Below are 57,069 nucleotides of genomic sequence, written 5' to 3' on the forward strand. Positions count from 1 at the left end.
GTCGGGGGAGGGGCGCTCGTGTCGCGCCTCCTCGGCGGGGCCGAACGAGACCCCTCGAAGGCGGCGAGCATCAAGCGGGTCGCGTCCTACTCACTCTGGGGCTCGGTGATCGTGGGGGCCGTGGTCGCCGCCATCGGGCTCGTGTTCCTGTCGCCGCTCGTCTCGCTGCTCGGCGCCGACGCATCGGTGGCCGCGCCCACGGCTGCCTTCGTCGGGGTGCTGCTCGGCTTCGTGCCCGTCCTCGCCGCGGCGGTCTGCCTCGAGCAGCTCGTCCGGGCGGAAGGCGCGGCGAAGCAGGTCATGGTCGCGCTGATACTGTCCGCCGTCGTGAACCTCGCCCTCGACGCGCTGTTCATCCTGGTGCTCAACTGGGGAGTGGCGGGGGCGGCAGTGGCGACGGGCCTCGCGAACCTCGTCGTCGTCGTGTACTTCGTTCTCTGGCTCACGCGCAACAGCGAGCACGTGAGCCTCTCTCCGCGCTGGTTCACCCTCGCAGGCTCAGTGCAGAAGCCGGTCCTCGGCGTCGGCATCGGCACGCTGCTGCAGTCCGCTTTCCTCATCGTCACGGCGCTGGTGCTCAACAACCTCGCCGCGGCCTACGGCGAGGGGCCGCTCGCCGCGATGGGCGTCGCCGTGCGTATCGCTCAGGTGCCCGAGTTCCTCATCATGGGTGTCACGCTCGGCGTGCTGCCGCTGCTGGCCTACTCGTACGGCAAGGGTGACGGCGCACGCTTCGGATCCGCGCTGCGAGCATCCGCCATCACGGTCGGCGCGGTCGCTGCACTCGCGGCCACCCTCGTGCTGTGCTTCCGCGAGCAGGTGTTCGCGCTCTTCGTGGCCGACGCATCCGTGCTCGCGATCGGCGTCGTGGTGCTCGCGGCGCAGCTCATCGCGATGATCGCGAACGGCTTCACCGGCCTCATCACTTCTCTCTTCCAGGCAACCGGCCGCGCCCTGCCCGCGACCATCATGTCGGCCGCTCAAGGGGTGCTGTTCATCCCGGTTGTGATCGCAGGGAGCATCTGGTTCGGCCTGCCCGGCATCATCTGGGCGCTCACCGTCACCGAGGTCGCGGTGCTCGCTGTCGGGATGGGCCTGTGCGTCGTGTTGGCTCCGGCGCTCAAGCGCGGCCTCGCGGAGGGCAGCGCCGAGCGTGCGGAGGAGGCGCTCGAGATGGCTGCGGGCTGATCGGGCCTCGCATCTCGAGCCGTATGCCAGCGAGTTCGAGGCGTCTGGCCCAACCGGGCAGATCTGCGGAGTGCCCTGGCTTGACTCTCCTCCTACGGGAGGCGGCAGGCTTGAGGCATGCTCACCATCGGGGAATTCGCGAACACGACCGGCATCAGCGTGAAGGCGCTGCGCCACTACGACGAGACGAAGGCGCTCGTCCCGTTCGAGGTGGATGCGGTGACCGGGTACCGCAGGTACGCCGAATCCCAGGTGCGCGACGGTGCCCTCCTGCGGGCGCTGCGGGCGGCCGGCGTGCCGCTGCCCGCCGCCGCGAGGGCACTCCGAGACGGCGACGCGGCCGACGTGCTGCTCCGCCACCGCGCGGAGGTGCTGCGGAAGCGTGATGCCGAGGATGCGGCTCTGACCGCTGCGGACACCGTGCTCACCGCCTTCGCGCGCCCGGTTGTCGTCGAGGAGCGCCGACTCGGGTCCACGCCGTTCGTCGCGCGTGTCATCCCGTTGCCCGCTGACCTCGACGCGGCCGGGGGTGATCTCGGGGACGGGGACGGCGGGGACGGTAACGGGGACGGTGCGGTGCCGAGCGATGAGGACGCGAACCGGGAATTCACCGAACTGCATCGGCGCAGTGTCGAGGCTGGGCTCGAGCCGGGGCCCGGGTTCTGGACCTCCTTTCGTGAGGCCCCGGGCAGCACGGCGAGAGCATCCGAGGTGCAGATGCTCCTCTGCTGGCCGGTCGCGCGCCTCCCGGAAGTCGACGACGCGTCGTGGGACGACGGCCGCATCCTCGCGGATGAGCTGCCGCCGCGAACCGATCTCGTGGCCATCTGGCGGTCGCACGGCGCCGATCTGCCGGAGGGCTCCGTGCATCCGGCCGTTGTGGCCCTCTTCGACGCGCTCGCGGAGCGTGGGGTGGCGCTCACGTCGCCGGAGGTGCGCCAGCGTGTCATCGGAGAGGATGCGAATGACGTCGTCGTGGAGGTCGCCGTGACGCTGCCGTGACGCTCGCGTGAGCTGCTGTCCGGACGCGCCCACTAGCATTGCCAGTTCGGAGGTCACCATGGCGAGAGCGTCGCTTGTTCAGTCGGTCAGCGACCGGCTCCTCGATGACATCATCTCGGGCGAGCTGCCCCAGGGGGCGCCGTTGCCGCGTGAGATCGACCTCGCCGAGCGGCTCGGTGTGAACCGCCTCACGCTGCGCGAGGCCCTCAAGACGCTGCAGGCGCAAGGGGTCGTGCAGCCCGTTCCCGGCACTCGCGGTCGTGTGCTTCCCATGGAGGACTGGACCGGCATCGAGCCGCTCCTGCGCGCCGCGACATCGACCGGCGGCAAGGCGCAGGCCTCGGTGCAGCTCGTCCAGCTTCGGCGGATGATCGAGACGGGTGCCTGCGAGCTCGCGGCCCCGCTGCGCACCACCGAAGACCTCGAGAAGCTCGAGGGGTACCTCGAGGAGATGCGCGCGGCGAGCGCCGCGAACGACGTGCACACCTTCGTCACCGCCGACATCGCGTTCCACGATGTCGTGCTGCGGGCGAGCGGCAACCCGTTCCTGCGTGTGCTGCTCGAGCCGCTCGGGAAATTCATGTACGAGCGCCGCTACGAGACCTCGGCGGTGCCGCAGGTGCAGGTGAATGCCATCCGCGAGCATGCGGGGATCCTCGAGGCGCTGCACTCCGGCGACGGCCCAGCCGCGCGCGCGGCGATGGAGTCGCACATGCAGCAGACGGCGGATGACTTGCAGGAGTACGTGCTCACGCCTCGAGCCTGATCGCCGGGCTGTGGGACTGCCGGCAGGAGGACTGGCGACCGCGTGATCGTCGACTGTTTCCTGACGAACCAGCGCCTCGCGACTGCCGCTGAGCACGTGGGCGGGCGGGTGTGATCTCCCGTCGGCAGAGTGTCGCAGGCGTCTTCATCAGGGTCCCCACGGCGGGATATCAGATATCTCCTTGACAAGCCTCCTCGGCGAGCGCAAGATATCTGATATCCGATTACAAGGGAGTTCTCTGATGGATGAAACCCGACTGCTCGAGCAGTACCCCGCCCCAGTGCGCGTCGACGCTGCGGAGGTCGCCGACCGGGTCCGCGAATCCGGAGTGACCCTCATCGTGCTCGACGACGACCCCACCGGGACGCAGTCCGTCGCTGATCTTCCCGTCCTCACCCGCTGGGAGCAGGACGACCTCGTCTGGGCGCTCGAACAGGGCCGCGACGCCGTATACGTCCTCACGAACACGCGCAGCCTCGATGCCGAATCCGCCGCCGCACGCAACCGCGAGATCGTGACGGCAGCGCTCGCGGCGGCGGAGCGCCTCGAGCGCCGAATCGCCTTCGTGAGCCGCGGCGACAGCACACTGCGCGGGCACTTCCCCCTCGAGACCGACGTCATCGCGGCAACGCTCGCCGAGCTCGGCGGCCCGGTGCCGGACGGCGTCCTCATCGTTCCGGCCTTCCCCGACGCGGGCAGGGTCACGATCGGGGGCGTCCACTACTACCGGCAGAGCGGAGAGCTCGTGCCGGTCGCCGAGACGGAGTTCGCGAAGGATGCGACGTTCGGCTTCCGCAGCTCCGCGCTCCCCGAATGGGTCGAGGAGAAGACGAAGGGCCGCTGGGCCGCCGCAGACGTGACCGTGCTCTCGCTCGACATCATCCGTCGCGGCCCCGAAGCGGTCGCAACCGTGCTGCAGGATGCGCGTGACGGTCAGCCGATCGTGGTCGACGTGGTCATCGAGGACGACATCCGCGTCGTCGCCCTCGGGCTCGAGCTCGCGGAGGCCGACGGCAAGCAGTTCCTCTACCGAGTCGGGCCGCCGTTCGTGCGAGCCCGCATCGGGCAGGAGATCGCATCTCCACTCGCTCCGGCGCAGCTGGCGAGCGATCGGGTGACCGGCTCCGCTGCCGGCGGTCTGATCGTCGTCGGCTCGCACGTCGACCTCACGACACGTCAGCTCGCAGCCCTCCGGACCGAGCATCCCCACCTGCCGACCGTCGAGCTGTCCGTCTCGGCGATCATCGACGCGGACGCCCGAGACGCGCACCTCGGCGAGGCGAAGGCTCGCGTCGTCGAAGCGCTCGCGAGCGGCGACGTGATCCTCCACACGAGCCGCGAGCTCGTGAAGACCGACGATGCGGACGCATCCCTCGCCATCTCCAGAGGCGTCTCGTCCGCCGTCTGCGAGGTCGTCGCGCACGCGCTCCGCGTGACGCCGCCGAGCTTCGTCATCGCGAAGGGCGGCATCACCTCGAGCGACGTCGCCACGAACGGCCTCGAGATCCGTCACGCCGTCGTCCGCGGCCCCATGCTGCCCGGCATCGTCTCCCTCTGGCAGGCGGTCGGGGGACCGGCCGACGGCATTCCCTACGTCGTGTTCGCCGGCAACGTCGGCGACGAGGACTCGCTCGCGCGGGTCGTCGAGAAGTTCCACGCGAGCGCCGCCGCCGACGTAGACGCATCCGCATCCGCACCCGCATCCGCATCCAACTGATCAGCAACAGCGCTGACATCTCAACCTGCACCGAGAAACGAGCAACCATGACCTCCTCCACCTACTCCGTCGCCGTCCTCGGGCTCGGCGCGATGGGCCTGCCGATGGCGACCCGCCTCAGCAGCCAGCTCACGGTCAACGGCTTCGACATCGCGCAGCCGCGCCTCGACCTCGCGGCCGGCGCGGGCATCGTGCCGCACGCCTCCGCGGCGAGCGCGGTCGCCGGGGTCGACGCGGTCCTCCTCGCCGTCCGCAACGGCGAGCAGCTGCACGACGTGCTCTTCGGTGAGAACGGTATCGCCGACAAGCTCGACGAGGGCGCAGTCGTGATCCTCACGAGCACCGTCGGAACCGACGGCATCGCCGACGTCGTCGCTCGCCTCGAGCAGCACTCGGTCGAGCTCGTGGATGCGCCCCTCTCCGGCGGCCCCGTCCGCGCGGGCGAGGGCGACCTGCTCATCGTCGTCGGTGCGACGCCGGCAGCGCGAGAGAAGGCGCAGCCCGTGCTCGGCCTCCTCGCATCCACCCTCACCGTGGTCGGAGACCGCCCTGGTGACGGTCAGGCGCTCAAGACCGTCAACCAGCTGCTCTGCGGTGTGCACATCGCGGCCGCAGCGGAAGCGCTTGCACTCGCCGAGCGCCTCGGGCTCGACCCGGCCAAGACCCTCGAGACGCTCGGCGCCGGAGCAGCGGGCTCGTTCATGCTCGCGAACCGTGGCCCTCGCATCCTCGAGGCCTACGACGAGGACGGCGCCGAAGTGCTCAGCCGCCTCGATATCTTCGTGAAGGACATGGGCATCGTCGGCAAGGCGAGCCGTGCCGTCGGACTCCCGACGCCAGTCGCCGCCGCCGCCGAGCAGCTGTACCTCCTGGGACAGGCACAGGGACTCGGCGCGTCCGACGACTCAGCCGTCATCCTCGCCCTCGCCCCGAAGACCACCGACTCGTAAGCAAGAGCCCCCGCTCTCACCCAAACAACGCTTTCGTCAGCGCCCTCGTCGGCGCACTCGTCAAAGGAGACGGACTTGTCTACATTCCTACTGCTCGCGATCGCAGCCGGAGGCATCGGCCTCCTCCTGCTGCTGATCATCAAACTCAAGGTGCACGCCTTCCTGGCGCTGCTCATCGTGAGCGTCCTTCTGGGCCTCGCGACGGGGCTGCCGCTCGTGACGGTGCCCGAGACGGAACTCGAACCGGCACGCATCGGCATCATCGAGTCGATCATCGCCGGAATGGGCGGTGTGCTCGGGTCGGTCGCGATCCTCGTCGCGCTGGGCGCGATGCTCGGGAAGATCATCGAGATCTCCGGCGGTGCCTCCAGCCTCGCCGGGCGCTTCACGAAGCTGCTCGGGCCGAAGCGCGTCGCCGGTGCCCTCACGGCCGCCGCGCTCGTGCTCGCGATCCCCGTGTTCTTCGACGTCGGGTTCATCATCCTCGTGCCGATCATCTACGGCTTCTGTAAGGCGGCAGGCGTCGACCCGGTGAAGTTCGGGCTGCCGATCGGCGGCATCATGCTCGCCGTGCACGTCGCGATGCCCCCGCATCCCGGAATCGTCGGAGGTGCCGGAATCCTCGGCGCCGACCTCGGCTGGGTGACCATGATCGGCCTCCCCATCTGCCTCATGCTCGCCGTCGTCTCGCACTTCTTCTCGAAGTGGCTCAACCGCAAGAACTTCACGATGCTGCCAGCCACGGCCAAGTCGTTCGCCGAGTTCGGCACGGAGAAAGCGACTGCGATTGTCGCCGACGCCGAAGGGGCGTCCGGCTCGGAGGGTGGCGCGTCCGGCGCAACCGGCACCGCCACCAAGGCCCGCACGGTCGCGCCGCCGAGCGCAGGCATGGTCATGACGCTCATCGTCACGCCGCTCATCATGATCGCCCTCGGCACGGTCGGCGCCACGCTGCTTCCGGCCGGCGACCCCATCCGCAACGTGCTCGCGTTCATCGGAGCCCCACTGTTCGCGCTCCTCGTGACGGTGCTGCTCGCGAGCTTCTTCCTCGGTATCCGCCGCGGCTGGAGCGCATCGCAGCTCGGCGATGTCGTCGAAGCGGCGCTGCCCCCAGTTGCGGTCGTCCTCCTCGTCACGGGAGGTGGCGGCGCGTTCGCCCGTGTCCTCACCGAGAGCGGGATCGGTACGGCACTCAGCGAGACGCTGCTCGCCACCGGCATGCCGCTCATGATCATGGCGTACCTCATCTCGCTCGCGCTGCGCGCGGCGCAGGGGTCGGCGACGGTCGCGATCCTCACGACGGCTGGCCTCCTCAGCGCGTCGATCCTCGGCGGCGGGTACTCGACGATCCAGGTCGCGCTGCTCGCCCTCGCGATCGCCTTCGGCGCGCTCGGCCTGTCGCACGTCAACGACTCCGGCTTCTGGGTCGTCACCCGCTACCTGGGCCTCGGCGTCGCGGACGGCCTCCGCACGTGGACCGTCCTCACGACGGTGCTCGGCCTCGTCGGCTTCCTGCTCTGCTTCGTCGTCTGGCTGCTCGTGGGCGTCGCCTAGCTGCGGCTTCCGCAACACCACCGCGATCGCTGCCAGCCGGTGTGCCCTTCACCGAGTTCGTGAAGGGCACATCGGCTGGCAGCGTTTGGCGTCCGCGCTGAGGTCGCGCGACTCAGTAGCCCGAGTTGTTGCCGTGATCGAAGCGGATGCTCGTCGGTGCCGGGCCCGTTCTCTCGGCTCGTCGGCGGCGTTCGTCTGGGGAGAGCTCGGAGTCGCGCGGTGGGCGAGGTGCCGCGCGCAGCATCCACACCAGGAGGAACGTGACCGCCGCGAAGCCCAGGACGATGACGGCAACCACCATTGCGGGGTTCTCGGTCATGGGATGCTCCGCTCACTCAGGCGCTGCACGCGCGTCTTCCGGGGAGTCTCCCACGCCGGCCGGGGAGGCACACTCGCTCACCCTCGTGCTCGGTTGGGCTTGCTGGGCGCGGTGGAGCTCGGCGGGCTCGGTTGAACTCGATTGAATTGCGTGGCCCGTGGTGGTCTGCTCGGTGACCTTCGCCGGCCCCTGGCGTTGCTCGGTGATCCTCGGCGGCCCATTGTGGTGGCCAGGCAGTCATCGACGGCCGGGGTGCAAACGCTGCCAGCCGAGTGCCCCTTTCGTCGGGCGTGTTGCGGGCCACTTGACTGGCAGCGTTTGCCTGCGCGGACGCGGCAGCTGACTCTCCTCAGCGGCGTCCGGCGGGCAACGGGCAGTCGGCGATCAACGGCTGCGACCGGCTGCGACCGGTTGCGGCCGGCTGTGGCCAGCTGCGACCGACTGCGTTCGAGGAGCCAGGCCTCCGGCGCCGTCTTGGCCTTCGGCGCCATCATGGGGTGCTTGCTGGCCCGCGCTACGGCGCCCGCGGGCCTTTCTGCACGGGGATGATGCCCGTGCGCGCCGGCGGGTTCGGGAAGAACCAGAGGATCGCGCCGGAGAGGATCCAGATGATGGCCATTCCGGCGATCAGCCAGCCGGCGTCGAAGCCCGCGATGAGCCCGGCGATGGCCGCGCCGACGGCGGCCGCCGTGACCCGCAGGCCGGCGCCGATCGTGAAGACCTGCGAGCGCACGTTCGGCTTGCTCTCCTTGTCGCGGAGCAGCATCATGGCGGCGTTCGCCGGTGCCGCGAAGAGGCCCGAGATGAGGACGGCTGCGAACGCGAACCCGATCGGCAACGCCGGCACCGCGATGAGGAGGAAGACGCCGGTGGCGACGAAGCCCATCCCCATCACCCAGACCGGGCCCCTGGTGGTCCAGGTCCTCACCGCCATGAAGAGGGCGCCCGCGAGGCCGCCGATCGCGTAGGCCGTGACGAGCCAGGCGGCGGACGCCTCGGAGCCGGTCCGCTCCAGGGAGATGGCGATGGCGGCGATGCCGAGCGCGCCACCGGCGACCTGGCTGACGGTGCCGGCGATCGTGACGATCGCGATCGGCTTGTGCTTGACGAGGTACGTCATGCCGCGAGCGATCGTCCGCCCGAGGCCTTCCACCGGGCCGTTCTTCGCGTGCATCCGGATGCCGAACCCGGCAACCGCCCCGACGAAGGCGAGGCTCGCGAGGAGCACCATCGCGAGTCGTGCTGAGCCTGCCAGCGGGATCGCGAGCGCCGCGAGGGCCGGACCGCCCACCGAGGCGATCGTGTAGGAGAGCGCGTCCTGCGCGTAGGCCTTCCTGGCCGGTTCGATGTTGTCGGTCGCGAAACTCGAGAGGCCGCCCATGTAGGCGGGGGTCACGAAGCCGGCGACCGCGAGGATGACGGCGATGACGCCGATCGGCAGTGTGCCCAGCTGCGAGGCGAAGAGGTAGGCGGCCGCCGTGATCGTCCCCCCGATGATGAGGAGCAGCTTCGGGCGGCGCATCCGGTCGAGGAGGGCGCCCACGAGCGGTGCCGCGATGACGCTCGGGAAGAGGGCGACGGCGACGAGGAGGCCGCCGACGGCGACGTCCCCGAGCTGCTCGACGGCAAGCAGGGGAAGGGCGACGACTGCTCCGGCGTTCGCCAGCCGGAGGGGGATCGAGGTCGACTGGTACCGCCAGATGCCGCTCATCGGTGACCCGAACTCCTCACTGCAACGCCGTCGAAAGACGCGGCAGAGCATGCCGCGGAGGCAAGCCTACGTCGCACTCGAGGCACCCGTCTGCGGCCGGAATCGAGTCTCGCGGGAGGTCGACACTCGTTGTTATCGGCGGTTCGCGGGGCGTCGGAGCCCAGCGCGCGCCGGGTCAGCTGGTGCCGGATTCCCGACGTTCAGTCGCCGAGCTTCTGATCGAAGTCCTTCGGTGCAAGCGAGAGGTTCTTCGCTTCATCGCGGCTGCGCTGCTCCGCCTCGCGGCGGGATTTCCGCGAGTTCAGGAGGTAGTGGATGCTCGTGGGCACCACGGTCGCGAGCACCGCGACGATCAGGATCACGTCGATGTACTGGCGGATGAAGTCGCCGAGCACCGGCACGTAGCCGAGGAGGTAGCCGGCGAAGGTGAGGCCGGCGCCCCAGATGAGCGCGCCGATGAGGTTGTAGATCGTGTACTTGCGGTAGTCCATCTTGCCGACGCCAGCGGCCACCGGAGCGAAGGTGCGCACGACGGGAACGAAGCGGGCGATGATGACAGCGAGGCCGCCGAAGCGCTCGAAGAACGCGTTGGTCCGCTCGACGTTCTTCACGCTGAAGAGGCCGCTCTCCTTGCGCTCGAAGATCCGGGGCCCTGCTTTTCGGCCTATCAGGTAGCCGACCTCGCCGCCGAGGAATGCGGCGAATCCGATGGCGAGGCACACCCACCAGATGTCGAAGCCGATGCCGGGGTAGAAGGCGAGCAGGCCCGTGATGAGCAGCAGCGTGTCGCCGGGCAGCAGGAAGCCGACGAGGAGGCCGGTCTCCGAGAACACGATGAGGCACACGACGAGAAGCGCCCAGGGGCCCGCACCGTGAATGATCGTTTCAGGGTCGAGCCAGGGGAAGAGTGTGGGAGCCACGGAAGGATGCGTCCAGTCGCTGAGATGCAGGGTCGGTAAGTGAAGCACAGGTGATCGAAAGAGTATCCCGCGCGCGCCCTGGGAGGAACACAGCTTGGAGGGGGCGCCCGCCGGGTGCTCTCGCTCGTCGAATGTCTGTGGCGAGATGTAGCGTCGGATGCGTGCTGACAGGCGAGCAGGCTCGTCTGCGCGGTTCGCGGTGCTGCGACCCGGTTACTGTTCTGTGACGTGGGATTTACCCACAGGGGTCGAATATAGGTTCGATGAACTGTAGGCTGGGTCTGGCTTCGGGGGAAGCCAGCTCGGCACGTCAATCCAAAGGCAGAAGTGCTTTGGGAGAGAGGCTGCCGGGGCGATGAGGGGGGAATCGATGGGCGACGACGAGTACGCATTGGGTGGAGTATCTGGGTCTGGGTCTGGGTCTGGGTCTGGGTCTGGGTCTGTGCCTGTATCTGGGTCCGGGGCGGGCGCTGGGTCAGGCGCTGGGGTCCTGTCGGGTTTCCCGGCGAGCGTTGCAGCTGCCGAGCGAGAGTCCGGCGTCGCCGCCACGGCTGTCGTCACGGCGCTGATCGATGGGCGACGGTCCGTCTCGTCGGTGCTCGACGCCGAGTTCTTCGCCGCCTTCGAAGAGCTGGCCGCTCGCAAGCGGATGCTCGACGCGACGATCTTGGAGATGTCGGCCGAGCTGCTCGGGCGAGACGAGATCACACCCGTGGCCTTCTCCGGTTCTCTGGTGCGTCGGGGTGGGTACCGGTCCGTGCACGAGGCCGTGCGGCAGACCTTCGGCCTTCGCCGGGCCGAGGCGGCCAAGCTGCGCGAGGTCGCCGAGGCGACGCGCGAGCGCATCAGCATGACGGGCGAGACGCTTCGGCCCGCACGGAGCCAGGTCGCGGTCGCTGTCGCGGAAGGGAGGGTGACGCTCTCCCAGGCGTCGGCGATCGTCGCAGGGCTGCGCGAAGCGGACGGCAGCGTCGACATCGCCGACCTCGATCGCGCAGAGTACGAACTCGTCCAGGCAGCCTGCGGGCTCACCCAGGAGGACGACGAGCCGGCATCGCCGGAGCGTCTGGCCAAGCAGGCCGCCGTGTGGGTGGCCTTCCTCGACCCGGACGGTGCGGAGCCCAACGCGGAACGTCAAGCCGCGAAGCGAGGGCTCTCCTTCACCCGTCGCGCTGATGGCATGGTGCAGGCCAGGCTCCTGGCGACCCCGGAACAGGGCGAGACCATCATGCGTGTCCTCGACGCGTATCTCTCGCCGCGGCGAGAGCAGACGTGTGAAGCAGACGACGAGCCCCGCGGCAGCCTCGCTCCGCAGGAAGAACCACAGATCCGGGACGAGCGCAGCTTCTCTCAGCGGCGCATCGATGCACTCGTCTCGGTCTTTGCTCAGCACGCCGAGTCCCCGGGCGCACCCCGGACCGGCGGAGAAGCGCCCACCCTGGTCGTGACCGTCACGCGGGCCGGGCTGGTGGGAGCCGCCGAGACGCCGGCGGACATCTCCCGCCTCGAGCACAGCGGTGAGCCTGTCCCGGTCGAGGCAGCACGGCGCATCCTCTGCGACGGCATCATCCGGGTTGCCCTCGTCGACGACGACGGCGAAGTCCTCAAGCTCGGCCGCAAGCGAAGACTCTTCAGTCCGGCTCAGCGAAGAGCGGTCTTCGCCCGAGACGGCGGGTGCAGGGCACCCGCGTGCGAGCTCCCCTTCGACACCGTTGAGATCCACCACGTCACACCGTGGTCGAGCGGCGGACGCACCGACACGACGAACGGCATCGCGCTCTGCACCTTCCACCATCACGAAGTGCACCTGGGGCGACTCACCGTCTCGCCCGCGCAGAGCCGGGCGTGGAAGGTCGAACCGGCAACCGGCCCCAGGGTGGCTCGCGCGCGTATCCGCGAGACTCCGCGCGCGGTCCAGTTCCAGGCGGCACCCAGCAGCGCCGAGGAGGCGCTTGGAAAGATGAGCGCATGACAGCACTTCGCCCTCAGCAGTTTCCGACCATCGAGGTGATCAGGGGGCGCTGGGCGCTCGTGGCAGCCATCGAGACCGCGATCCTCGGCGAGGGTCGCGACAACTCCCACGCCGACGAGCACGGCTGGTTCTACTCAGACGGTGGCGGCAGCTGGGCTCGGCTCACCCCGCTCCCCGACGGCCGGGCCGTCCTCGCCGGCATCGACCGCGACCACTCCGAGACGCACAAGCGGGGCCTCGACCTCATCACGGGCATGCCCGACTGGGGAGTGGCGCACGTCGAAGCCGCCGTCAGCTCGGAATCGGGACGCCACTGGGAGACTGGCGGGGACCAGCCCTGGCTCGGATTCGTCTACTGGCGCGAGAACGCCGGGGAAGCCTGGCGCACCGTCGACCACGGCCTCGCCGACGGACTCGACAAGCACCTGCTCCCCGTGCTCAGCGAGGAGCAGATGCTCGCCGCCGCCGCCGACTGGTTCGAGGGTGCCGTCATGGACCTCGATGACCCGGAGTCAGCCCCCGAGCAGGTCGACGCGGAAGCCGTCCGGCGAGGCGCCGAGCTGGGCCCGGACCTCACCGCCCAGGCGCTCACTGCGGTCCTCCCTTTCGAGGGGATGCATATCGAAGCAGCCGTCCGCGCGGCCCGCGCGTTCTCGGCGGCTCCCCGCTAGTCGCGGCTCCTCGGGCTGTTCGAGTCGAGCCTCGTCGGCTCCGCGCTCGTGGCGGCACCGCCGACCGCCTCGTGGCGATCCCGAGCCGCAGCGTCGAGCTCCTCCGCCTCTTCCCCGCCGACCGCCTCGCCACGGGCCACGAGCCCGGCAACATCAGAGAGGGGGATCTGCTTCAGGAAGAGCGATAGCAGGAACGCGAGCGCTATGAATGGCACCAGGTACCAGAACACGGGGGCCAGAGCATCGGCGTAGGCCGTGACGATCCCATCCCGAACCTCGTCCGGCAGCTGCGAGAGCGTCTGCGGGTCGATAGTCGAGGTCGCCGTCGCCGCATCAGCCGGGCTGGCGCCGCTCGCCGTGAACACCGACGTGAGGTTCTCCGTCAGGCGCGTTGTGAAGATCGCACCGAACACCGCAGTGCCGAGTGCCGCCCCAACCTCACGGAAGTAGTTGTTCGTGCTCGTCGCCGTGCCGATCTCAGCGGCGGGCACCGCGTTCTGAACGACCAGGACAACAACCTGCATGATGAGGCCGAGCCCCGCCCCGAAGAAGAACAGGAACACGCAGATGAGCCAGATGGGCGTATCCGCCGTCAAGGTGGTCATCGCCACCATCGCGAGGCCGGTCAGCACCGTGCCCACGATCGGGTAGATGCGGTACCGCCCGGTCTTCGAGATGAGGATTCCCGAAGCGATGGACGTGCCCATGAGGCCCGCCATCATCGGCAGCATGAGCAGCCCCGAGGCAGCGGCCGACGTGCCAGACGACATCTGCAGGAACGTCGGGACGAAGCCGATCGCCGCGAACATGCCGATGCCCAGCGTCAGGCCGATAGCCGTCGCGTTCACGAAGATCGGGTTCTTGAAGAGGCCCAGCGGGATGATCGGATCCTCAGCGCGCGACTCGACGAAGACGAACATCGCCGCCGCCACGAGGAGGCCGAGGCCCCACGCCCACGTGACCATCGACGCCCAGCCGTGTTGAGCATCCGCACCGAAGTCGGTGAAGAAGATGAGGCAGGTCGTCGCAGCCGACAAGAAGATCACACCGAGATAGTCGATGCGCTTCGTCGCCTTCTTGCTCGGCAGCTTCAACGCCACCACGGCGATGACGAATGCCGCGATGCCGACCGGGATGTTGATGTAGAACGCCCACTGCCACGTCAGGTGGTCGACGAAATAGCCACCCAGTAGTGGGCCGCCGACCGCCGAAAGGCCGAAGACAGCGCCGAGCGGGCCAAGGTACTTGCCGCGCTCGCTGGCCGGCACGATGTCGGCGATGATCGCCTGCGACAGGATGATGAGCCCGCCACCGCCGAGACCCTGGATGGCGCGGAACACCACGAACGCCCAGAAGCTGTCCGCGAAGGCGCAGCCCACCGACGCGAGCGTGAAGATCGCGATCGCGATGAGGAAGAGGTTCCGTCGCCCGAGCACATCACCGAACTTGCCGTAGATCGGCATGACGATGGTCGTCGCGAGGAGGTAGGCGGTCGTGATCCACACCTGGTGGTCGACTCCGCCGAGCTCGCCCACGATCGTCGGCATAGCCGTCGAGACGATCGTCTGGTCGAGGCTCGAGAGAAGCATGCCGGCGATGAGGGCGCCGAAGATGGTCCAGATCCTGCGCTTCGTAAGCAGGAACTGCGGCGCTGCTGGCGCCGGTGCACTGGTGGTCATGCGTGAGTCCGTTCGAGGAGTGCGGTGCGGAAGGAGAGGGAGGGAGGGAGAGGAGGGGGAGGAGAGGAAGAGGAGAAGAGGTCTGACAGGAAGAGGGGGCGGCGCCGCCCTCAGTGCTGCAGCACGGCGCGCATGGCGGCGACTCGTCGGAAGACGACCGTCTCCATGTCGTCGGTGTTGTCCGTCGTGAAGAACTCGAAGGCGCTCGCCCGCATGATGGACATGAGGAGCTGCACGGCGGCGGCGGCGCGAAGGTCCCCGGCTGGGAGCCCTTCTCGACGCTCGACGAGGGTGACGTCCCGCTTCTCGTCGCTCGACATGTGCTCGAGCACCCGCTTGAAGAGCTTCGGCTCCTGGTCGATGACGGCCATGACTTCGCGGATGTCTCCCGAGTTCGGCTCCGGGTCGGACTCGCGCCACCGCTCGAGTGCGAGGTGTGTCAGCGCTTCGAGGAGGTCCGGGCTCAGCTGCTCGCTTTCCGGGGCGCCCCCCGCCACGAAACGCTCGTCGAGGTGGGTCGTGTCTCGTCGGGCCGAGATGCCGAGAACAGCGTCTTCCTTCGATGCGAAGTAGTTGAAGAACGTCCTTCGGGAGACGCCGACCTGCTCGCAGAGCTCCTCGATCGTGAAGCCGGGAAGGCCGACGTCGAGGGCGCGGCGTCGGGCCATCGACGAGATGTCGCGGCTTGTCTGCGCCATCTTGCGAGCCCGCAGGTTCATTGCACTATCCATCACTAGTGCAGTATTGCACTAATTGAGGAAAGTGCAACAAGTTCTGAGCGTGGATGCACTTCCCGCCCGCGCGCATCCCTTGGCCTACGCTGTCCCCTAGTACCCCGAGGAGACCCGATGACCGAGATCCCGCACATCACGATCAGCGCTGGCTTGATCTTCGCGATCATCGACCTGATCATCCGAGTCATCGCGATCATCGTCGTGCCCCGGAATCGGAAGCCGAGCGTCGGCATCGCCTGGCTCATGGCCATCTTCCTCATCCCGTACGTCGGCGTCATCGCCTTCCTCCTCCTCGGCAGCTTCCGCCTTCCCGCGAAGCGCATGGAGCGTCAGCAAGAGGTCACGACCTTCATCAACATGGCCGTCGGGAGCGTCGAGGTCGAGCCGACCAGGCACAGCGACCCGGCCTGGTTCGACTCCGTCGTCGCCCTCAACCGCACGTACACGGCCATCCCCCTCATCAGCGACAACGAGGTCGTCCTGCAGGGTGACTATGAGGAAACCATCGTCGCGATGGCCGCCGAGATCGATGCGGCAGAGAAGTGGGTGCACGTCGAGTTCTACATCCTCGCCTGCGATCACACCACTCTGCCGATCTTCGATGCCCTCGACCGGGCGGTCGCACGGGGCGTGAGTGTTCGCATCCTGCTCGACCACATCGCCTCCATCCGCGTGCCGGGCTACCGCAAGCACACGCTGTCGCGGCTCAAGGCTCTCGAGCGGGCCGGCGCCGAGTGGCACTACATGCTCCCCGTCCGCCCCTGGCGCGGCGAGTACCAGCGGCCAGACCTGCGAAACCACCGCAAGCTCCTCATTGTCGACGGCAACTCCGCCTACCTCGGCTCGCAGAATGTCGTCGACTCGACGTACAACAAGCGCGGCAACATCCGCCGCGGCCTCCACTGGCACGACCTGATGGTGCGCCTTGAAGGGCCGGCAGTGCACGCCGTCAGTGCCGTCTTCATCACCGACTGGTACTCGGAGTCGGGAACGATCATCCCCGAAGACCTCACGGACGTCGAGACGATGCCGCAGGAAGCGCGGATGGACTGCCAGATCGTGCCGAGCGGCCCCGGGTACCCCAGCGAGAACAACCTCCGCCTCTTCCTCAACCTCCTCTACGTCGCCCAGAAGTCGATCATCATCACGAGCCCGTACTTCGTGCCGGACGAGTCGATGCTGTACGCCATCACGACCGCAACGGCACGCGGGGTGGTGGTCGAGCTGTTCGTCTCGGAGATCGGCGACCAGGCCATGGTCTATCACGCGCAGCGCTCCTACTACGAGGCCCTGCTGCTCGCGGGTGTTCGCATCTGGATGTACAAGTCGCCCACCATCCTGCACGCCAAGCACTTCACGATCGACGACGAGGTCGCCGTCATCGGGTCGTCCAACATGGACATGCGCTCCTTCTCGCTGAACTTCGAAGTGTCGCTCATGGTGCGCAGCGCGGACTTCGTTGAGGACCTGCGAGAGGTGCAGCAGGACTACCGCGAGCACTCGCGAGAGCTGACGATGTTCGAGTGGCGGAAGCAGCCGCTGCGCTCGACCGTCCTGGACAACCTCGCGAGACTCACCGCGGGTCTGCAGTAGCCGAACCCTGGGCGTTTGCTCCCACTGGAGCAGGGGGCTCGCCGCCGATATCGGGAGTCGGGAGTAATTTTGTGCGTGAGCCCGACTGGGCTCAGATCGACCGACGCGTGCAGGAGCAGCGAGTCATGCAGAAGATCATCCCGAACCTCTGGTTCAACAAGAATGCCGAAGAAGCGGGCGAGTTCTACGCTTCCAGTTTCCCCAAGACGACGACGTCAGTGGAAGCCCGATACCCCGAGACCGATCTCCTCGACTTCCAGAAGGACTTCGCGGGCTTGCCGCTCGTCGTGGGCGTGGAGATCGACGAGTACCGGTTCACGCTCATCAACGCGGGCGACCAGTTCAGGCCGAACCCGTCGGTCTCGTTCATGCTCAACTTCGACTCGCGCGTGCTTGGCGGCGACACGACGTCGGTGCGAGCGAGCCTCGACAAGCTCTGGACTTCGCTCAGCGATGGCGGGAAGGTGCTCATGCCGCTGCAGGAGTATCCGTTCAGCCCGCATTACGGCTGGGTCGAGGACCGCTACGGCGTGAGCTGGCAGCTCATGTTCGTCGATCCCGACGGGCTGAGCACGGCCGACGAGGCCCGCCCGTTCATCGTGCCGAGTCTGCTCTTCGGCGCAGCGGCGCAGAACAGGGCGCGCGAGGCCATCGACTTCTACGTCTCCCTGTTCCCCGATGCGCGCATCGGCACGGTCGCCGAGTATCCGGCGCCGTCGGGTCCCGCTCCGGCGGGCGCCATCATGTACGCCGACTTCCAGCTCGCAGGCCAGTGGTTCGTCGCCATGGACAACGGGGCCGGCCGGGAATTCGGCTTCGACTGCGGCGTCTCACTTGAGGTCGACTGTGTCGACCAGGCGGAGATCGACCACTACTGGAACGCGATGAGCGCCGTCCCGGAAGCCGAGCAGTGCGGCTGGCTGGCGGACAGGTTCGGAGTGAGCTGGCAGATCGTGCCGACGAACATGGGCGAGCTCATGGCGAGACCGGATGGCTACGAGCACATGATGCAGATGAAGAAGCTGGTCATCGCCGACTTCTGACACCTACCACCGTGCGGCGTCGGAGGCGCTCGGGTTCGAACACATCTTCCCAGGAACCGTCGGGTCGCCAGCCAGGCGAGCCGCCTACTGTCGCCGGTATGGCAGAGACACACGAAGGCGAAATGCTCGGAGCAACCGAGCCCGATGAGAACGGCACGGAGAAGGGCCCGTCGAACTGGGTCACGGGCGACGAGCCGATGACCGGCGCGCAGCGCAGCTACCTCGACACGCTTGCACGAGAGGCTGGCGAAGAGATCCCGGCAGACATCACGAAGGCCGAGGCGTCAGAGCACATCGACCGCCTCCAGCAGAAGACGGGTTGCGGCGAGAGCTGACCGCGGCAAGAGAGGAGGCCAGGCCGGTCGCGTTCAGCGACCGGCCTGGCCTTTTTTGGAGCGGATGACGGGAATCGAACCCGCGCTATCAGCTTGGGAAGCTGAAGTTCTGCCATTGAACTACATCCGCGCATTCAGCACCCCGGGGCGATGAACTCAACCATCGTACAACGAAGCCGCCTGGGGGTGGTGGCGGCGCGGTCGTGAGGGCCCGGCTGAGGTGCCCGTCCAACTCCCCAGAATGTTGCGGTCCAATCGGTGGTCTGTCATCGTGGGCGTCACGCTGCAGTGAGGCCAGGCATGGGGGAATGTCGGTTCACTGTTCACTAACTCCGGGGGGACACATGAGCGATATTCTGCGCGCCGAGAAACAAGAACCGAGTCGACGAGCGGTCGCATCCGTGGTGGCGTGGGCGCTGCCGACCATTGCCGTCGCGGTCTCCGCGCCTGCCCGGGCGAGCTCAGGTGTTCCGGCTCAACCCGCGGGCCTGAACGGTTGGATCCTCTTCAAGATGCCGGGCGACAGCACGGGTGCCTACCGCGTTGAGGGACGCCCTGGCGAGACTCACCAATACGGAAGCTACGGGCTCTGGGTGACGAACACGACGAGGAGATCCGTCATCACGGATACGCGAATCATCCTGCACTACCTTCCCGTACCGAGCTCGTGGTCGCCGAGCACTTCATCGGCCTGGAGCGATCTCAACCAGATCGGCACACACGACTTCCCTGAGGGCAGGCACGAGAGCTACGAGATGACCTACCTGAGCACCATCGTGCCGACGGAGGGCGTCACGAACCTCGTCAGCGACATGGTCTTCACGGGCGACGTCCGCGTTGACGGCACTGAACCGTCGCTCTACGTCGACAGGTACGTGACGGTTGACGGCGTGGAGCTCGCGTTCCGGCGGAAGTACGGCACGAATGTGTACACGCCGCTCAACGGCAACACCCCACCGAGTACGCCGAACACTCCTCGTAACCGGCGCGCGTTCACCGCACCCGATGAGGAGCTCGAGTCGGACGCCACACCAGCGTGAAGCCGCACTCCTGAGGGTGCGCGTCCGAACTGCACCTCTGAACCCGACCGGTGGTGCGCCGGTCGGGTTCAGTCGCGTTTGGCGACGAGCGCGCGGATGACGAAGAACACGATGACGGCGACAACGGCGACGATGCTCAGTCGCGCCACCATCCAGGCCAAGTGGAAGAGAACGTCGACGAGCCACCAGGCGATCACGACGGCCACGATGACGCCGATGACGGTCCACACGTTTCTGCTCACGTCGTCAGCCTAGCCTCGCGCATCCGTCGACCAACTAGGCTGACGACGTGCTTCTCAGCGATCGCGACATCAAGCAGGGCGTCGAAGCGGGCCGTATCGGCCTCGAGCCGTACGAGCCGGGGCTGGTACAGCCCTCGAGCATCGACGTGCGCCTCGACAGGTACTTCCGGCTGTTCGACAACCACAGGTACCCGTTCATCGACCCGGCTGAGGAGCAGCCGGAGCTGACGAGGCTGGTCACGTCGAAACCAGACGAGCCGTTCGTGCTGCACCCAGGCGAGTTCGTGCTCGCCTCCACGTTCGAACGCGTCACCCTCGGCGACGACGTCGCGGCCCGGCTCGAAGGCAAGAGCTCTCTCGGCAGGCTCGGACTGCTCACGCACTCGACGGCGGGATTCATCGACCCCGGCTTCACGGGGCACGTGACGCTGGAGCTGTCGAACGTCGCGACGCTTCCCATCAAGCTCTGGCCCGGCATGAAGATCGGCCAGCTCTGCTTCTTCCAGCTCTCGAGCGCCGCGGAGCACCCATACGGCTCCGCGATCTACAGCTCCCGCTACCTCGGGCAGCGCGGCCCGACCGCTTCGAGGTCGTTCATGAACTTCACCCGCGCCGACGTGTCGGTCACCGAGGCGGGCGCGCCGGGCGAGTAACTCGAGAGGTGCGGCGAGCCGCGCCGCTCCGGTGCGCCGAACTTCTGTGCGAGGTTGCGGAAACCGGGGCATGCGCACGTAGCGTTGGGGCAACGTTGTCAACGATGCCCGTGCTCCATTCGGGCTCGAGGTGTCCCCACGAAGGATGCATGGCCCATGCCACAGACACCACCCCCGCAGCGCGGGCCTGGAACCGGGGATCTCACTCGCGAGCCGAGCGCTGCCGATATTCGCCGTTGGCGCCGGTACCTCGCCGATGAGCGCGCCGAAGGGTCCGTGTACCGAGACCTCGCGGCGAAGCGCGAGGGTGAGGAGCGGGAGATCCTGCTGGGTCTCGCGAGTGCCGAGGTGCGGCATGAGGAGCACTGGCTGAGTCTCCTCGGCCCAGCCGGTGATGGCGGGGTGCGCGCGCAACTCGGCACGCGCCTCTTCGGCTGGTTCGCGCGGCGCTTCGGCTCCCTCTTCGTGCTGGCGCTCATCCAGCGAGCAGAGTCTCGTTCGCCGTACGAGCGCGAGGCGGATGCGACCCCCGAGATGGCAGCGGACGAACGCATCCACGAGGAGGTCGTGCGGGGCCTGGCCATGCGCAGCCGGTCCCGCATGTCTGGCGGCTTCCGGGCGGCGGTGTTCGGTGCCAACGATGGGCTCGTCTCGAACCTCGCCCTCGTGCTTGGCATCGGCGCGACCGGCGCACCCACGGTGATCATCCTGGCGACGGGCCTCTCCGGGCTCCTCGCCGGTGCGTTGTCTATGGCGGCGGGAGAGTACGTGTCCGTCCGGTCGCAGCGTGAACTCCTGGAGGCGTCGACGCCAAGCCCGGACACTCCCCAGACCATCCAGCGGCTCGACGTGAACGCGAACGAACTGGAGCTCGTCTACCGTGCCCGAGGCATGGGCGAGGACGAGGCTCGCAGCTACGCGCACCGCGTGTTCGCGCTGCAGGGCGCCGATCCGGAGTCCGGCCCCATCTCGCTGCAGTCCGCAGAGGAGGAGCACGAGGAGCTCGGTACCGCGTGGACTGCGGCCCTGTCCAGCTTCTGCTTCTTCGCAGGTGGCGCGCTCCTCCCGGTGCTTCCCTACATCTTCGGTATGAGCGGGATCGCCGCCGTTGCGGTGTCAGCGGCGGTCGTCGGTGTCGCGCTTCTCGCGACGGGCGCCATCGTCGGCGTGCTGTCGGGTGGTCCGCCGTGGCGTCGCGCCGGACGCCAGCTGCTCATCGGCTTCGGGGCCGCAGCCGTGACGTACGTGCTCGGCCTCGTCTTCGGAGTTGCGGTTGGATAGGGCCCATGCCCATTCCTGAGTTCGTCTCCGAGCTGCGCGCCAAGATCGGGCCGGAGCATCCGCTCTGGCTCGCTGGTTCGACTGCCGTCATCATCCGCCCTGCGACAGCACCTGCTGGTGTGCCCGCTGCCAGCGGTGAGGAGGTGCTGCTCGTGCGGCGTTCCGACAATGGGGTGTGGAGCCCAGTGACGGGCATCGTCGACCCTGGCGAGCATCCGGCGACGGCCGCCGTGCGGGAGAGCCTCGAAGAGGCGATGGTCGAAGTCCGCGTCGAGCGCCTCGTGCGGCTCAGCGTCTCGCCGAAGATCGTGCACGCGACGGGCGACCGCGCCCAGTACTGCGACCTCGTGTTCCGCTGCTCCTGGGTGTCCGGGGAGGCGGCGGTCGGTGACGACGAGTCGGTGGACGTCGCCTGGTTCCCGGTGGATGCTCTGCCCGAGATGCCTGAGCACCTCGCCTCCCGTGTCGCCGTCGCCGTCGCGGATCGGCCCGAGTGCGAGCTGCTCGTCGACGGGGTGCCGCTGCCGATCGTCGGACCCGAAGGGTCTCGGTAGACCTGCCGGTGCCGGTGCCAATGCCGGTGCCGGTGCCGGTGCAGGTGTGAGTGCGGGGCGTATAGTGTGGCGCTGCCGGTCTACTCCGGTGCGCCGACGACAACCTGCCCGTCGGCTGACGACACCGTGACGGTCACGGACTGCTCCTGCTCTGCGTACGTGAACGTGCACTGGAACTCGGCACCTTGATCGGCCTTGACCTGCTCTGGGCAGACGACTTCGGTCACTTCGACGAGACCGAAGTCGTCTTGCAGCACGCGCGTGACCTCAGCCTGCAGCGGCTCCGCCGCGAGTACGCTGCCGTTGCTCTGCCCGATGAAGTAGCCGCCGAGACCAGCGACGAGCGCCGCCGCGGGAATCGCGAGGATCAGGAGCAGACGAGAGTTGCGTTTCGGCTTGCCGGCCGGTGCGAGACCCGGCCCCGGCCCGTACTGCTGGCCTTGGACGCCGGGCCCGTGGGCGCCTGAGCCTGGGTAGCCAAGCGGCGGCTGCTGGTAGCCGAAGCCCTGCTGTGTCGAGGATGCGGGGGCTGGCACGCCGTAGGTGGCGCTCGGGACGCCGTAGGCGGCGTTCGCGGCCGCATAGCCGGAGCCGTACCCGGAGCTCGGTCCAAGCCCGTAAGCGGACGCGGACGCAGCTTGAGGACTGGGACCGTACGCGCTGGGGGTTGACCTCGCTTCTGTCGTCGAACCGAACTGGCTGTTCTGGGCGGCCTGGCCGGCGTTGCTCGCGCCCGGCGTCGCCGAAGCGGCCGGGTCTCCGGGCTGGGGATACGGCTGTCCGTACTGGAAAGGCTGCTGGTGCGGTGCTGGCTGCTGCTGACCCTGACCCTGCTGCCCCTGACCCTGCTGACCCTGCTGGCCTTGTCCCTGCTGCCCCTGCGCCTGGCCCTGCTGGCTATGGGCCTGCGCATACTGCTGGCCCTGGCCCTGGCCCTGGCCCTGGTTCTGGTTCTGGTTCTGGTTCTGGTTCTGGCCGTGACCGTACTGCTGGTTCTGGTTCTGGGCGTAGTGCTGTTCTGGCCCTGACCCTGACCCTGACCCTGACCCTGACCCTGACCCTGACCCTGACCCTGACCCCGACCCTGACCCTGACCCCGACCCCTGTCCAGGCCCGTGCGGTGGCCTGGCCTGCTGCCCCTGCTGCCCCTGCTGCGGGTCGCGTGGATCGTTCGGGTCGCGCGGCCTCTGCGGGCCGCCCTGCGGTGGAAAGGTCATCGTGGTTCCTCCAGCTTGATTGCTGCGAAGCGCATGAGCGGGCCCGGGCTAGCCGGTTCTCGCGTTCCCGATCGCATCCCAGAACGCGCTCGCCTGATCTGCGGTCACGTTGGTCACGTACTGGGGCGCGAGCGACGCTGGGTCGTCCGGCAGATCGTCCGCAGAGGGCGTGCCCGTGATCTCGAATCCGAACTGCACCTCGACGTCGAGCGATGCAGCATCCATCGTGCCGTTCACCTCGATCTTCTGCACGATGCCATCCGTGCCGACCCACACGTGCAGGGGCAGCAGCGTGCCGAGCTCGTCGTCGCTGAGCTGCGAGCGGAGATCATCGCCCAGTGTGTACAGCCCGGCCTCCTCGAGCGAGTCGAACGTGACCGCCGACGTGAAGTGCTTGCTGCCATCGGCCGAGACCTCGAGCTTCTCGGGAAGCTCCTCGCCGTTGCTCTCCTTCGACAGCTGCCATGCCTTGACGAGATTGCACATGTAGATGACGGTGCCGAGGATGCACGTGCGCTGCGGGTCGTTCGCGCGGTCGAGGTCGCCCATCGGCAGGCGCGCCCACGGGGTCGAGACGACCGTCGTGTAGGCGCTGCCGAAGAGGTAGTAGGTGTAGCCGCTGCCCGCGATGTGGACCTCGTCGATGGAGGTTCCCGGCTCGGCGGTCGATTCCTTCGTGACGTAGGACGCGCCGACCACGCTCGTCTCGTGCTGTGTGCTGAGCGTCGCCCCGGTCGAGGCCTTGCCGTGCGTGTAGGCGGTGGCGGAGAAGTTCTCGACCTTGGCGAGGCCCTCCACGAGGGAATCGCCGAGCAGCTCCGCGCCGGTGTCGGCGTGGTACTCGAGCTTCGCCTCGTGGTTCGCGACCGCTGTCGGGGTTGTCGTCGCGCATCCGGAGAGCGCGAGTCCGACGAACAGTGCGGTCGCGCCTGCGATGAGGCGTTGGCTGCGCATCAGGACCCCCCGAGCTCGTTGTACAGCGAGAGCGCGGTCTGGCCGAGCACCGAGCCCTCCCACCGGAACGGCGGGTTCGCCGATGAGAGGACCGTGGACGAGGTTGCGGCGACGTAGCCGGCCCCGATCGCCGTGTCGTAGTAGACGAGCCAGGCCCCACCCGATCCTCCCGGCGTCATGCTGCACATATGGGTGTACCCGCCCGCGGAGCCTTCCCGCCACTGGCTGGAGGCGCACATGTACTCCTCAGAGCCGTCGTAGGGGCTTGCGCTCGGGTAGCCGACCTGCGTGATCGCCTTGGCAGGGACTCCGAAGGCGATGCCCTGCCCGCCCGTCACGTCCTGGATGCGCTCGCCGTCTTTCTCCTCCATCACGAGGAACGCGAAGTCGTTGTTCCATCCCTCCCCGTACACGCCCTGATCGCCGTAGTTGGCGTTGTCGAGGAAGTGCTGCGGGATGCTGTAATCGGTGGCCGCCCAGCGGCCGTAAGGCTGCTCGGCCCCGTCGCCGCGGTCGCCCGGGATGAAGACGACGTTGCTCGCGATGGCCTTGTTGCTCTCGAAGTCGACGAGGCAGTGCGCCGCCGTGACGACGATGTTGCGCTCACCGGAGTTCACGACCGTCGCAGAGCACACCGCGAGACCACTCGCGAACGACATGTACAGGCGACCGAAGGTGGACGCGCCGAGTCCGGCGCGGTCGTAGGGCACCGCCTCCGAGACATCGCCGTAGCCGTTCGCCGACTCGGCAGCGGGCACCGGGGTGGTCGGTGGCACGAACGCGCCGGTCGCCGGGTCGCCGACGCCGACCGTGATGCCGTTGTCTGGTGCCGTGTAGTCGAAGCCCTCGGCGTCTTTGAACATGTCGGGGTCTGACCAGAAGTCGTGCGATTCCTGCGCGGAGGACTCGAACGAATCGCGCAGGCTGACCGTGCCGCCCTCGATGGGCGCATCGACGGCGTCGTACCCGTTGGCCGAGGGGGTCGCCGTCGCGCTCACCGAGCAGCCCGCGAGCAACGTGACCGCAGCGAGCGCGCCGATGCTCGCGAGCAGAGCCCGTGGTCGGCGACGGTGTCGGGTCATGGGGTCTCCTTCGGCACGCTGGGTATGCCGTTCGTTGTCATGCTACGCAGAGCCACCGACACTCAGGCCGCGAACCTGCCGAAAACCCCGGTGGTGGGGACTTCTCCCCGGGGCTGCCCGGGGAATGCGTCGCCTTCACCTGGTGGGGCGTGAGGAGCGCCTGATGGAGCGTGAGGAGGACCGGGTGCGCCGTGAGGAATAGGGAAGCCGGGGCGCGCGTTGCCCCGACCATGCCAGGAACGCCCAAGCTCTCCGTGCTGGACCTCATCCCCGTCGCCGAAGGGCAGTCCAGTGCCGACGCTGTAGCCGCATCCGCCCGCCTGGTGCGGCGAGCCGACGAGCTCGGGTACCACCGCTACTGGGTCGCTGAGCACCACAACACCGAGCTCGTCGCCTCGACGACACCGCCCGTGCTGCTCGCGGCTCTCGGCGCGGGAACGCAGCGCATCCGCCTCGGCTCGGGTGGCGTCATGCTGCCGAACCACGCCCCCTTCGTCGTCGCCGAGCAGTTCGCGACACTCGAGTCGCTCTACCCCGGGCGCATCGATCTCGGTCTGGGCCGAGCACCCGGCACCGACCCGTTCACCGCCGCCGCCCTTCGTCGTGACCTCTCCCGCGATCGCGTCGACGAGTTCCCCAACGACGTGCTCGAGCTCATGGGCTACCTGGGTGACGTGAGGGCGGAGCACGACCGTGAGGTGCTCAATCGCCTCCGCGTCAGCCCAGGAGCGGCGACGAACCCCCAGATCTGGTTGCTCGGCTCGAGCCTCTACGGGGCCGAGCTGGCCGCCGCCTTCGGCCTGCCGTACACCTTCGCGCACCACTTCGCGATGCACGCAGACCCCAAGGCCGCCGCCGACCACTACCGCGACCACTTCGTGCCGTCGCCCGTGCTCGCCGAACCGCACTTCATGGTGTCCGTCTCCGCGATCGCCGCGGAGACGGTCGACGAGGCCACCCGCCTCGCGCTCCCCAGCAGGGCGGCCATGCACCAGATCCGATTCGGGCGCCCCACGAGGGTCCTCTCCCCAGAGGGCGCGGCCGCGTACGCGAACCGGATGCAGGACCGCTCCCTCTACGACGCGACGACCGGCACGCAGCTCATCGGAACCCCCGAGATGGTCGCCGACGGCATCGACCGCCTCATCGAGCGCACGGGCGCCGACGAGGTCATCCTCGCCGCCACGACGCACAACGTCGAGGTGCGCATCCGCACGATCGAGGCGCTCGCAGAGCTGCGCGACCCCGCATCCTGGCAGCCGCGCGCGACTGTCGGTGCACATCCGCATAATTGACGGGTGACTTCACACGCGCGCCATGCCTCTTCCGCCTCCACTCCTGACGACTTCACGTTCGACGACCCGAGCGACGCCCCCGACAGCACCGACGAGGTTCTGCTCCGCGCGCTCGCGGTGACGTTCGCCGGCGCTGGCTTCACCGTCGACGGCGTCGAGTCGCGTCTGGGGGCCGAGGCTGCGGATGCGCTGCACCGCGACCTGCTCGAGCCTGCGTCGTTCGCACTCTCGCGCGAGCCGGACGACGCGCTCTCCGCACTCATCCGTCTGTTCGTGCTCGCGGAGACCGTCGAGGCGAGCGACGTCCCGGCGCTCGACGAGCTGCTCGCTGCTCGTCTCGTCGCTCGCGTCCCGCGCCGGAGCGCCACGGAATCGGGCGAGGAGGCCAGCGCCGAGGAGCTCGTGGACGAGCTCGTGGCCGCACTCGTCGACGTGCGCCCGTACGCGAGCGAGGGCGTCAACGGCAGCGTCGAGATGTGGGTCGCCTCAGACCTCGGCGGCGTGCAGCTCGGCCGAGATCAGCCGCTGCGCCGCGACCACGTCGTCGGCATCGGGCCGGCGACGACGCTGCTCGCGCAGCTCACCCCGCGGGAACCCGTCGCCCGCGCGCTCGACCTCGGCGTCGGCATGGGCGTGCAGACCATGCACCTGCTCGCCCACACCAGGCACGTCGTCGCAACCGACATCTCGGAGCGCGCCCTCGCGTTCGCGAAGTTCAACCTGCTGCTCAACGCCGAGGCGCTCGGTATCGCCCCCGGTGGCCTCGAGGACCGGGTGAGCCTGCGCCTCGGCAACATGCTCGAGCCCGTCGCCGGCGAGCACTTCGACTTGTTCGTGTCGAATCCGCCGTTTGTCATCACGCCCCGGCGCGAGGGTGAAGGGGGAAGCGACCAGTACACGTACCGTGACGGTGGCAAGCCGGGCGACAGCATCGTCGAGGGGCTTGTGCGCGACCTCGGCACGGTGCTCGCCCCGGGTGGTGTCGCCTGCATGCTCGGCAACTGGGAGGTGCGGGAAGGCGACGCCAACTGGCACTCGCGCCTCGAGACGTGGCCCGCGAACGACGTCGACCTGTGGGTCGTGCAGCGCGAGGACGCGACACCGGTCGAGTACGCCGACATGTGGCTGAAGGACGCGGCTGAGAACGCCGAGCTCTCGAGCTGGCAGCACGCATTCCGCCGCTACCTGCAGGACTTCGCGAGCCGCGACGTCGAGCGCATCGGCATGGGCATGTTCTTCCTCCGTCGCACCCACGAGGGCGCCGTCGGTGGTCCGCTGCGCCGTTTCGAGCACCTCACGCACGCGCTCGGACACCCGCTCGCCGCGCACATCCGCGACGGCTTCGAGGCCATCACCTGGCTGCGCGGGGTCGACGACGACGAGCTCTTCGACGAGCCCCTCGTCGTCGCCGGCGACGTCACGGAGGAGCGCCACTCGCGGCCAGGCGACGAGGACCCGAGCATCATCATGCTGCGCCAGGGTGCGGGGTTCCGCCGCACCATGTCGATGTCGACGGAACTCACCGGCTTCGTGTCGGTGTGCGACGGGGAGCTCGTCGGCTCACAGATCGTCACCGCCATCGCATCGCTTGTCGAGGTCGAGGAAGACGCCTTGCGCGCGAGCCTCGTGCCCGATGTGCGCGAGCTGGTGGCGCTCGGCTTCCTCGAGCCGCGCTGGCGGTAGAGGGTCAGCCCGGCCGGCGACGCCGAGCGTGGCCGCTTCCCGCCGTCAGGGATGCGCCACGACGTTCCCCGGCTTCTCGTCGGCCAGAAGTGCACGCAGCTGGCGGCCGATGAGCGCGACCATGCGCGGATGCATCGCCGAGGAAGCGCCCCCGACGTGCGGGGTGATGAGTGCGCCGTCGAGATCCCAGAGCCGGTGCCCCAGCGGCAGCGGCTCGGGGTCGGTCACGTCGAGGGCGGCCCGGATGCGGCCGGCCTCGAGCGCGGCGACGAGCGCCTCCGTGTCGACGACCGGTCCGCGCGCGACGTTCACGAGGAGCGACCCCTGTCGCATCGCGGCGAGGAAGCTCGCATCGACGAGGTGCCTGGTCTCCTCGGTGAGTGGCACCGTGAGGATCACGACGTCGATCTCGGCGAGCAGCGCCTTGAGGCTCGAGATTGGCTGCACATGGTCGGGCCCGCCCTCGGCTCCGCGGGCGGAGCGCGCGAATCGGAGCACGTTCGCCTCGAAGCCGCTCAGTCGATGCTCGATGGCCTTGCCGACGCCGCCGTATCCGACGATGGCCACCGTGCGGTCGGCGAGGCTCTGGCCGGGTTGCTGGTGCCACGCGTGCCGCTGCGCCGCCGTCGTGTATTCGGGGATGCGCCGGAGCGACGCGAGCGTGAGCCCGAGTGCGAGCTCGGCCGTCGAGGTCTCATGCACGGAGCGCGCGTTGGCAACCGTGTGGCCAGCGGGCAGGTGGGCGAGCACGTCCTCGTACCCGATCGTCTGGGCCTGGACGAGTCGCGTCGTCGTGCGCCCGAGGCTCGCGGCGAGGCGCGGCTCCTGCTGGTAGGGAAGCACGACGAGGTCGATGTGCGGGGCGGGTGACGGCGTCGTCAGATCCCAGGTGATGCACTCGAGGCTGGCGGCGACCTCGAGCTGCGTGATCGAGGCCGCGAGGGAGGGGGTGGGCACCGAGACGAGGAGTCGCTTGCTGCGGGTCACGATATGGGCTCTTGCTTACATAATGAGTTCATGCACATAATGTAAGCCAGACGCGGTTCCAGGCCAAGCAACTCTTGTTCCTACCCGGCAAGGCTGAGACCGCGCGAGACCCCACCTCGATTGGACGACAATGACGTCAGAGATCATCACGATCATCCACACGGCGATCGCCATCCTCGGCGTCGTCGTGCTCATCACTCGCTTCCGACTGAACCCCGCTGTCGCCCTCGTCATCGGCTCCCTCTACCTGGGACTCGCCACGGGGCATCCGCCAACCGAGACCATCGGCACGATCACTGGCGGCTTCGGGGAGATCATGGCCGAGGTCGGCCTGCTCATCACCTTCGGCGTGCTCCTCGGCTCCATGCTCAGCGAGATGAACGCCATCCAGCGACTCGTGTCGCACCTGCTGCGCGTCTTCGGGCCGAGAGGGCTGCCGTACGCGATGGGCCTCACGATCGGCACCGTGCTCCAGTCGATCTTCCTCGACGTGCTGCTCGTCATCTCGGCACCCCTCGCACGCAAGATGGCGCCGCTCATCGGCAAGCACGGCACGCCGCGCATCGCGACTGCCCTCGCCATCAGCCTCGAGTGCGGCATCGTCTTCATGGTGCCGGGCGTGGCAGCCCTCGCGCTGGCGGGCGTCCTCGGCGTCCCGCTCGGCCAGATGCTGCTCTTCGGCCTCATCGTCATCGTGCCGACGATCGTCATCTCCATCTTCATCATGACGCTGCTGTTCCGCGTCGGCTTCTGGAACCAGAAGCTGGACGAGACGCAGCCCCTCGAAGGAGAGCACGCGGACGCCAGCGACGAGCCGGAAGCTCAGCTCGCGCCTCTCAAGACCGAGAGCATCCCAGTCGGCGACCGACTCAGCAAGATCGGCGGCGTCCCCCGCGGCGTCGCCGTCGCTGAGCGCACCACGACCTCCGAACCGAAGCTCATCCTGCTCTTCGCGCCGCTCCTGCTCTGCCTCGGCCTCATCGCGACGGGCGCGATCCTGCAGATCGTCGGCGTCGAGATCGACGCGCTTGTCCTCGTGACCGACCCCGTCTTCGCGCTGCTCCTCGCCGTCCTCGGCACGAGCATCATCGGCAGGGTCACGGTCGGCGGCAAGGCGGTTGAGAAGTCGGTTGTCGCGGGCTTCCGCGAAAGCGGCCAGATCCTCATCCTCACCGGTGTGGGCGGCTCGCTCGCGGCGACCGTCGCGGCGACCGGCCTCGGCGACATCCTCGGGCAGGCATTCAGCGCAAACAGCTTCGCGCCGCTCCTCATCGTCTGGGCCATCGCGGCCGTGCTGCACATCGCCGTCGGGTCGGTTACGATCTCGGCGATCACCGCCGCAGGCATCCTCGCGCCCATCGCATCCGTCATCGGCCTCGACCCGATCCTCATCGCCCTCGCGGCGGGAGCCGGCTCGCTCTTCGCGGTGCACGTCACCAGCAACACCTTCTGGCTTCTGCAATCGTTGCTCGGACAGACGACACGGGGCACGCTCAAGACATGCACCGTCGGTGTGTCCGTCGCCTCGGTGGTCGCGTTGCTCGTGACCCTTGTCCTCAGCATCTTCATCTGACCCGCACGCCCCGACCGATCACCCGTCCGGAAAGGACCGACATGCACACCAACGCCAAGATCGCCCCGCTCGCGGGAGTCCGCGTGCTCGAGCTCGGGAACTTCATCGCAGCCCCGACGGCAGGGCGGATGCTCGCCGACTTCGGCGCCGAGGTCATCAAGGTCGAGCGGCCCGGAACGGGAGACGAGCTGCGGTCGTGGCGCCTGCATCCCGGTGCGACGACGTCGATGCTGTTCCACACCATCAACCGCAACAAGAAGTCGATCACCCTTGATCTCCGGACCGAGGAGGGGCGGGATGCGGTGCGCGCGCTTGCCGCCGACTGCGACGTGGTCCTCGAGAACTTCCGTCCGGGCACCATCGAGCGGTGGGGTATCGGGCCGGACGTGCTCAACGAGATCAACCCGGGAATCGTCATCGGCCGTATCTCCGCCTTCGGGCAGACAGGGCCGCTCTCGAGCAGGCCAGGGTTCGCCGCCGTCGCGGAAGCCATGGGCGGGTTCAGGAACCTCGTCGGCGACCCGGACCGCGCCCCGGTCCGCGTCGGCGTCTCGATCGGCGACTCCATCGCGGGCGTCTACGCCGCCTACGGCGTCATGATGGCGATGTTCCAGCGAGAGCAGCGCCGTGGCGCCGGCCTCGGGCCCGCGCCGCTCGAGGAGCGGGTCATCGACGTCGCCCTCAACGAGGCCATGTTCTCCATGATGGAGTCGCTCATCCCCGACTACCAGGCGCACGGGGTGGTGCGCGAGCGGGTCGGCGGGCGCATGGAGGGCATCGCGCCCACCAACGCGTACGCGTGCGGGGATGCGAAGAGCGTCGTGATCGCGGGCAACGCCGACGCGATCTTCGTGCGCTTCATGGGCATCATCGGGAGAGACGACCTCGCCCGCGACCCGGGCCTCGCGACCAACAATCTCCGCTGGGACCGGCGCGATGAGCTCGATGCCGCGATCGGCGCGTGGACGGCGACGCTCCCCGCCGAGGAGGTGCTCGACATCCTCGACGACGCCGGCGTGCCCTCTGGCCCGATCTACACTGCCGAGGACATCAGTGCGAGCCCGCAGTACGCGGCCCGCGACATGATCCAGAAGTTCGACGTGACCGACGGAGACACGACCGTCGAGGGTGTCGGCTTCCCGGGCATCGTCCCGGTCCTCGGCGGCACCTCCCTGCCGATTCGCACACTCGCCCCCGGACTCGGCCAGGACACCGAGGCGGTGCTCGCGGCCTACGCGGGCCGCGGCGGGCAGACGCAGACCGACGACAACAGCAAGGTGGACGCACGATGAGCCAGAACCCGATCACCTCCGCGCGTCTGCGCGACGTCACCCTGCGCGACGGCCTGCAGCTCACCGGCAAGCTGCTGTCGACCCAGCGCAAGGTCGAGCTCGCCCGCGAGCTCTTGGCAGCCGGGGTGCCAGAGCTCGAGATCGGCTCGATGGCGCGCGGCGACCTCGTCCCGCCCATGGCCAACACGCTCGAGGTCATCGAGGCGCTCACCCCCGAGGAGCTCGAGCACAGCTGGGTGTGGGTCGCGACCCCGCGGCACATCGAGAAGGCCGCGGCCGCGGGGGCGAAGAACTTCCAGTACTGCCTCTCGGTCTCCGACGCCCACAATCAGGCGAACATCGGCCGCACCACCGATACGAGCCTCGCGGCCATGCCGGACGCCGTCGCCCTGACCCGTCAGGCCGGCGGGCGCATCCAGCTGTGCCTCGCGACCTCCTTCACGTGCCCCTTCAACGGGCAGGTCGACCCAGACCGGGTGATCCGGATCGCCAACGACCCAAGGGCCGAGGGTGCTGAGGACATCGTCATCTGCGACACCCTGGGCCAAGCGCACCCTGGACAGGTGTCCTCGCTCATCTCCAGGGTCGTCGCCGAGACGCCGAAGCGGGAGATCGTGTTCCACGGCCACGACACGTGGGGTGCGGGCGTCACGAACTCGATCGCGGCGGTCCTCGCGGGCGCGAGCGTCGTCGACGGCGCGCTCGGCGGGCTCGGCGGATGCCCGTTCGCTCCGGGGGCCAGCGGCAACACGGCCACGGAGGACCTGCTCTTCGCGATGCGCCCCGAGTGGCTCACTCCGGCGGCGTTCGCCCAGATCGTCCGCGAATCGGAGACGCTACTCGTCGACCTCGAAGAGCCGAACCGATCGAAGGCCCGCCAGGGCGCTCGCTCCAAGGCCCCCGCGTTCGAATGGGTCGTGCCGGCGTAGGCCGCGCCGCTCGGGGCACCTGCGCCGCCGTTCCCAGTCGCGCCGCTACTCGGCGGGAGCGCGACCGCCGATGAGGCGCGTCGCGCGTTCGGCCGTCTCGACGAGCATCGGGGCCCAGTCCTCCAGCATCTGCGGCTGAATGCGGGCGGCCGGCCCGCTCACTCCCAGCGCCATCCGCACCCGTCCGCTCGGCTCGAATACCGGGGCCGCCACCCCGACGAGGCCGTCGATGCGCTCGTTGCGGGTGATCGCGAACCCGTCGTTCCTGGTCTGCTCGAGCACGGCTCGCAGCTCGACCGGGTCTGTGATGGTGCTCGCCGCGAGGTCCGGGATCGGTCGGGCGAGGATGCTCTCGCGGAGGTCCGCGTTCCAGGCGAGCAGGACCCGGCCCGCGGAACCGACCGTGAGCGGCGCGACCTTGCCGACGTGGACATCCTGCTTCAGCTCATGCCGCGTCTCGTCGACCGCGATGCAGACGCGGTAGTCGTCGTCCGCCCGGAAGAGGGTTGCGCTCTCGCCGGTCGCCTGACGCAGCTCGCGCAGGAGCGGCGCGAGGAGGTCGATCGCCTTGATGCCGCGGACGGCTGGCGCAGACCAGTACGCCATCCTCAGCCCGATCCGGAAGCGGTCGTCGTCGCGGTCGAGGAAGCCCTGCGCGACGAGGTTCGTCACGAGACGCTGCGTCGTGGAGGTGGGGAGGCCGGTCTTCGTGCGGATCTCCGCGAGCGACAGCGAAGGCGACTCGAGCGTGAAGCTGTCGAGGATGTCCGTGATCTTGCCGAGCACCAGCAGCGGGGCGACGCCCGAGTTCCCGGTGGCGGGCGGGGCTGCGCTGCCGGAATCAGTCATACATGGAATCTAGAGCATCGGCCCGCTCGGCCGCCCACGACGGCGTGGTTCAGCGCTGGCCCTGGGCGTCGTCGCGCCGGAACGGGGTGAGCAGCTCGCGTCGGTCGCGCCACGCGGCGGTCGTCCAGAGCGCCAGAGCGATGAGCAGCACCTGGAACGGCAGGCGGAGGAGTCGGGCCGCGTCCGTATCCAGGCCGAACGCATCCGTCCCCGTGACGTACTGGGAGATGTTGCCGGGGAAGACCGCCAGGAAGAATGCGGCGACGACGAAGCCGACGGCGACCCGCCAGCGGCCCGCCGCGATGAGCGCCAGCCCCAGCAGCACCTCGACGACGCCGGAGGCGAGCACGACGAAGTCCGCGTCGAGCGGCAGCCACGTCGGCACCTGCGCCTGGAACTCGGCGCGTGCGAACGACAGGTGCGCGGTTCCCGCGAACAGCAGGAATCCGCCGAGCACCACGCGGGCGATCGTACGCGGCACCGAGGTCCGCGGCGTGCGCCCCGCGTGCACCGTGCGCGCGTCCTGTGGCGCGCTGGAGCGGGCCGGTCGGTGGTCTGCTGTCGGTGAAGTCTGCATCCGCCAAGTCTGCGCCCTCTCCCTGCGCCCTTGCCCTCTGTTCCTGCCCCTGCTTTCCCTTTGCGCCCCCTTCCCCTTGCCCTTCCCCCCTCCCGCCGCTCAGGAGTGAGCCGGATGCAGGTTCAGGAGGTCACGAGGCTGCTTCTTGCTGACTCCTCGTCTCCGACTGCTGGCCGGGCAGAGCCGGCGCGGGCTTGGGTGGCGCGAACTGCTTCGTCGCGAGGAGCACGGCCACGAAGATGAGCGGCACGATCCATCCGGTCCAGCCGAGGATCGTGGCCTGCGTCGTGTCGACCCGCTCGCCAGCCGCGGCGAACAGCAGGTACGAGCCCGCTGCGGCGTTGAAGGCTCCGTGCGCGAGAGCCGCCGGCCACACCGATTCCGAGCGGATGCGCAGCCACGCGAACACGGCCCCGACGAGGATGCACATCCCCGCCATCATGGTCAGCCCGAGCCAGCCCGGCGCATCCACGTAGTTGTAGCCGAGGAGGATCAACGGTGCGTGCCAGAGGCCCCAGATGACGCCCGAGATGAGCAGCGCGGGGACGGTGCCGAGACTCAGGAGCTTCGGGAGCAGCCAGCCGCGCCACCCCAGCTCCTCGCCAAGGGCGGGGATGAGGTTGAGGAACGCGCCGACGGGGATGCTCACGAGCTGCAGCAGCACGAGCACGACAACCGGGATGGGGAGCTCGAGGTTGCCGACGCCCTCGGCGGCGAGCTGCTCGTCGAGCATCGCCTGGAATCCGGAGAAGTTCACGAGGTCCATGGAGTAGACGCCGAAGAGGGCTCCGATGGGCAGGGCGGCGAAGATGAGGGCAACCGGAACGACGACGGCGAGCGCCAGGTACGCGATGAGTCTGCGCGCCGGCTTCAGCGGCACGATGCCGAGCGTGCGCCACGGCCGTGCAGGGCGCTCGACGGCGAACACCGTGACGAGGGCGGCGATTGCCGGGGTCAGCATCATGGCGATCGAGATGACGGGGAACCAGGGGTTGGCGAGCCCATCGCCGAGCCAGAGGGGGAGCGCGACCAGCCAGGAGAGGCCGAACGCCAGCGCCAGGAAGACCCCAACGGCGAGTTTGTCGCGGGTGGACGGTGTTGTCGGCATTGTCGTCTGCACCGTTCCAGCCTGGCGTCATCGAACGCTTCCTGTCAAAGAAACGCGAGCAACGCGGCGAGAGGCGGCAGCGGATGCGGCAGCGGCAGCAGATGCGGAAAAGGGATGCTCCCGCCCGTTTCCGAGCGGGAGCATCCCCTTCTGCGAGATCGAAGCGGTGGGCTACGCGGCCGCGGTGGTCGCGTTCACCTCGCCGACGAGCACCTCGAGGACGTCCTCCAGGAACAGGAGACCTGTCACCCTGCCGTCGGAGTCGAGGGCCTTGGCGACGTGCGCGCCGCGGTCGCGGAGCACCGCCATGGCGTCCTCGAGTTCCGCGTCGCGCGACACGGAGACGAGGCTCCGAAGCCGCTTCTGCGGGATGGGCGACGTGAAGGCGTCAGCACCCATGAGGTCCATGACGTCCTTCATGTGGATGTAGCTCGTCGGCTCACCTCGCTCGTCGGTGACGACGTAGCGGGAGAAGCCGTGCTCGGCGACCGCCTTCTGCACGTCGATGGGACGCGCGCCTGCCGGCAGGAGCACCATCTCGGCGATGGGCACATCGACGTCGCTGACCTTCTTCTCGGTGAACTCGAACGCGCCAGCGAGCGTGCCGGAAGTGTCGCTCAGCGTTCCCTCTCGGGTCGACTGCTCGACGATCCCGGCCACTTCCTCGAGCGTGTACGTGCTCGTCGCCTCGTCCTTCGGCTCGACCTTGAAGAGGCGCAGCACGCCGTTGGCGATCGTGTTGAGGCTCCAGATGATCGGGTTGAAGATCTTGGAGACCACGACGAGGGGCGGGGCGAGCAGGAGGGACGCGCGGTCAGGTACCGAGAACGCGAGGTTCTTGGGGATCATCTCGCCGAACACGACGTGCAGGAACGTGACCAGCACGAGCGCGACCGCGAACGCGATGACGCTGATGGCCTCGGCCGACAGCGCGGTGAGCCCGAGCGGGATCTCGAGCAGGTGGTGGATGGCCGGCTCGGAGACGTTCAAGATGAGCAGCGAGCAGACGGTGATGCCGAGCTGGCTCGTCGCCAGCATGAGCGTCGCGTGCTCCATCGCCCACAGGGTGGTCTTCGCGGCGCGGCTGCCCCGCTCGGCGAGGGGCTCGATCTGGGATCGCTTCGCCGAGATGACGGCGAACTCGGCGCCGACGAAGAAGGCGTTGCCGATGAGGAGGACGAACAGCCACAGGATTCCTGGCAGGTACTCACTCATTGGTCATCACCTCCTTGACTCGGTCGTGGGCTCTGTCGAGCGCAAGCTCCTGGTTCGTCATGAGGCTCTGGTCGCCGTCCGGTTCGTTGGGCAGGTACCGCACCCGCACGATGCGGGTGCCGTCGATGCGCTCGACGCGCAGCATGCCCGCCTCGATGGCGACCTCGTCGCCCAGCTCGGGGAGACGCTCGAGGGTGTCGGTGATGAATCCGCCGACGGTGTCGTAGTCGCCGTCCTCCGGCACCTCGATGGCGAGGCGGTCGAGGACCTCGTCGGGGCGCCAGGAGGCGTCGAACGTGACGGAGCGGCCGCGCCGGATGAACCCGGTCTGGTGTCGGTCGTGTTCGTCCTCGAGCTCCCCGACGATCTCCTCGACGAGGTCTTCGAGCGTGACGATGCCCGCGGTGCCGCCATGCTCATCCACGACGACGGCGACCTGGTGGCGTTCGGCGCGCAGGAGGGTCAGCAGGGCTGATGCGCCCATCGACTCCGGCACGCGGAGCGCTTCGGTCTGCAGCTCGCCCGCGGTGACCTCGGTCTGACGTTCCACGGCGACCGCGAACGCCTGCTTGGCGTGCACGAACCCCGTGATGTTGTCCGGGGTGCCGTCGACGACCGGGAACCGGGAGTAGCCGGTCTCGATGGCGAGGGTGATGATCGCCTGCGCCGTGTCGTCGACTTCCACGCTCGCCATGCGCACGCGGGGCGTCATGACGTCGGACGCGTCGTGCTCGGCGAACTTGAGGGTGCGCCGCAGCAGGGCCGCGTCGTCTTCTTCGAGCAGGCCGGAGAGCGCGGAGTGGCGGATCAGGTAGGACAGCTCGTCGGCGCTTCTGGCACCGGAGAGCTCCTCCTTGGGCTCGATGCCCATGGAGCGGATGATGGCATTCGCGGTGTTGTTCAGGAGCAGGATCACGGGCTTGAACACCGTCGTGAAGAGCGCCTGGAACGGGATGACGACCTTCGCGGTCGCCCGGGGGAGGGCGAGTGCGAAGTTCTTCGGAACGAGCTCGCCGATGATCATCGAGAACAGCGTCGCGAGGATGATGCCGACGATGGCCCCCGCGACGGGCACGAGGCCCGCGGGAACGCCGACGCCGGTGAGGGGTTCCTCGAGGAGGGAGCTGACGGCCGGCTCGAACGTGTATCCCGTGAGCAGGGTCGTGAGCGTGATCCCGAGCTGCGCGCTGGAGAGGTGCGTCGACGTGATCTTCAGGGCCTTGATGGTGGGCCCGAGTCGCTTCTCTCCGCGGCTTTGCCGTTTTTCGAGTTCGTTTCGGTCGAGGTTGACGAGCGCGAATTCACTCGCGACGAACAACCCGGTTCCTACTGTGAGAACGAGGCCGATGCCGAGCATCACCCATTCGTTCATGCGTGGTGCCTCCAGACTGTGGCGGCCGAGGGTTCGGCCGGAACGTCGAGAGGCTTGGGACTATGACTGGGAGGGTCTTCCATGAGGAGAGATTCTAGTTGGCCTTCGTTTGCCCGCAACTCGGAAAGCTGGGGATCCGCCTGGTCAGGAGCGCGCGAGCTGGGCCTCTTCGCGGCCCTGGGAGGTCCAGGCTGGGTCGGCGGAGCGGTGGCCGATGACCTGGTCGGCGAGCGCGTCCAGCTGCTGCAGCTGCTCGCCGTTCAGCTCGAGGCCGATGGCACGCAGGTTCTCGTCGACGCGCTGCGGGCTGCGGGTTCCCGGGATGGGGGACACGCGCACGCCGAACTCCGCCGACTTCGCGTACACCCAGGCGAGGGCGACCTCGGCGACCGAGACGTGGCGGTCGTGCACTTCGCTGAGCTGCTGGGCGACGGCGGCGACCTCGCCGGCGAGCGCGCGGTTCACGGGCAGGTTCTCGGGGAAGAAGCGGGGGAAGTTGGCGCGCACATTGGGGGAGACGGCGTCGAGCTCCGCCCACGAGTCGGTGAGCAGGCCGCGGCTGACGGGCGAGTAGGGCACGAACCCTGCTCCGACCTCGCGGATGGCGGGGATGACGTGCGCCTCCAGGTCGCGGCTGAAGATGCTGTACTCGCTCTGCACCGCGGCGATCGGGTGGATGGCGGCCGCGCGGATGATCTCGGCGCCCGTCGGCTCGCTCAGCCCGATGTGGCGTACCTTGCCTTCGGCGACGAGCTCGGAGACGAAACCGACCGTGTCCTCGATGGGCACGTTCGGGTCGACGCGGTGCTGGTAGTAGAGGTCGATGTGGTCGGTGCCGAGGCGCTTGAGGGAGAGCTCGACCTGCTCGCGGACGTGCTCGCGGTCGCCGCGCACGCCTCGCTTGCCGACGCCGTCGCCCTTCGTGATGCCGAACTTCGTGGCGAGCTGGATGCGCTCCCGCTGTGCCGGGAAGATCTTCGCGATGGTGCGCTCGCTGCGGCCGTCGCCGTAGATGTTGGCGGTGTCGAGGAACGTGACGCCCGCATCCACCGAGTGCTGCAGCGTGCGCAGCGCCTGCGCGTCGTCGATGGGCCCGTAGGCGTCGCTGAGGCTCATCGCGCCGTAGCCCTGCACGGTCGTCACGAGGCCGTCGCCGAGGAGCGTCGTGGGGAGCTTGCCTGCCGAGCTGTTCGTCATGGCGTCAAGTCTCGTGCTGACCACCGACATTGCGCCAGTGAGCCGCGCCCCGGGGGTAATACTCGGGGCGCGGCTCGCTACCGCGCCACGTTGAAGGCGACGAGCCGAGCCGAGCCGTCGAGCTGCACGTCGATCGCCGTGAGGCTCGGCGCGGCGACGGGCTCGATGACGTCCGCGGTCAGTCCGATGTAGCGCGCGAGGACCGCGCGGATCGTGCCACCGTGGGTGACGACCAGCACCGGTCCGGGCCGGCGAGCCGCATCGGCGACTGCTCCCTCGATGCGGGCTCGAAGCGCCGGCGCCGACTCGCCGCCAGGCGGCACGAGCCGCCCCGCACGCCACTCGGCGTAGTCCGGCCCGATCTCCGCTGGCACGCGCCCCTCCCATTCGCCGAGCGTCGCCTCCGCCCAGCGCTCGTCGATCGACGGCTCGAGATCGCTGAGGGCCGACGCTGTGGAGCGAGCACGGAGGAGCGGCGAGGCGACCACGCTGGAGGGTGCCCACACCGAGACTGCCTCCCGCAGCGCCGCCGCATCCGCTCGGCCCTTGGCGGTGAGGTCGATGTCGGTACGCCCCTGCAGGCTGCGCTCGGCGGTCCACGAGGTCGCGCCGTGGCGAACCAGCAGCAGCGCGGTCATCGGGTCGCCCCTGCGAGCTCGGTCCCCGCCGCGTCCCCGGCGGTCGCGAGCCGCGAGCCCTCCGCCGAGAAGATCGCGTCCGGATGCTCCGGCGGCTGCAGGCGCGTCGCCTCGCCAGGCTGGTGGGCCCGGTCGGTGACGATCGAGAGGCGGTCGGAGCCAGCGAGGCCCGTCGTGATCCATCGTCCCGCGACCGGGGTCGACTCGAGCACCTCGAACTCGAGGAGCCCGCCGGCCCCGACCGAGATCGACTCCGGCGCGTACATGGCGTGGAGCGTCGTCCCGTCCGGGACGCCGGGCACCTCGGCGAGCGGTGCCACGCCTCGGAAGAGGCGCCCCCGGCCGACCTCCCCGCGGAGCATGACCTTGGCGGGGCTCCCCAGGAAGGAGGCGACGAACGCGGTCGCGGGCCGATCGAGCAGCTCCTGCGGCGTGCCGAACTGCTCGATCGCCCCATCACGCATCACCGCGATGTGGGTCGCCATGGCGAGCGCCTCCACCTGGTCGTGCGTGACGTACACGCTCGTCGCACCGCTCAGCCGGTGCACCTTCACGAGCTCGGCCCGCGTGTCGAGCCGCAGGCGCGCGTCCAGGTTGGAGAGGGGCTCGTCGAAGAGGAGCACGCCGGGCTTCGGCGCGACGGTGCGGGCGATGGCGACGCGTTGCTGCTGGCCGCCGGAGAGCTCGGCCGGGAAGCGATCGGCGAGGCCGTCGAGCTCGAGCATGCCGAGGACCTCGGCGACGCGAGCGTCACGCTCGGCGGAGCCCCAGCCGGCGACCTTGAGCGGCCAGCCGATGTTGTCGCGCACGCGCATGTGCGGCCACAGCGCGTAGCTCTGGAACACCATGCCGAGCCCGCGCTTGCTCGCCGGAACGGACGCGCCCGTGTCGCCGTCGGTGACGACCCGGTCGCCGAAGCGGATGCGCCCCGCCGACGGCTCCTCGAGCCCCGCGAGCATGCGCAGCGTCGTGGTCTTCCCGCATCCGGACGGCCCGAGCAGCACGACGAAGGCGCCGTCCGGGATCTCGAGGTCGATGTCGCGCACCGCGCTCTGGCGGCCGAATGCCTTCGCGAGGCGGTCGAGGGTGATGGCGGTCACGTGGTGCTCCCGGCGTTTCGGTCGCCCTGCAGTCTGCGGGCGAGAAGGGTGGCGGCCACCGAGATGGCGGCGATGATGAGGGTGATGGCGTTGGCGTGCTGGGTGAACCCCTCGGAGGCGTACCGGAAGGTCATGGTCGAGAGCAGCGGGGTGGCTGGCGTGACGAGCAGCACGACAAGCGACAGGTCGCGCACCATGGTCACGAAGACGAGCACGCCTCCGCCCACCACGCCCCTGGCCGAGAGGGGCAGCAGGATGCGCGCCAGCCGGCGCGGTCCACGGGCCCCGGCGACGGTCGCTGCCTCCTCGAGCTCGTTCGAGACCTGGCCGAGTGCGGCCCGTGAGGTCTGGAACGCGAACGGGACGCTCGCCGCGACGCCCGCGAGGACCAGGATCCAGAAGGTGCCGTAGAGCGAGGGGAGCGGGCCGATCGGCGTTCCGAACTGCGCGATGAACGCGGCCCCGAACGCGACGCCGGGGATGAGGAAGGGCACGTACGATAGGAACGAAATCGTCCCGGACGTGACGCGCGCTCGCGGGAGGCGACGCAGCACGTAGGCGCCGAGCACGCCGAGGATGATCGCCCCGACCGCGACGGAGGCCCCGAGCGCGAGGGTGCCGCCGAGCGCGGTGATGACGGTCGGGTCGCTGAGGATGCCGCGCACGCCCTGCGCGATGCCAGGGTCGGACCCGCCGGTCCAGAAGTGCAGCGTGAAGCCGCCGTCGACGCGCCCAGTGCGCCGCAGCACGGTGCTCACGGCGAGCACGATGCCTGGAACGATCGCCGTGACCAGCACCAGCGTGGATGCTGCGACGAGCAGCGGGATGCGCCAGGCACCGGTCCTGACGGCGCGGGCCCGCGTCGCCTTTCCGGTGAGTGTCGCGAACGAGCCGCGCCCCGTGGCCTTCGTGCCGAGGAAGAGCACGGCCGCCGCGATGACGACGAGGAGGATCGAGAGCACGTAGCCGCGTTCGACGTCGCCCGTCGAGATGGACCCGTAGAGGCGGGTGCTCAGGGTCTGGAAGCGGACGGGCAGGCCGAGCAGGGCGGGCACGGCGAAGTTGCTGACCCCTTCGGCGAAGGCCAACAGGAACCCGGAGAGGAGCGCGGGGGCGACCGAGGGCAGCGTCACGCGCAGGGCGATGCGCAGCCTGGAGGCTCCGGTCAGCTCGGCGGCCGCGAGCAGGTCCCCGCCGACGTTCGCGAGGGCCGCGGCGACGACGAGGAACGACAGCGAGAAGTAGTGCGCGACGAGCGTGAGCGTGATCGGCACGACTCCCCAGGCCAGGGCATCCGGAACCGCGATGCCGAACGACTGGAGCAGGCCGGGGGAGCCGCCGATGCGGTCGTTGCGGAAGACCGTCTCCCAGGCGAGCGCGATGGCGAAGCTCGGCAGGGCGAAGGGCACGGCGGCGAGCGCGCCGATGATCTTCCGGCCGGGCACGTCGCTCATGACGACGACCCAGGCGAGGAAGGCGCCGATCACGGTCGAGAGGAGTCCCGTTCCGAGGCCGACGAGCAGCGAGTTCCCGAGCGGCTGCCAGAAGAGGTTGCCCGCGATGCGCCCGACGAACACGTCGCCCCACGCGCCCGCACCCCGCTCGCCGACGGTCGCGGCAACGAGGCCGCCGAGGGGGAGCGCCACGAGGACGACGAGGATGGCGATGACGACCGCCGCGAGCACGCCGATGCGGCCTCGCGATGCGACCGTCCGCCAGCCGCGGCCCCGCGCGGGGGTGGGGCCGCGACCGATGGACCTGGTGAGGAGCGTCACTGGATGCTGAGGAGGAAGTCGGCGATCTCGTCGCGGCGCTCGGCGGACGACTCCGGCTCGATGCGCCACGCGCCGAGTTCCTCGAGCGAGACGGCGTCGGCTGGCGCGACCACGTCGCTGCGCGTCGGGTAGTCGCCTGCGACGTAGAACGGCTCGAAGCCCTCTCCGCCCGTCTCGGTGTCGTCGCCCATCATGTAGTCGATGAGGAGTCGTGCGGCGGCCGGGTTCTGGGCGTTCGCGGTGACGCCGAGCATCGCGGGGAACGCGATGCCGGGCGACGGGGCGACGTTCGCGGCCACCTGCAGCGCCCATCCCTCGTCCTCGTTGTCGCGGCGGTCCGAGTACGAGGTGAAGCCGACGGGAGGGTTCGCCTGGCCAGTGGCGCCGATCGCGGCGTTGACCGTGTCGGTGTCATCGACGAGCACGACGTCGTTCGCGTAGAGCTCGGAGATGAACTGCAGGCCCGCGTCGTCCACTCCCTCGTCGAGCACCACCGGGGTCCCGAAGTGCTCCTCGTACGCGGCCGCCATCTCGTCGGCGCGCAGCGACATCTCCGTCACGAGGTCCAGGTAGTCGCCGCGCACGTTCGGGTCGACCATGACGACCTTGCCAGCCCAGGCCGGCTCGGTCAGCTCCCACAGGTTGTCGACCGGGGCACCATCCGGATGCGCCTCCTCGTTGTACATGAGCACCTTCGTCGACAGGCGGTTCGCGACGAGGGGCGCTTGGAACTCGGCGGGCAGCGACTCGGCGACGCGCGGCGGCACGTAGGGCGTCAGCACCCCGTCGGCGAGCAGCTCGGTGACGACGACCGGGGCGTCGCTCACGTAGGCGACATCCGCGGTCGTGCTGCCCGCGGTGTGCTCGCTCGCGAGTCGCTGGATGAGCTCGGTCGAGGAGAGGTCGCTCGAGACGACGTCGATGCCGGGGTAAGCGGCCTCGAAGCTCTCCTCGATGCTCGCGACGCGGCTCGTGAAGGCGTACACGGAGACCGTGCCTTCCTCTTCGGCCATCGCGACGAGCTCGTCGTGGCTGAGGGAGTCCCAGTCGACTGCGGATGCCGCGTCGTCGCCGGTGGTCGGGCTGGTGGAGCATCCGGCGAGGAGCGCGAGGGCGGTGAGCGCCGCGGCGGACGTCACGAGAGGGCGGGCGGGGAAGCGCATGGGTGTTCCTTCGTTGTCTGTGGAGCGCAGAGCGGAGAGGGGTGGATGCGTCGAGGCGCATCCGGGTGCTGGGGTGAAGCTGGTCGTCGTGCTGGTCAGGAGTCGAGTCGGTCGAGGAGCGTGCCGAGGCGGTCGAGGGAGCGCAGGGAGGGCTCGGCACGGCGGGCGATGGTGAGGATGAGCGCGTTGCTGATCGCCATCGGCACGGTCAGGGAGAGGTAGTCGTCGCTGCCGCCGCGGGGCGCGGCGATGATGGTCGACGGGCGCGGGGCGGGCCACACGACGGTGTCGGTGATGAGGGCGCTGTGCGCGCCCGCCTCGGCCGCCACGTCGAGCAGCGGCCCGAGCACGGCGGGCGCCCTGCGGAAGGCGAACGCCAGGAGGAGGTCGCCCGCCGAGAGCCGCGCGATCCGCTCGGCGATGTCGCGGCGCGACCCCGTGAGCTGCACGGTGCGCATCCCGAAGCGCTGCAGGCGGCGGCTCATGAGGTCGACGAGCACGGTCGCGTTGCCCTGCGCGAAGAGGTGCACCTCGCCGGCGCGCAGCACTTGCTCGGCGAGCGCATCCAGCTCGCCCTGTTGCACGTGGCGGGGGAGGTCGGACAGCGCCGCGAGCTCGTCGTCGACGAAACCACCGAGCACATCGCTCGCCTGATGACGCTCGAGGCGACCCCTGATGCGCTGCGAGGGGCCGTCGCCGCCGTGGTAATCGGCGCGCAGCGCATCCCGAAGCTGCGGGTAGCCCTCGAAGCCGAGGCGCTGCGCGAGCCGGGTCGCCGCGGACTGGTGCAGCTGGAGCGGGCCGGTCAGCTCGGCCGCGCTCCAGAAGGTCGCCTCGAGCGGCTGCGATTGCAGGGCCGAGACGAGCCGACGGTCGGTCGGCGTGAGCAGGTGACCCTGCTGCTTGGCGAGGCTGATGATGAGCACGCGAGGAACGCTAAGTGCAAAAGAACTTGCAATGGGTGCAAGTCCTGCACGTTCACGTGTCGTTCATCGAGTGTCCGATTCGGCGTTCCCTGAGGCGCCGACGGAGTGCCGCGGAGTCCGCGCTACGCGCTCGCCTGCTTCACCTTGCTCGGCACGGGCAGCATCATGAGGAACCCAACGGCCAGCACGATGCCGATGCCGATGATGCCCATCTTCGGGTTGCCGGAGAGGAACACGAAGAGGCTGAACAGGGCGGGCGTGATGAAGCTCGCGACGCGGTTCGTGGTGGCGTAGAGGCCGAACAGCTCGCCCTCGCGCCCGGGAGGCGTCGCGCGCGACAGGTAGGAGCGACTCGCCGCCTGCGCGGGACCCACGAAGAGGCACAGGGCGAGGCCGAAGATCCAGAACACGGTCTGCTCGGACGGCAGGAAGAGGAGCACCACGGAGAACGCGGTGAGCGACACGAGCGACGCCATGATGACGAGCTTCGGGCCGAAGCGGTCGTCGAACCAGCCGGCAGCGAGCGTGCCGAGGCCGGCGACGAGGTTCGCGGCGACCGCGAAGTAGATGACCTCGCTCGGCGCGAAGCCGTACACCTGCGCCGCGAGGATCGCCCCGAACGCGAAGATCGCCTGCAGGCCGTCGCGGAAGACGGCGCTCGCGGCGAGGAACAGGAGCAGCTTCGGGTCGCTCTTCGCGAGCTTCCCGATCACGCGGAAGAGAACGCCGTAGGAGGCGAAGAAGCCCACCTTCGGGCGGTTCTCGTCCTTCGCGATCTCCGGCACCTTGAACATGACGGGGAGCGCGAAGACGACGTACCAGACGGCCGCGAGCACGATGGCGAAGCGGATGTCGAGCGCACCCCCATCCACCCCGCTCGGCACCCCGAGCACTCCGTTCCGGCCCTCCACGCCGAACGACTGGATAAACAGCACGAGCAGCAGCACGAGCAGCACGATGCTGCCCAGGTAGCCGAGGCCCCAGCCGATGCCGGAGATGCGGCCCACGTTCTTGGGCGTCGAGACCTGCGAGAGCATGGCGTTGTAGTTGACGCCGCTCAGCTCGGCGAAGATCGTGCCGACCGCGAGCAGCAGTGCGCCCCAGAAGAGGTACTCCTCGCCCGGCTGGATGAAGAACATGGCGAGCATGATGAGCACCGTGATGCCCGTGAAGATGCCGAGCCACAGCTTGCGCTTGCCGGAGCCGTCCGAGCGCTGGCCGAGGACCGGTGCGATGAGCGCGACGAGCAGCCCCGCGACGGTGCTCAGGTTCGCGATGACGTTCGTGGATGCGGCCTGAGCCGCCAGGTACTGCGGGTCGAGCGGGTTCGCGTCCCCGAGCGCCGCGACCTGCGGGTCGATGAAGAGGTCGCTCGCGAGGTAGGTGGCGAAGACGAACGTGACGACGACGGCCTGGAAGGCGGAGTTGCCGACGTCCCACAGCGCCCAGGCGGTGGCGCGCTTCTTGAGTTCCTTCGGCGTCACCGCCGCCCCGCCGTCGACGGTCTCGACCCGCCCGCTCGGGGTCGCGTCGCTGGGTGAGGTGGCGCCGTCGTCGGCGCGGCCTGGGAGTGCCATGCGCGGAGTCTATGCGCGGGAGGCGGCGCGCAGGGGAACGCGCGGACGGTGGGTGCGCGTGGATGTCGGAGCCCGCTCCGGCCCGGTCCGGCCAACTTCCGTGATGGTTCGGGGCTGCCCGCCCGGATGGACGTCATTCGGGCTGAATCATCACGGAAGTTGGCCAGTGCGGTGCAGTGCAGGCGCGCCGCCGGCGACTACTGGCCGAGCCAGGTGTCGTAGAAGTACGGGCGGCCGACGGCGTTGGTCTCGATGCCGTGCACCTCGGGGCTCGTGACGAACACCTGGTAGTTGTCCACGATCGGCACCGTGTAGGCCTCCTCGAGGACGCTCTCCTGCAGCTTCGCTAGGTTCGCCGCCCGCTCCTCGGTGCCGTTCGCGGTCTGGGAGACGCCAAGCAGCTGCTCCTCGAGCTCGCCGCCCTTCAGCTGGAACTGGTTGGTGTAGTCCTGCCCCCAGTACTGGCGCAGCGTCGTCGCGTCCAGGAACGAGTTGGCGACGGGGAAGATCGGGGTGCCGCCTGCTGCGAAGACGTCGCTGTACGTGCTCGCATCCGTCTGGCGGATCTCGAGCTGGATGCCGATCGCCTTGAGCTGCTGGGCGGCGAGCTCGAGGATCTGGCCGGAGCCGTTCACGAACGGCGACGTGTAGGCGGGGATCGTGAGGCGCGTGCCGTCCTTCACCCGGTAGCCGTCGCCGTCCTTCTCAGTCCAGCCGGACTCGTCGAGGAGCGAGTTCGAGAGGTCCGGGTCGAAGGCGAGGTTCTCGCTGAGGTCGACCCAGCCTGGCGTCGCGGCCTGCACGGAGGAGGTCGCCGGCTTCCAATTGGCGTTGAAGACCGTGTCGACGATCTCCTGACGGTTCACGCCGTGCTGGATGGCCTGGCGCACGTTCACGTCGTCCGTGATCTCGGCGTTGGGTCGCAGCACGAAGTTGATGGGCGTGCCGAGGTACTCGCCGTAGATGACGTTGAAGCCGTCGTCGATGAGGCGCTGCTCCTCGCTGGGCTGCACGAAGTGCACGGAGTCGACCTGGCCGGACTCGAGGGCGCCCTGGCGTGCGGAGTCCTCCTCGAGCACGTTGAAGGTGATGGAGTCGAGGTAGGCGGGGCCCTCGTGGTCGAACGCCTCGCTGGCCCAGTTGTAGTCGGCGCGCTTCGTGAGCACGATCTCGCGCTCGGGTACCTGCGACTCGAAGACGAACGCTCCGGTACCGACGACGTTCGCGAGGTCCGCCTGATCTCCGAGCGGCAGGTCGAGGGTGCTCTCGCCCAGGATTCCGGCGGCGAAGAAGCCGAGGCTCGGGATGAACCCGCGGTTCGGGGACTTGAGGGTCACGAGCACGGTCGAGTCGTCGACGGCCTCTGCGCTCGCGAACTCGCCTGGAACGATGGGCGAGCGCGTGATGCCCTTGCTCTCGTCGCCGAGGCCAAGCACCTCGAGGTTCTTCGCGACGACGGCCGCGTCGAGCGGGGTGCCGTCGGAGAAGGTGACGCCTTCGCGGAGCTTGAGCGTGTACTGCAGCCCGTCTTCGCTCTCCTCCCACGACTCGGCGAGCCACGGGTGCACCTCGCCGGTGTTGTCGACGTAGACGAGCGTCTCGACGAGCTGCGTCCACACCTGGCTCTTGTACCAGTTGTTCGACTGCTGCTGCTGCCAGCCGTCGGCGATCGCGGTGACGGCGTGGACGAGGTTGCCGCCGGCGACGGGGGTGTCGGAACCCGCGCTCGCGGTGCTCTGCCCGGTCGCGCATCCGCTGAGGAGGAGGGAGGTGAGGGCCGCGCCGATGACGGCGGCGGAGAAGGTGGAGCGGCGTCTGATCATGACGGTCCTGTCGTGCTCGAAAGGTGCGGGGGAGTTCGCCGAGGGTGGCGGGTTGGCGAGAGCGTGGCAGGAAGCTCAGGCGGCGTCCAGGAACCGCGTAACAGAGCCGCTGGGGCGGTCGTTCGGTGACGCCCCGCGCAGGAACCTGACGCGGCATTACCGGTCTGCGGCGTCGGCGGTGGATGCGCGCGCAGCTCGCTCCGGTGTGCGGCTTGACCCTGTGGTGACCACACGGTGTGCGATGGAGGCATGCAACCCCACGAAGGAGCATCCACCGTGACCACCACCGCATCCTCTGGCTCAGCGCCTGCCGCCCAGGCACCAGTCGCGCCTGCGCCGACACCCATCTCGGAGCGCGCGATCGCACCCGATCTGGCCCGCGGCATGATGCTGCTGCTCATCGCGCTCGCGCACACGCCCTGGTTCCTCTTCACGTCCGAGATCGGCGTGACGCTCATGCATCCCGCCGACGGCGACGTCGCCGACCGCATCGCGCAGGCATTCACGATCATCGTCGTCGACACGAGGACGCACACGATGTTCGGCTTCCTCTTCGCCTACGGCATCTGGCAGCTGTACTCGCGGCAGGTCTCGAAGGGGCTGCCCGCGAAGGACGCGCGTCGGCTGCTGCGGACGCGGCACTGGTGGCTGCTCGCGTTCGGCCTCGTGCACGCCGTGCTGCTGTGGCAGGGCGACATCCTGGGCACGTATGGGCTCATCGGCCTCCTCATGGTTCCGCTCTTCTTCAACCGCAGCGACACGACCTTGAAGGTCTGGATCGGCGTCTTCCTCGCGGTCGGCCTCGTCTTCAGCGTCGGATCGTTCTTCGCGTTGCAGATGCTGCCGCCAGGTCCCGCGGTGCCGAACCTGCAGCAGCCGATCATCGCCGAGCGCGACTTCCTCACGGCGATGCTGTTGCGCGTGGCCGCCTGGTTCCCCGGCCTGCTGAGCGGCGTCGCCTCGCTCGCCCTCCCGACCGCGTTCCTCTTCGGGCTGCTGGCGGCCCGGCACCGCGTCCTCGAGGAGCCGGGCAAGCACCTTCCGCTGCTTCGCATCGCGGCCTTCGGCGGGATCGCGGTCGGCTGGTCAGCCGGGGTCATCCAGGTGCTTGCGCACTTCGGCATGCTCGAGGTCCCGAACCCGGCGGCGTTCGGTTCGGTGCACTTCTTCACCGGCATCTTCGCTGGCGTCGGATACGCGGCCGCGTTCGGTCTCATCGCGCACGGAGTCCAGTCACGTGGGGCCCGGTTGCGCCTGCCCGGTCGCGCACTCCTCGCGCTCGGGCGCCGCTCGCTGAGCGGCTACCTCTCCCAGTCCATCATCTTCGTGCCGCTCCTCTCCGCCTGGGGCCTCGCGCTCGGCGCGCACCTGTCGAGCTGGTCGGCAATGCTCGTCGCGATCGGGGCGTGGATGCTGACGGTGGCGGCCGCCTACCTGCTCGACCGACGGGGCGTGCGCGGCCCGGCGGAAGTCGCGCTCCGGAAGCTCAGCTACCGAACCCTGCGGAAGCGCTCGTGACGTCACCTGTCTGCCTCGCTCGCCGCGCTTTGTCGGCGGCCACTGCGATACTCGGCGGATCGACGAGGGCGCGAGCAGATCAATGACGGGGAGGGAACGCATGGTCTGGAGCACGAGCCAGCTCGCCGAGCTGGCGGGCACCACGGTCAACACCGTGCGCCACTACCACGCGCTCGGCCTGCTCGCTGAGCCGGAGCGGCGGGCGAACGGCTACAAGAGCTACGGCGTGCAGCACCTTGTTCGGGTGCTGCAGGTGCGGAGGCTGAGCGAGCTCGGCGTGCCGCTCTCGAAGGTCCCGGATGCGGTCGCGGGTGGTGACCAGCGCGAGCTGCTGCGTGAGCTCCACTCGGAACTCGAGACGAGCATCCGGCGCCTCGAGCGCATCCGCGACGAGGTCGGCTCCCTCATGGCGCATGGGGCGCCGCTCGATACACCGTCGGGTTTCGAGGGCATCGCCGACGGGATGACGCCGACAGACCGCACGCTCGCTTCGATCTTCGGGCAGGTCTACGACGACCCGGCCATGCAGGACATCAGGGCCATGTTCGAGGACGGCCAGGCGCGTTTCGCGGAGCTCGACGCGACGTTCGAGGCGCTCACGGTGGATGCGAGTGAGGAAGCGCGGAGCGCGGTCGTGCAGCAGATGCTGCCCGCGTTGCGCGAGAACCTCGAACGCTACCCGTGGCTGCTCACCGAGCCGCGCACTCGACAGACGCCGCCGCTCGCGCAGAGCGCGCTCATCGAGTCGATGCGCGCCCTCTACAACGACGCGCAACTCGAGGTGCTGCTGCGCGCCCTCGCTCAGGTGAGGTCCGAGATCGACGCACACGACGACGGCAAGACTTGAGTCGCTCACACTCAACTCTCAGGCGACCAGCTTGACGAGCGAACCCCGGCGAGTAAACTTGAGTCCATACGGCTCAGGTCTGCACCAGCCTAGTGGGGTAAGAAATCGAGACAGCAGGCCGAGCCGACTCAGACTCACACAAGCAGCTCAACAAAAGGAGAACCACACATGTCACGTGCTGTTGGAATCGACCTCGGAACCACGAACTCCTGCGTCTCGGTCCTCGAGGGTGGTGAGCCCAAGGTCATCGCAAACGCCGAAGGCTTCCGCACCACCCCGTCGATCGTCGCATTCACGAAGGACGGCGACGTCCTCGTCGGCGAGACCGCCAAGCGCCAGGCCGTCACGAACGTCGACCGCACCATCGGATCCGTCAAGCGCCACATGGGCACCACCTGGACCCAGGCCATCGACGACAAGAAGTACACCGCGCAGGAGATCTCCGCGCGCATCCTCGGCAAGCTCAAGCGCGACGCAGAGCAGTACCTGGGCGACAAGGTGACCGATGCGGTCATCACCGTCCCCGCGTACTTCAACGACGCCGAGCGCCAGGCCACGAAGGAAGCCGGCGAGATCGCCGGCCTCAACGTGCTCCGCATCATCAACGAGCCCACCGCCGCCGCACTCGCGTACGGCCTCGACAAGGGCAAGGAAGACGAGCTCATCCTCGTCTTCGACCTCGGTGGCGGAACGTTCGACGTCTCCCTCCTCGAAGTGGGCAAGGACGACGACTTCTCCACCATCCAGGTGCGCTCCACCGCGGGTGACAACCGCCTCGGTGGCGACGACTGGGACGACCGTCTCGTCAAGTACCTCATCACCGAGTTCAAGTCCCAGACCGGCGTCGACGTCGCCAACGACAAGATCGCGCTCCAGCGTCTCAAGGAAGCCGCTGAGCAGGCGAAGAAGGAGCTCTCCAGCTCCACCAGCGCCAGCATCCAGCTGCCCTACCTCTCCCTCACGGAGAACGGCCCCGCGAACCTCGACACGAGCATCACGCGTGCGAAGTTCGAAGACCTCACGAAGGACCTCCTCGAGCGCACCCGCAAGCCGTTCGAAGACGTCATCCGCGAAGCCGGCATCAAGGTCGACGAGATCGACCACGTCGTCCTCGTCGGTGGCTCCACCCGCATGCCCGCCGTCGCCGAGCTCGTCAAGAAGCTCAGCGGCAAGGAGGCCAACAAGGGCGTCAACCCGGATGAGGTCGTCGCAGTCGGCGCCGCACTCCAGGCTGGTGTGCTGAAGGGCGAGCGCAAGGACGTCCTCCTCATCGATGTCACGCCCCTCTCCCTCGGCATCGAGACCAAGGGCGGCATCATGACCAAGCTCATCGAGCGCAACACGGCCATCCCGACCAAGCGCAGCGAGACCTTCACGACGGCCGACGACAACCAGCCGTCCGTGCAGATCCAGGTCTTCCAGGGTGAGCGCGAGTTCACCCGCGACAACAAGAACCTCGGCACCTTCGAGCTCACCGGCATCGCACCGGCCCCCCGTGGCATGCCGCAGATCGAGGTCACGTTCGACATCGACGCCAACGGCATCGTGCACGTCTCCGCAAAGGACAAGGGCACGGGCAAGGAGCAGTCGATGACGATCACCGGCGGTTCCAGCCTCGGCAAGGAAGACATCGAGCGCATGGTCCGCGAGGCTGAAGAGCACGCGGAAGAAGACAAGAAGCGCCGTGAAGGCGCCGAGCAGCGCAACATCGCCGAGACCACGGTCTACCAGGTCGAGAAGGTGCTCACCGAGAACGACGACAAGCTCCCCGCCGACGTCAAGAACGAGGTCCAGGGCGACGTCGACGCGCTCAAGACGGCCCTCGCAGGCGACGACGATGCGGCCGTGAAGTCGGCGCTCGACAAGCTCAACACCAGCCAGACGAAGCTCGGCGAGGCCATCTACGCCGCAGCCCAGGCTGAGCAGGCAGCAGAGGCCCCCGCGGCCGACGCACCCGCCGGAGACCAGGCAACCGACGATGACATCGTCGACGCCGAGGTCGTGGACGACGAGGACGACAAGGACAAGAAGTAACCATGGCTGAAGAGCGAAACGAGTCAGAAGCACGCGGCCCCGAGAACTCGGGAGAAGCAAACGAGCCGATCATCAACGACAAGCGTCGGATCGACCCGGAGACTGGCGAAGTTCGCGACCTCGGCACGGCTGCTGGGGCCGAGTCGGCGGAGTCCACAACGGACGACGCCGACCCGGCCGCCGGCGAGGCTGCTGAAGCCGCGGCTGAAGGCCTGAGCGTCGAGGATCTCGAGAAGCTCCTCAGCGGCGAAGGTGCAGAAGACGCGCCAACGGAAGGCGCCCCCGGCGAGAGCGATCTCGCAGTGGAGCGCCTCCACGACCTGCAGCGCGTCCAGGCGGAGTACGCCAACTACCGCCGCCGCACCGACCGCGAGAAGACCGAGGCCTACGACGCCACCAAGGCAGAAGTGCTCCGGTCCCTCCTCCCCGTGCTCGACGACCTCGACCGTGCCCAGAAGCACGGCGACCTCATCGAGGACACCCCGGTCGCCGTCATCGCGAACAAGCTGCGCACCGCAGTCGAGCGCCTCGGCCTCACCGCCTACGGTGAAGCCGGAGAGGCCTTCGACCCCCAGCGGTACGAGGCCATCGCGCAGCTGCCGAACCCCGACGTCACGAGCGACACGATCGCTGACGTCGTCGAACGCGGCTACACCATCGGCGAGCGCGTCGTCCGCGTCGCGAAGGCAGCAGTCTTCGTACCCGCTTCATAAGCACCGCGATCGGCGCATCCGCCCGATCGAACACGGGAGGGGGCACCGCAGCTGCGGGCCCCCTCCTGTCTTCATCCGGAAGACACGTGCTCATCCCTAGGAACAGAAGGACCATATGGCCAGTCAGGATTGGTTTGACAAGGACTTCTACGCGGTGCTCGGCGTATCGAAGGACGTAGACGAAAAAGATCTCAAGAAGCAGTACCGGAAGCTCGCGCGTCAGTATCACCCTGACTCGCACCCGGGCGACACTGCCGCAGAGGCGAAGTTCAAGGAGATCTCCGAGGCCTACTCGGTCATCTCCGACCCAGAGCACCGCGCCGAGTACGACCAGATGCGCGCCATGGGCTCAGGAGCCCGCTTCCAGCAGGGGCCAGGCGGCCCAGGGGGCGCGGGCTTCGAGGACGTGTTCGGCGGCATGTTCAACGGCGGCGGACGCCGCGGCGCGTCGAACGCCGACTTCGAGGACCTCCTCGGCTCCATGTTCGGCGGCGGGGGCGGCGGCTTCGGCGCAGGCAGCTTCGGGGGCGGCGCCGGCGGGCCTGCCGGGTTCCAGACCGGACCGCAGAAGGGGCGCGACCAGAGCGCATCCACGACGCTCAGCTTCATGACCGCCATCCACGGGGACACGGTCGAGCTGCAGGGTCAGGATGGGCGGGTCGTGAAGGTTCGCGTGCCCGCCGGCGTCGAGGACGGGCAGAAGATCCGCCTCCGCGGCAAGGGCGGGCAGAGCCCGAACGGCGGCGAAGCCGGAGACCTCATCCTCACCGTCGCCGTGCGACCCGACCCCGTCTTCACGCGCTCGGGCCTCAACCTGGAGGTGACCGTGCCGGTCTCCTTCGCTGAGGCAGTGCTCGGCGCCACCATCGAGGTGCCGACCGTCGACGGCAAGACCGTGCGCGTCAAGGTCGCGCCGGGAACGCCGAACGGGAAGACGCTCCGCGTGAAGGGTCGAGGCATCGAGTCCAAGAAGGGCAAGGGCGATCTGCTCGTGCACCTCGAGGTCGCCGTGCCGAATCACCTGTCGAGCGCGCAGGAGAAAGCGCTCGCCGACTTCGTCGCCGCATCCGGAGACGAGAGCCCCCGCGAGGACCTGCTGCGTCTCGCGCGCCAAGGCAGGTAGGGGGCGCCCATGGCATTCCCCTCCGACCTCGACGAGGACGCCCCGATTTTCGCGATCGCCATGGCGGCCGAGCTCGCGAACATGCACCCGCAGACACTTCGCCAATACGACCGGATGGGCCTCGTCACGCCTCGGCGCACGGCCGGGCGCGTGCGGCGGTACTCGCTTCGCGACGTCGCGCAGCTGCGCGAGATCGCGGTGCTCTCGAACGAGGGCGTAAGCCTCGAGGGCATCGCCCGCGTGCTCGAGCTGCAGCGCGAGGTGCTGGGACTGCGCCGCCGCGTCCGGGCGCTCGAGGCTGAACTCGCCGACGAGCGCCTCACGAGGCTCGGCGGTCGCATCTTCGCGGCCGGGGAGCGCGGCGACGTCGTGCCCCTCGCCCACGGGCGCCGCACGGCCCGCCGCACCGAGGTCGTCGTGTGGCGGCCGGCACGCATCCACGATGCCGAGGACGAAGCCGACGCCGAGGAGCCGCGCCCGAAGCGCACTCGCGCGAAAGCCGCGGCACCGCGTTCCCGCGCTCCCCGCGCCAAGCAGCAGCCGGACGCGTAAGCGCGCGCCCGCTGCCGCTGCGCGCCTCCCGAGCCCGCCTCCTGAGCCCACGCGCCGCGCCGCCGCCCGCACCCGCTTCGCGACCGCCCTCTTCCGCGCCGCATCCCGCCGAACTGCCCGCGTCTCGAGCGCCGAAAGGTCAGTTTGGCCCCATCCTGAGGCCCAGGATGGGGCCAAACTGACCTCTTCGGCGTTCGCGCCGCTTCGTGCGCCGCTTCGCGCGCCGCGTGCGCCGCTCCCGAGCCGCGCTCCCCGAGCCCGCTTCGCGCCGGCCGCCTTCCGCGCCGCGCGCGCCGCCTTCCGCGCCGCATCCCGCCGAACTACCCGCTTCTCAAGCGCCGAAAAGGTCAGTTTGGCCCCATCCTGAGGCCCAGGTTGGGGCCAAACTGACCTCTTCGCCGTTCGCGCCGCTTCGTGCGCCGCGCGCGCCGGCCACCTTCCGCCCGCGCCGGCCGTCTTCCGCGCCGCATCCCGCCGCCCCGCCACCCGCGTCTCAAGCGCCGAAAAGGTCAGTTTCGCCCCATCCTGAGGCCCAGGATGGGGCGAAACTGACCTCTTCGCGTCGGGTGCGGCGCGCGGGGTGGGCGCGCGGCGCCCCGGGGCTAGCGGGCTCCGTTGCCGCCGTCGACGCGCCACTGCGCGCCGGTCACGAACGACGCCTCGTCGGAGCCGAGGAACACGACGACCCGAGCGATATCCAACGGCTCGGCGTAGCGGCCCATCGGGATAGCGGCCTGGAACCCGGCCTTCGCGGCCTCCGTGTCGCCGCCGCCGAAGCCCTCCTCCAGCCGCCGCACCATCTGCGTGTTCACGCCGGACGGGTGGATGCTGTTGACTCGCACCCCGGTCGGGGCGACCTCGAGCGCGGCGGACTTCGTGAAGCCGACCACGGCGTGCTTCGACGCGACGTAGGCGGAGACACCGGGCGCCCCGTCGAGGCCCGCCTCCGAGGACGTGTTGATGATGCTGCCGCTGCCGCGCTCGGTCATGACCTTGAGGACGTGCTTCATGCCGAGGAAGACGCCGCGCACGTTGACGGCGAACACCTTCTCGTAGTTGTCGACGCTCGCTTCCGTGAGCGGGCCGACGGCGCCTTCGATGCCCGCGTTGTTGAAGAACACGTCGATCGTGCCGAACGCCTCGACGGTCTCAGCGACGTAGCGCTCGACGTCGGCCTCGTCGGTGACATCCGCGGCGATCGCGATGACCTCGCCGAGCGCCGAGAGTCGTTCGCGCGCGGCCTCGAGGGGCTCCGGGAAGAGGTCGACCAGGGCGACGCGTGCGCCCAGCTTGAGGAACTCCTCAGCTGTCGCCGCGCCGATGCCGCCCGCACCGCCGGTGATGACCACTGAGCGTCCGGTGAAATCTGTCATGTCGCAACTCCTTTGTCGTCTGGTTGTCCGCGTGACGTCGCTCGCCCGCGGCAGTCGTCGGCCGCCGGAGCTGTATCTCCAACGGCGCCGCCAGGCTAGGTGCCGCGCATGCGCATCCACTGTGTACCGACACAGCGAACGCGCCGGAAGCATGCGCCCCGCCCCGAGCAGAGGCAGGGCCAGCGCAGAGTTGTGGCGTGATGTCGTGGCGACGTCGCGCAGCCGCAACAGGCCACAACTCCACGGCCTGGGCGCGGCCGTTCCGGGCGCCGGGTGCCGGACGTCGGTTGTCAGGCGTCGGACGTGAGGCGCTGCGTTCCGATGACCGAGAGCAGCTGCAGCCGGTCGTGGCTCTCCGTGCCAGGCGTGGCCGTCAGCACGAGCAGCGTCTGGTGCTGCGCGGGGTCGATGAGGAACTGGCAGTGCACTTCCATGACCCCGAGCTCGGGATGCTGCACTCGCTTCTCGAGCTCGTGCGTCGCGTTGATCTCGTGGTCGGCCCAGATCTCCGCGAACTCCGGGCTCTCGGCGAGGAGCGCATCCACGACCCGCTGCGCTCGAGAGCCCGGACCCTGCTGGGCGGCGAAGCTGCGAGCATCCGCGGCGAACGCTCGAGACAGCTTCTCGTGGTCGGTCGACGGGTAGACGTCGCG

The 57,069-nt window shown here is 68.9% G+C and carries 51 protein-coding genes and 1 tRNA gene (1 of these 52 cut by a window edge); 26 read left to right on the forward strand and 26 right to left on the reverse strand.

Going from position 1 to position 57,069, the window contains the following annotated elements; translation table 11 throughout:
- The 6 genes from GV007_RS14635 to GV007_RS14660 all read left to right on the forward strand — a co-directional run.
- Positions 1-1,188, forward strand: a 1,188-nt coding sequence (locus tag GV007_RS14635) for an MATE family efflux transporter (protein WP_160073682.1), incomplete at its 5' end; no start/stop codon positions are given.
- A gap of 117 nt (positions 1,189-1,305) precedes the next feature.
- Positions 1,306-2,190, forward strand: a complete 885-nt coding sequence (locus tag GV007_RS14640) for a MerR family transcriptional regulator (protein WP_160073684.1) — start codon at positions 1,306-1,308, stop codon at positions 2,188-2,190.
- A 58-nt stretch (positions 2,191-2,248) separates the two neighbouring features.
- Complete coding sequence (locus GV007_RS14645; RefSeq protein WP_160073686.1) at positions 2,249-2,956, forward strand: FadR/GntR family transcriptional regulator; 708 nt, start codon at positions 2,249-2,251, stop codon at positions 2,954-2,956.
- Positions 2,957-3,194: 238 nt separating this feature from the next.
- A complete protein-coding gene (locus tag GV007_RS14650) occupies positions 3,195-4,673 on the forward strand; it encodes a four-carbon acid sugar kinase family protein (RefSeq protein WP_442960388.1) in 1,479 nt (492 codons plus the stop codon).
- A 47-nt stretch (positions 4,674-4,720) separates the two neighbouring features.
- Positions 4,721-5,623, forward strand: coding sequence for an NAD(P)-dependent oxidoreductase (locus tag GV007_RS14655; RefSeq protein WP_160073690.1), 903 nt, complete (start codon positions 4,721-4,723; stop codon positions 5,621-5,623).
- A 75-nt stretch (positions 5,624-5,698) separates the two neighbouring features.
- Positions 5,699-7,177, forward strand: coding sequence for a GntP family transporter (locus tag GV007_RS14660; RefSeq protein ID WP_160073692.1), 1,479 nt, complete (start codon positions 5,699-5,701; stop codon positions 7,175-7,177).
- Between the two features lie 112 nt (positions 7,178-7,289).
- Here the strand turns inward: GV007_RS14660 and GV007_RS14665 are convergent, their stop codons facing one another.
- The 3 genes from GV007_RS14665 to GV007_RS14675 all read right to left on the reverse strand — a co-directional run bounded on the left by GV007_RS14665 (position 7,290) and on the right by GV007_RS14675 (position 10,127).
- The gene (locus tag GV007_RS14665) at positions 7,290-7,496 is read right to left on the reverse strand and encodes a hypothetical protein (protein WP_160073694.1); all 207 of its coding nucleotides are present in this window, start codon (positions 7,494-7,496) and stop codon (positions 7,290-7,292) included.
- A gap of 514 nt (positions 7,497-8,010) precedes the next feature.
- Positions 8,011-9,207, reverse strand: a complete 1,197-nt coding sequence (locus GV007_RS14670; RefSeq protein ID WP_160073696.1) for an MFS transporter — start codon at positions 9,205-9,207, stop codon at positions 8,011-8,013.
- A 200-nt stretch (positions 9,208-9,407) separates the two neighbouring features.
- A complete protein-coding gene (locus GV007_RS14675) occupies positions 9,408-10,127 on the reverse strand; it encodes a DedA family protein (RefSeq protein ID WP_160073698.1) in 720 nt (239 codons plus the stop codon).
- 442 nt (positions 10,128-10,569) lie between these two features.
- Here GV007_RS14675 and GV007_RS14680 point away from each other — a divergent pair, with 442 nt between their 5' ends.
- On the forward strand, positions 10,570-12,099 hold the full coding sequence (locus GV007_RS14680) for an HNH endonuclease signature motif containing protein (protein ID WP_160073700.1): 1,530 nt from the start codon (positions 10,570-10,572) through the stop codon (positions 12,097-12,099).
- The gene (locus tag GV007_RS14685) at positions 12,096-12,770 is read left to right on the forward strand and encodes a hypothetical protein (protein WP_160073702.1); all 675 of its coding nucleotides are present in this window, start codon (positions 12,096-12,098) and stop codon (positions 12,768-12,770) included. Before GV007_RS14680 ends, GV007_RS14685 begins: the two co-directional genes overlap by 4 nt.
- Here GV007_RS14685 and GV007_RS14690 read toward each other — a convergent pair.
- Together GV007_RS14690 and GV007_RS14695 are read right to left on the reverse strand one after the other, a co-directional pair.
- Entirely contained in the window at positions 12,767-14,449 is a 1,683-nt protein-coding gene (locus GV007_RS14690; protein ID WP_160073704.1) for an MDR family MFS transporter, read from the reverse strand. The two genes, GV007_RS14685 and GV007_RS14690, sit on opposite strands and share 4 nt — an antisense overlap.
- Positions 14,450-14,559: 110 nt before the next feature.
- Positions 14,560-15,168: a TetR/AcrR family transcriptional regulator gene (locus GV007_RS14695; protein ID WP_236558518.1), complete on the reverse strand. Its 609-nt coding sequence runs from the start codon at positions 15,166-15,168 to the stop codon at positions 14,560-14,562.
- 129 nt (positions 15,169-15,297) lie between these two features.
- Here GV007_RS14695 and cls point away from each other — a divergent pair, with 129 nt between their 5' ends.
- The 3 genes from cls (at position 15,298) to GV007_RS14710 (ending at position 18,154) form a co-directional block, all read left to right on the forward strand.
- Complete coding sequence (cls, locus tag GV007_RS14700; RefSeq protein ID WP_160073706.1) at positions 15,298-16,776, forward strand: cardiolipin synthase; 1,479 nt, start codon at positions 15,298-15,300, stop codon at positions 16,774-16,776.
- Positions 16,777-16,847: 71 nt separating this feature from the next.
- Complete coding sequence (locus GV007_RS14705) at positions 16,848-17,819, forward strand: VOC family protein (protein WP_236558520.1); 972 nt, start codon at positions 16,848-16,850, stop codon at positions 17,817-17,819.
- 98 nt (positions 17,820-17,917) lie between these two features.
- The gene (locus GV007_RS14710) at positions 17,918-18,154 is read left to right on the forward strand and encodes a DUF3072 domain-containing protein (protein ID WP_160073708.1); all 237 of its coding nucleotides are present in this window, start codon (positions 17,918-17,920) and stop codon (positions 18,152-18,154) included.
- A 56-nt stretch (positions 18,155-18,210) separates the two neighbouring features.
- Here the strand turns inward: GV007_RS14710 and GV007_RS14715 are convergent.
- A tRNA-Gly gene (locus GV007_RS14715) sits at positions 18,211-18,284 on the reverse strand.
- A 214-nt stretch (positions 18,285-18,498) separates the two neighbouring features.
- Between GV007_RS14715 and GV007_RS14720 the strand changes: the two genes are divergently transcribed.
- Complete coding sequence (locus GV007_RS14720; RefSeq protein ID WP_160073710.1) at positions 18,499-19,194, forward strand: hypothetical protein; 696 nt, start codon at positions 18,499-18,501, stop codon at positions 19,192-19,194.
- Between the two features lie 68 nt (positions 19,195-19,262).
- On the opposite strand, the gene GV007_RS19105 is transcribed toward GV007_RS14720, so the two are convergent.
- Complete coding sequence (locus tag GV007_RS19105; RefSeq protein WP_181058052.1) at positions 19,263-19,436, reverse strand: hypothetical protein; 174 nt, start codon at positions 19,434-19,436, stop codon at positions 19,263-19,265.
- A gap of 47 nt (positions 19,437-19,483) precedes the next feature.
- On the opposite strand from GV007_RS19105, the gene dcd reads away from it, so the two are divergent.
- The 3 genes from dcd (at position 19,484) to GV007_RS14735 (ending at position 21,924) form a co-directional block, all read left to right on the forward strand.
- Positions 19,484-20,089, forward strand: a complete 606-nt coding sequence (dcd, locus tag GV007_RS14725; protein WP_104330022.1) for a dCTP deaminase — start codon at positions 19,484-19,486, stop codon at positions 20,087-20,089.
- A gap of 156 nt (positions 20,090-20,245) precedes the next feature.
- Positions 20,246-21,370, forward strand: a complete 1,125-nt coding sequence (locus GV007_RS14730; protein ID WP_160073712.1) for a VIT1/CCC1 transporter family protein — start codon at positions 20,246-20,248, stop codon at positions 21,368-21,370.
- Positions 21,371-21,375: 5 nt separating this feature from the next.
- Entirely contained in the window at positions 21,376-21,924 is a 549-nt protein-coding gene (locus tag GV007_RS14735; protein ID WP_160073714.1) for an NUDIX hydrolase, read from the forward strand.
- Between the two features lie 80 nt (positions 21,925-22,004).
- Here the strand turns inward: GV007_RS14735 and GV007_RS14740 are convergent, their stop codons facing one another.
- Genes GV007_RS14740 through GV007_RS14750 form a run of 3 tightly spaced genes read right to left on the reverse strand, consistent with a single transcriptional unit; the run spans position 22,005 to position 25,177 of the window.
- Positions 22,005-23,141, reverse strand: coding sequence for a DUF4333 domain-containing protein (locus GV007_RS14740; RefSeq protein WP_160073716.1), 1,137 nt, complete (start codon positions 23,139-23,141; stop codon positions 22,005-22,007).
- A 48-nt stretch (positions 23,142-23,189) separates the two neighbouring features.
- Positions 23,190-24,095, reverse strand: coding sequence for a hypothetical protein (locus tag GV007_RS14745; RefSeq protein ID WP_160073718.1), 906 nt, complete (start codon positions 24,093-24,095; stop codon positions 23,190-23,192).
- Positions 24,095-25,177 (reverse strand): trypsin-like serine peptidase, encoded by a 1,083-nt coding sequence (locus GV007_RS14750; RefSeq protein WP_160073720.1) that lies wholly within the window; start codon positions 25,175-25,177, stop codon positions 24,095-24,097. The genes GV007_RS14745 and GV007_RS14750 overlap by 1 nt, the downstream gene beginning before the upstream one ends.
- A 191-nt stretch (positions 25,178-25,368) precedes the next feature.
- Between GV007_RS14750 and GV007_RS14755 the strand changes: the two genes are divergently transcribed.
- Complete coding sequence (locus tag GV007_RS14755) at positions 25,369-26,472, forward strand: LLM class flavin-dependent oxidoreductase (protein ID WP_236558521.1); 1,104 nt, start codon at positions 25,369-25,371, stop codon at positions 26,470-26,472.
- Between the two features lie 3 nt (positions 26,473-26,475).
- Entirely contained in the window at positions 26,476-28,155 is a 1,680-nt protein-coding gene (locus tag GV007_RS14760) for a DUF7059 domain-containing protein (protein ID WP_160073722.1), read from the forward strand.
- 45 nt (positions 28,156-28,200) lie between these two features.
- Here the strand turns inward: GV007_RS14760 and GV007_RS14765 are convergent, their stop codons facing one another.
- A complete protein-coding gene (locus GV007_RS14765; RefSeq protein ID WP_236558522.1) occupies positions 28,201-29,142 on the reverse strand; it encodes a 2-hydroxyacid dehydrogenase in 942 nt (313 codons plus the stop codon).
- A gap of 130 nt (positions 29,143-29,272) precedes the next feature.
- Between GV007_RS14765 and GV007_RS14770 the strand changes: the two genes are divergently transcribed.
- Genes GV007_RS14770 through GV007_RS14780 form a run of 3 tightly spaced genes read left to right on the forward strand, consistent with a single transcriptional unit; the run spans position 29,273 to position 32,936 of the window.
- The gene (locus GV007_RS14770; RefSeq protein WP_160073724.1) at positions 29,273-30,715 is read left to right on the forward strand and encodes a GntP family permease; all 1,443 of its coding nucleotides are present in this window, start codon (positions 29,273-29,275) and stop codon (positions 30,713-30,715) included.
- Positions 30,716-30,756: 41 nt separating this feature from the next.
- Positions 30,757-32,007, forward strand: coding sequence for a CaiB/BaiF CoA transferase family protein (locus GV007_RS14775; RefSeq protein ID WP_160073726.1), 1,251 nt, complete (start codon positions 30,757-30,759; stop codon positions 32,005-32,007).
- A complete protein-coding gene (locus tag GV007_RS14780) occupies positions 32,004-32,936 on the forward strand; it encodes a hydroxymethylglutaryl-CoA lyase (protein ID WP_160073728.1) in 933 nt (310 codons plus the stop codon). The genes GV007_RS14775 and GV007_RS14780 overlap by 4 nt, the downstream gene beginning before the upstream one ends.
- A 45-nt stretch (positions 32,937-32,981) precedes the next feature.
- Here GV007_RS14780 and GV007_RS14785 read toward each other — a convergent pair whose 3' ends face one another.
- From GV007_RS14785 to GV007_RS14845, 13 genes are all read right to left on the reverse strand, one after another.
- Positions 32,982-33,785, reverse strand: a complete 804-nt coding sequence (locus GV007_RS14785) for an IclR family transcriptional regulator (RefSeq protein ID WP_160073730.1) — start codon at positions 33,783-33,785, stop codon at positions 32,982-32,984.
- 49 nt (positions 33,786-33,834) lie between these two features.
- Positions 33,835-34,362 (reverse strand): DoxX family protein, encoded by a 528-nt coding sequence (locus tag GV007_RS14790; RefSeq protein ID WP_236558523.1) that lies wholly within the window; start codon positions 34,360-34,362, stop codon positions 33,835-33,837.
- A 130-nt stretch (positions 34,363-34,492) separates the two neighbouring features.
- Positions 34,493-35,482: a CPBP family intramembrane glutamic endopeptidase gene (locus GV007_RS14795; RefSeq protein WP_236558524.1), complete on the reverse strand. Its 990-nt coding sequence runs from the start codon at positions 35,480-35,482 to the stop codon at positions 34,493-34,495.
- 159 nt (positions 35,483-35,641) lie between these two features.
- The gene (locus GV007_RS14800; protein WP_160073732.1) at positions 35,642-36,685 is read right to left on the reverse strand and encodes a hemolysin family protein; all 1,044 of its coding nucleotides are present in this window, start codon (positions 36,683-36,685) and stop codon (positions 35,642-35,644) included.
- Positions 36,678-38,057: a hemolysin family protein gene (locus GV007_RS14805; protein ID WP_160073734.1), complete on the reverse strand. Its 1,380-nt coding sequence runs from the start codon at positions 38,055-38,057 to the stop codon at positions 36,678-36,680. The genes GV007_RS14800 and GV007_RS14805 overlap by 8 nt, the downstream gene beginning before the upstream one ends.
- Before the next feature lie 144 nt (positions 38,058-38,201).
- The gene (locus GV007_RS14810) at positions 38,202-39,254 is read right to left on the reverse strand and encodes an aldo/keto reductase (protein ID WP_160073736.1); all 1,053 of its coding nucleotides are present in this window, start codon (positions 39,252-39,254) and stop codon (positions 38,202-38,204) included.
- A 77-nt stretch (positions 39,255-39,331) separates the two neighbouring features.
- Complete coding sequence (locus GV007_RS14815; RefSeq protein ID WP_160073738.1) at positions 39,332-39,892, reverse strand: histidine phosphatase family protein; 561 nt, start codon at positions 39,890-39,892, stop codon at positions 39,332-39,334.
- A complete protein-coding gene (locus GV007_RS14820) occupies positions 39,889-40,992 on the reverse strand; it encodes an ABC transporter ATP-binding protein (protein ID WP_160073740.1) in 1,104 nt (367 codons plus the stop codon). Before GV007_RS14820 ends, GV007_RS14815 begins: the two co-directional genes overlap by 4 nt.
- Positions 40,989-42,767 (reverse strand): ABC transporter permease, encoded by a 1,779-nt coding sequence (locus tag GV007_RS14825; RefSeq protein ID WP_201297714.1) that lies wholly within the window; start codon positions 42,765-42,767, stop codon positions 40,989-40,991. The genes GV007_RS14820 and GV007_RS14825 overlap by 4 nt, the downstream gene beginning before the upstream one ends.
- On the reverse strand, positions 42,764-43,930 hold the full coding sequence (locus GV007_RS14830; protein ID WP_160073742.1) for an ABC transporter substrate-binding protein: 1,167 nt from the start codon (positions 43,928-43,930) through the stop codon (positions 42,764-42,766). The genes GV007_RS14825 and GV007_RS14830 overlap by 4 nt, the downstream gene beginning before the upstream one ends.
- A gap of 95 nt (positions 43,931-44,025) precedes the next feature.
- The gene (locus tag GV007_RS14835; protein WP_104243669.1) at positions 44,026-44,856 is read right to left on the reverse strand and encodes a MurR/RpiR family transcriptional regulator; all 831 of its coding nucleotides are present in this window, start codon (positions 44,854-44,856) and stop codon (positions 44,026-44,028) included.
- A gap of 122 nt (positions 44,857-44,978) precedes the next feature.
- On the reverse strand, positions 44,979-46,433 hold the full coding sequence (locus tag GV007_RS14840) for an MFS transporter (protein ID WP_160073744.1): 1,455 nt from the start codon (positions 46,431-46,433) through the stop codon (positions 44,979-44,981).
- A gap of 197 nt (positions 46,434-46,630) precedes the next feature.
- On the reverse strand, positions 46,631-48,256 hold the full coding sequence (locus GV007_RS14845; protein WP_160073746.1) for an ABC transporter substrate-binding protein: 1,626 nt from the start codon (positions 48,254-48,256) through the stop codon (positions 46,631-46,633).
- A 276-nt stretch (positions 48,257-48,532) separates the two neighbouring features.
- Between GV007_RS14845 and GV007_RS14850 the strand changes: the two genes are divergently transcribed.
- The 6 genes from GV007_RS14850 (at position 48,533) to GV007_RS14875 (ending at position 55,043) form a co-directional block, all read left to right on the forward strand.
- Positions 48,533-49,774, forward strand: coding sequence for a DUF418 domain-containing protein (locus tag GV007_RS14850; RefSeq protein WP_201297716.1), 1,242 nt, complete (start codon positions 48,533-48,535; stop codon positions 49,772-49,774).
- 100 nt (positions 49,775-49,874) lie between these two features.
- The gene (locus GV007_RS14855; RefSeq protein WP_160073748.1) at positions 49,875-50,621 is read left to right on the forward strand and encodes a MerR family transcriptional regulator; all 747 of its coding nucleotides are present in this window, start codon (positions 49,875-49,877) and stop codon (positions 50,619-50,621) included.
- A gap of 168 nt (positions 50,622-50,789) precedes the next feature.
- Positions 50,790-52,655 (forward strand): molecular chaperone DnaK, encoded by a 1,866-nt coding sequence (gene dnaK / locus GV007_RS14860; RefSeq protein ID WP_160073750.1) that lies wholly within the window; start codon positions 50,790-50,792, stop codon positions 52,653-52,655.
- A 2-nt stretch (positions 52,656-52,657) separates the two neighbouring features.
- Entirely contained in the window at positions 52,658-53,368 is a 711-nt protein-coding gene (locus GV007_RS14865; protein WP_160073752.1) for a nucleotide exchange factor GrpE, read from the forward strand.
- Between the two features lie 115 nt (positions 53,369-53,483).
- Complete coding sequence (locus GV007_RS14870; RefSeq protein ID WP_160073754.1) at positions 53,484-54,491, forward strand: DnaJ C-terminal domain-containing protein; 1,008 nt, start codon at positions 53,484-53,486, stop codon at positions 54,489-54,491.
- Positions 54,492-54,500: 9 nt separating this feature from the next.
- Positions 54,501-55,043, forward strand: a complete 543-nt coding sequence (locus GV007_RS14875) for a heat shock protein transcriptional repressor HspR (RefSeq protein WP_160073756.1) — start codon at positions 54,501-54,503, stop codon at positions 55,041-55,043.
- Between the two features lie 602 nt (positions 55,044-55,645).
- On the opposite strand, the gene GV007_RS14880 is transcribed toward GV007_RS14875, so the two are convergent.
- Entirely contained in the window at positions 55,646-56,416 is a 771-nt protein-coding gene (locus GV007_RS14880) for an SDR family NAD(P)-dependent oxidoreductase (protein ID WP_160073758.1), read from the reverse strand.
- 290 nt (positions 56,417-56,706) lie between these two features.
- Positions 56,707-57,069: the end of a helix-turn-helix transcriptional regulator gene (locus GV007_RS14885; protein ID WP_160073760.1), read on the reverse strand. It continues 483 nt past the right edge of the window; only the last 363 of its 846 coding nucleotides appear in the window; its start codon lies off the right edge, out of view; the stop codon is at positions 56,707-56,709.

The organism is Pseudoclavibacter sp. 8L (assembly GCF_902506465.1).
Classification (GTDB): domain Bacteria; phylum Actinomycetota; class Actinomycetes; order Actinomycetales; family Microbacteriaceae; genus Pseudoclavibacter.

Bases quoted from the DNA above. Each gene is read 5' to 3' on its own strand.
- GV007_RS14640 (WP_160073684.1), top strand. From the start codon at position 1,306: ATGCTCACCATCGGGGAATTCGCGAACACGACCGGCATCAGCGTGAAG.
- GV007_RS14645 (WP_160073686.1), top strand. From the start codon at position 2,249: ATGGCGAGAGCGTCGCTTGTTCAGTCGGTCAGCGACCGGCTCCTCGAT.
- GV007_RS14655 (WP_160073690.1), top strand. From the start codon at position 4,721: ATGACCTCCTCCACCTACTCCGTCGCCGTCCTCGGGCTCGGCGCGATG.
- GV007_RS14665 (WP_160073694.1), bottom strand. From the start codon at position 7,496: ATGACCGAGAACCCCGCAATGGTGGTTGCCGTCATCGTCCTGGGCTTC.
- GV007_RS14670 (WP_160073696.1), bottom strand. From the start codon at position 9,207: ATGAGCGGCATCTGGCGGTACCAGTCGACCTCGATCCCCCTCCGGCTG.
- GV007_RS14685 (WP_160073702.1), top strand. From the start codon at position 12,096: ATGACAGCACTTCGCCCTCAGCAGTTTCCGACCATCGAGGTGATCAGG.
- GV007_RS14690 (WP_160073704.1), bottom strand. From the start codon at position 14,449: ATGACCACCAGTGCACCGGCGCCAGCAGCGCCGCAGTTCCTGCTTACG.
- GV007_RS14695 (WP_236558518.1), bottom strand. From the start codon at position 15,168: ATGAACCTGCGGGCTCGCAAGATGGCGCAGACAAGCCGCGACATCTCG.
- cls (WP_160073706.1), top strand. From the start codon at position 15,298: ATGACCGAGATCCCGCACATCACGATCAGCGCTGGCTTGATCTTCGCG.
- GV007_RS14710 (WP_160073708.1), top strand. From the start codon at position 17,918: ATGGCAGAGACACACGAAGGCGAAATGCTCGGAGCAACCGAGCCCGAT.
- GV007_RS14720 (WP_160073710.1), top strand. From the start codon at position 18,499: ATGAGCGATATTCTGCGCGCCGAGAAACAAGAACCGAGTCGACGAGCG.
- GV007_RS14730 (WP_160073712.1), top strand. From the start codon at position 20,246: ATGCCACAGACACCACCCCCGCAGCGCGGGCCTGGAACCGGGGATCTC.
- GV007_RS14735 (WP_160073714.1), top strand. From the start codon at position 21,376: ATGCCCATTCCTGAGTTCGTCTCCGAGCTGCGCGCCAAGATCGGGCCG.
- GV007_RS14740 (WP_160073716.1), bottom strand. From the start codon at position 23,141: ATGACCTTTCCACCGCAGGGCGGCCCGCAGAGGCCGCGCGACCCGAAC.
- GV007_RS14745 (WP_160073718.1), bottom strand. From the start codon at position 24,095: ATGCGCAGCCAACGCCTCATCGCAGGCGCGACCGCACTGTTCGTCGGA.
- GV007_RS14750 (WP_160073720.1), bottom strand. From the start codon at position 25,177: ATGACCCGACACCGTCGCCGACCACGGGCTCTGCTCGCGAGCATCGGC.
- GV007_RS14770 (WP_160073724.1), top strand. From the start codon at position 29,273: ATGACGTCAGAGATCATCACGATCATCCACACGGCGATCGCCATCCTC.
- GV007_RS14775 (WP_160073726.1), top strand. From the start codon at position 30,757: ATGCACACCAACGCCAAGATCGCCCCGCTCGCGGGAGTCCGCGTGCTC.
- GV007_RS14780 (WP_160073728.1), top strand. From the start codon at position 32,004: ATGAGCCAGAACCCGATCACCTCCGCGCGTCTGCGCGACGTCACCCTG.
- GV007_RS14785 (WP_160073730.1), bottom strand. From the start codon at position 33,785: ATGACTGATTCCGGCAGCGCAGCCCCGCCCGCCACCGGGAACTCGGGC.
- GV007_RS14790 (WP_236558523.1), bottom strand. From the start codon at position 34,362: ATGCAGACTTCACCGACAGCAGACCACCGACCGGCCCGCTCCAGCGCG.
- GV007_RS14800 (WP_160073732.1), bottom strand. From the start codon at position 36,685: ATGAGTGAGTACCTGCCAGGAATCCTGTGGCTGTTCGTCCTCCTCATC.
- GV007_RS14805 (WP_160073734.1), bottom strand. From the start codon at position 38,057: ATGAACGAATGGGTGATGCTCGGCATCGGCCTCGTTCTCACAGTAGGA.
- GV007_RS14810 (WP_160073736.1), bottom strand. From the start codon at position 39,254: ATGACGAACAGCTCGGCAGGCAAGCTCCCCACGACGCTCCTCGGCGAC.
- GV007_RS14815 (WP_160073738.1), bottom strand. From the start codon at position 39,892: ATGACCGCGCTGCTGCTGGTTCGCCACGGCGCGACCTCGTGGACCGCC.
- GV007_RS14830 (WP_160073742.1), bottom strand. From the start codon at position 43,930: ATGCGCTTCCCCGCCCGCCCTCTCGTGACGTCCGCCGCGGCGCTCACC.
- GV007_RS14840 (WP_160073744.1), bottom strand. From the start codon at position 46,433: ATGGCACTCCCAGGCCGCGCCGACGACGGCGCCACCTCACCCAGCGAC.
- GV007_RS14845 (WP_160073746.1), bottom strand. From the start codon at position 48,256: ATGATCAGACGCCGCTCCACCTTCTCCGCCGCCGTCATCGGCGCGGCC.
- GV007_RS14855 (WP_160073748.1), top strand. From the start codon at position 49,875: ATGGTCTGGAGCACGAGCCAGCTCGCCGAGCTGGCGGGCACCACGGTC.
- dnaK (WP_160073750.1), top strand. From the start codon at position 50,790: ATGTCACGTGCTGTTGGAATCGACCTCGGAACCACGAACTCCTGCGTC.
- GV007_RS14865 (WP_160073752.1), top strand. From the start codon at position 52,658: ATGGCTGAAGAGCGAAACGAGTCAGAAGCACGCGGCCCCGAGAACTCG.
- GV007_RS14870 (WP_160073754.1), top strand. From the start codon at position 53,484: ATGGCCAGTCAGGATTGGTTTGACAAGGACTTCTACGCGGTGCTCGGC.
- GV007_RS14875 (WP_160073756.1), top strand. From the start codon at position 54,501: ATGGCATTCCCCTCCGACCTCGACGAGGACGCCCCGATTTTCGCGATC.
- GV007_RS14880 (WP_160073758.1), bottom strand. From the start codon at position 56,416: ATGACAGATTTCACCGGACGCTCAGTGGTCATCACCGGCGGTGCGGGC.